Annotated in this window: 54 protein-coding genes, 4 tRNA genes and 1 pseudogene (2 of these 59 cut by a window edge); 21 read left to right on the forward strand and 38 right to left on the reverse strand. The window is 71.3% G+C overall.

Annotated elements, in window-relative coordinates:
• On the reverse strand, positions 1–40 hold the 5' end (the start) of the coding sequence (gene pgsA, locus FB557_RS13310) for a phosphatidylinositol phosphate synthase (protein WP_144858223.1). 599 nt of this gene lie to the left of the window's left edge; 40 of the gene's 639 nt are visible here — the first part of the coding sequence; it begins with the start codon at positions 38–40; its stop codon lies off the left edge, out of view.
• A 64-nt stretch (positions 41–104) separates the two neighbouring features.
• On the opposite strand from pgsA, the gene FB557_RS13315 reads away from it, so the two are divergent.
• Both FB557_RS13315 and FB557_RS13320 read left to right on the forward strand, forming a co-directional pair.
• A complete protein-coding gene (locus tag FB557_RS13315) occupies positions 105–563 on the forward strand; it encodes a hypothetical protein (protein ID WP_144858108.1) in 459 nt (152 codons plus the stop codon).
• Complete coding sequence (locus FB557_RS13320; RefSeq protein WP_246074828.1) at positions 560–1,432, forward strand: hypothetical protein; 873 nt, start codon at positions 560–562, stop codon at positions 1,430–1,432. Before FB557_RS13315 ends, FB557_RS13320 begins: the two co-directional genes overlap by 4 nt.
• Here the strand turns inward: FB557_RS13320 and FB557_RS13325 are convergent.
• The 7 genes from FB557_RS13325 to FB557_RS13355 all read right to left on the reverse strand — a co-directional run bounded on the left by FB557_RS13325 (position 1,356) and on the right by FB557_RS13355 (position 8,717).
• Positions 1,356–1,919 carry an HIT family protein gene (locus tag FB557_RS13325; RefSeq protein WP_144858110.1) on the reverse strand — a complete coding sequence of 188 codons (564 nt, stop codon included), beginning with the start codon at positions 1,917–1,919 and terminating at the stop codon, positions 1,356–1,358. The genes FB557_RS13320 and FB557_RS13325 overlap by 77 nt on opposite strands.
• A 134-nt stretch (positions 1,920–2,053) precedes the next feature.
• Complete coding sequence (locus FB557_RS13330; RefSeq protein ID WP_144858111.1) at positions 2,054–2,506, reverse strand: GNAT family N-acetyltransferase; 453 nt, start codon at positions 2,504–2,506, stop codon at positions 2,054–2,056.
• Between the two features lie 36 nt (positions 2,507–2,542).
• Entirely contained in the window at positions 2,543–4,537 is a 1,995-nt protein-coding gene (thrS, locus tag FB557_RS13335; RefSeq protein WP_144858112.1) for a threonine--tRNA ligase, read from the reverse strand.
• Between the two features lie 102 nt (positions 4,538–4,639).
• Positions 4,640–5,269: an aspartate/glutamate racemase family protein gene (locus FB557_RS14760; protein ID WP_144858113.1), complete on the reverse strand. Its 630-nt coding sequence runs from the start codon at positions 5,267–5,269 to the stop codon at positions 4,640–4,642.
• Positions 5,178–6,044: a MaoC family dehydratase gene (locus FB557_RS13345; RefSeq protein WP_144858114.1), complete on the reverse strand. Its 867-nt coding sequence runs from the start codon at positions 6,042–6,044 to the stop codon at positions 5,178–5,180. Before FB557_RS13345 ends, FB557_RS14760 begins: the two co-directional genes overlap by 92 nt.
• A complete protein-coding gene (locus FB557_RS13350) occupies positions 6,044–7,375 on the reverse strand; it encodes a 3-oxoacyl-ACP reductase (RefSeq protein ID WP_144858115.1) in 1,332 nt (443 codons plus the stop codon). Before FB557_RS13350 ends, FB557_RS13345 begins: the two co-directional genes overlap by 1 nt.
• Before the next feature lie 43 nt (positions 7,376–7,418).
• A complete protein-coding gene (locus tag FB557_RS13355) occupies positions 7,419–8,717 on the reverse strand; it encodes an acetyl-CoA C-acetyltransferase (protein WP_144858116.1) in 1,299 nt (432 codons plus the stop codon).
• A 116-nt stretch (positions 8,718–8,833) separates the two neighbouring features.
• Here FB557_RS13355 and FB557_RS13360 point away from each other — a divergent pair, with 116 nt between their 5' ends.
• From FB557_RS13360 to FB557_RS13375, 4 genes are all read left to right on the forward strand, one after another.
• Positions 8,834–9,505, forward strand: coding sequence for a TetR family transcriptional regulator (locus tag FB557_RS13360; RefSeq protein ID WP_144858117.1), 672 nt, complete (start codon positions 8,834–8,836; stop codon positions 9,503–9,505).
• A 70-nt stretch (positions 9,506–9,575) separates the two neighbouring features.
• Positions 9,576–11,204, forward strand: a complete 1,629-nt coding sequence (locus tag FB557_RS13365; protein ID WP_144858118.1) for an FAD-binding protein — start codon at positions 9,576–9,578, stop codon at positions 11,202–11,204.
• 11 nt (positions 11,205–11,215) lie between these two features.
• A complete protein-coding gene (locus FB557_RS14900; RefSeq protein ID WP_211356584.1) occupies positions 11,216–11,332 on the forward strand; it encodes a type II toxin-antitoxin system PemK/MazF family toxin in 117 nt (38 codons plus the stop codon).
• A 93-nt stretch (positions 11,333–11,425) separates the two neighbouring features.
• Positions 11,426–13,411, forward strand: a complete 1,986-nt coding sequence (locus FB557_RS13375) for an acyl-CoA dehydrogenase family protein (protein WP_144858119.1) — start codon at positions 11,426–11,428, stop codon at positions 13,409–13,411.
• Here the strand turns inward: FB557_RS13375 and FB557_RS13380 are convergent.
• The 4 genes from FB557_RS13380 to FB557_RS13395 form a co-directional block, all read right to left on the reverse strand.
• Entirely contained in the window at positions 13,395–14,324 is a 930-nt protein-coding gene (locus FB557_RS13380) for a ketopantoate reductase family protein (RefSeq protein WP_170236301.1), read from the reverse strand. The two genes, FB557_RS13375 and FB557_RS13380, sit on opposite strands and share 17 nt — an antisense overlap.
• Complete coding sequence (locus tag FB557_RS13385) at positions 14,321–14,554, reverse strand: superinfection immunity protein (protein ID WP_144858121.1); 234 nt, start codon at positions 14,552–14,554, stop codon at positions 14,321–14,323. The genes FB557_RS13380 and FB557_RS13385 overlap by 4 nt, the downstream gene beginning before the upstream one ends.
• A gap of 22 nt (positions 14,555–14,576) precedes the next feature.
• Entirely contained in the window at positions 14,577–15,338 is a 762-nt protein-coding gene (locus FB557_RS13390) for a flavodoxin family protein (protein WP_144858122.1), read from the reverse strand.
• A gap of 215 nt (positions 15,339–15,553) precedes the next feature.
• Positions 15,554–15,627 (reverse strand) — tRNA-Val (locus tag FB557_RS13395).
• Positions 15,628–15,783: 156 nt separating this feature from the next.
• On the opposite strand from FB557_RS13395, the gene FB557_RS13400 reads away from it, so the two are divergent.
• Positions 15,784–16,956, forward strand: a complete 1,173-nt coding sequence (locus tag FB557_RS13400; protein ID WP_144858123.1) for a MarP family serine protease — start codon at positions 15,784–15,786, stop codon at positions 16,954–16,956.
• Positions 16,957–16,981: 25 nt separating this feature from the next.
• On the opposite strand, the gene FB557_RS13405 is transcribed toward FB557_RS13400, so the two are convergent.
• The 8 genes and pseudogenes from FB557_RS13405 to FB557_RS13440 all read right to left on the reverse strand — a co-directional run bounded on the left by FB557_RS13405 (position 16,982) and on the right by FB557_RS13440 (position 21,166).
• On the reverse strand, positions 16,982–17,566 hold the full coding sequence (locus tag FB557_RS13405) for a TIGR02611 family protein (RefSeq protein ID WP_144858124.1): 585 nt from the start codon (positions 17,564–17,566) through the stop codon (positions 16,982–16,984).
• On the reverse strand, positions 17,563–18,411 hold the full coding sequence (locus FB557_RS13410) for an aminotransferase class IV (RefSeq protein WP_144858125.1): 849 nt from the start codon (positions 18,409–18,411) through the stop codon (positions 17,563–17,565). The genes FB557_RS13405 and FB557_RS13410 overlap by 4 nt, the downstream gene beginning before the upstream one ends.
• Positions 18,408–19,499: a chorismate-binding protein gene (locus tag FB557_RS13415; RefSeq protein ID WP_425462990.1), complete on the reverse strand. Its 1,092-nt coding sequence runs from the start codon at positions 19,497–19,499 to the stop codon at positions 18,408–18,410. Before FB557_RS13415 ends, FB557_RS13410 begins: the two co-directional genes overlap by 4 nt.
• A 36-nt stretch (positions 19,500–19,535) precedes the next feature.
• Positions 19,536–19,835 (reverse strand): annotated as a pseudogene (locus tag FB557_RS13420) (thiamine pyrophosphate-dependent enzyme); the annotation flags it as partial.
• A gap of 70 nt (positions 19,836–19,905) precedes the next feature.
• Positions 19,906–19,980: transfer RNA gene (locus FB557_RS13425), tRNA-Val, on the reverse strand.
• 25 nt (positions 19,981–20,005) lie between these two features.
• Positions 20,006–20,076, reverse strand: a tRNA-Cys gene (locus FB557_RS13430).
• 21 nt (positions 20,077–20,097) lie between these two features.
• Positions 20,098–20,170: transfer RNA gene (locus FB557_RS13435), tRNA-Gly, on the reverse strand.
• 87 nt (positions 20,171–20,257) lie between these two features.
• Positions 20,258–21,166, reverse strand: coding sequence for a YihY/virulence factor BrkB family protein (locus FB557_RS13440; RefSeq protein WP_144858128.1), 909 nt, complete (start codon positions 21,164–21,166; stop codon positions 20,258–20,260).
• Between the two features lie 82 nt (positions 21,167–21,248).
• On the opposite strand from FB557_RS13440, the gene FB557_RS13445 reads away from it, so the two are divergent.
• Positions 21,249–22,916 (forward strand): acyl-CoA dehydrogenase family protein, encoded by a 1,668-nt coding sequence (locus FB557_RS13445; RefSeq protein WP_144858129.1) that lies wholly within the window; start codon positions 21,249–21,251, stop codon positions 22,914–22,916.
• A gap of 8 nt (positions 22,917–22,924) precedes the next feature.
• Here the strand turns inward: FB557_RS13445 and FB557_RS13450 are convergent, their stop codons facing one another.
• Both FB557_RS13450 and FB557_RS13455 read right to left on the reverse strand, forming a co-directional pair.
• Positions 22,925–23,980, reverse strand: coding sequence for a polyphosphate kinase 2 family protein (locus FB557_RS13450; RefSeq protein ID WP_144858130.1), 1,056 nt, complete (start codon positions 23,978–23,980; stop codon positions 22,925–22,927).
• Positions 23,981–24,035: 55 nt separating this feature from the next.
• Entirely contained in the window at positions 24,036–25,205 is a 1,170-nt protein-coding gene (locus FB557_RS13455) for an alpha/beta hydrolase family protein (RefSeq protein WP_144858131.1), read from the reverse strand.
• A gap of 37 nt (positions 25,206–25,242) precedes the next feature.
• On the opposite strand from FB557_RS13455, the gene FB557_RS13460 reads away from it, so the two are divergent.
• Positions 25,243–26,310 carry an ATP-dependent DNA ligase gene (locus FB557_RS13460; RefSeq protein WP_144858132.1) on the forward strand — a complete coding sequence of 356 codons (1,068 nt, stop codon included), beginning with the start codon at positions 25,243–25,245 and terminating at the stop codon, positions 26,308–26,310.
• Here the strand turns inward: FB557_RS13460 and FB557_RS13465 are convergent.
• Positions 26,280–26,750, reverse strand: a complete 471-nt coding sequence (locus FB557_RS13465) for a helix-turn-helix domain-containing protein (protein ID WP_144858133.1) — start codon at positions 26,748–26,750, stop codon at positions 26,280–26,282. The genes FB557_RS13460 and FB557_RS13465 overlap by 31 nt on opposite strands.
• A gap of 218 nt (positions 26,751–26,968) precedes the next feature.
• Entirely contained in the window at positions 26,969–28,036 is a 1,068-nt protein-coding gene (gene ligD / locus FB557_RS13470) for a non-homologous end-joining DNA ligase (protein ID WP_144858134.1), read from the reverse strand.
• Between the two features lie 134 nt (positions 28,037–28,170).
• Here ligD and FB557_RS13475 point away from each other — a divergent pair, with 134 nt between their 5' ends.
• Positions 28,171–28,359 (forward strand): hypothetical protein, encoded by a 189-nt coding sequence (locus FB557_RS13475; protein WP_211356585.1) that lies wholly within the window; start codon positions 28,171–28,173, stop codon positions 28,357–28,359.
• A gap of 73 nt (positions 28,360–28,432) precedes the next feature.
• Entirely contained in the window at positions 28,433–28,855 is a 423-nt protein-coding gene (msrB, locus tag FB557_RS13480) for a peptide-methionine (R)-S-oxide reductase MsrB (RefSeq protein WP_144858135.1), read from the forward strand.
• Between the two features lie 79 nt (positions 28,856–28,934).
• Here msrB and FB557_RS13485 read toward each other — a convergent pair whose 3' ends face one another.
• The 5 genes from FB557_RS13485 to FB557_RS13505 all read right to left on the reverse strand — a co-directional run bounded on the left by FB557_RS13485 (position 28,935) and on the right by FB557_RS13505 (position 34,248).
• Positions 28,935–29,846: an endonuclease domain-containing protein gene (locus tag FB557_RS13485; protein WP_144858136.1), complete on the reverse strand. Its 912-nt coding sequence runs from the start codon at positions 29,844–29,846 to the stop codon at positions 28,935–28,937.
• A 203-nt stretch (positions 29,847–30,049) separates the two neighbouring features.
• Entirely contained in the window at positions 30,050–30,769 is a 720-nt protein-coding gene (gene hemQ / locus FB557_RS13490) for a hydrogen peroxide-dependent heme synthase (protein WP_144858137.1), read from the reverse strand.
• Positions 30,766–32,250 carry a protoporphyrinogen oxidase gene (gene hemG, locus FB557_RS13495; RefSeq protein ID WP_144858138.1) on the reverse strand — a complete coding sequence of 495 codons (1,485 nt, stop codon included), beginning with the start codon at positions 32,248–32,250 and terminating at the stop codon, positions 30,766–30,768. Before hemG ends, hemQ begins: the two co-directional genes overlap by 4 nt.
• A gap of 30 nt (positions 32,251–32,280) precedes the next feature.
• Positions 32,281–33,360, reverse strand: a complete 1,080-nt coding sequence (gene hemE / locus FB557_RS13500) for a uroporphyrinogen decarboxylase (RefSeq protein WP_211356586.1) — start codon at positions 33,358–33,360, stop codon at positions 32,281–32,283.
• 24 nt (positions 33,361–33,384) lie between these two features.
• Positions 33,385–34,248, reverse strand: coding sequence for a DMT family transporter (locus FB557_RS13505; protein ID WP_144858140.1), 864 nt, complete (start codon positions 34,246–34,248; stop codon positions 33,385–33,387).
• A 73-nt stretch (positions 34,249–34,321) separates the two neighbouring features.
• Between FB557_RS13505 and FB557_RS13510 the strand changes: the two genes are divergently transcribed.
• From FB557_RS13510 to FB557_RS13540, 8 genes are all read left to right on the forward strand, one after another.
• Entirely contained in the window at positions 34,322–34,912 is a 591-nt protein-coding gene (locus FB557_RS13510) for a DUF3000 domain-containing protein (protein WP_144858141.1), read from the forward strand.
• Positions 34,909–36,120 carry an HRDC domain-containing protein gene (locus FB557_RS13515; protein ID WP_144858142.1) on the forward strand — a complete coding sequence of 404 codons (1,212 nt, stop codon included), beginning with the start codon at positions 34,909–34,911 and terminating at the stop codon, positions 36,118–36,120. Before FB557_RS13510 ends, FB557_RS13515 begins: the two co-directional genes overlap by 4 nt.
• Positions 36,121–36,278: 158 nt before the next feature.
• Complete coding sequence (locus FB557_RS13520) at positions 36,279–37,526, forward strand: thiolase family protein (RefSeq protein WP_246074832.1); 1,248 nt, start codon at positions 36,279–36,281, stop codon at positions 37,524–37,526.
• Positions 37,523–39,592, forward strand: a complete 2,070-nt coding sequence (locus FB557_RS13525) for a 3-hydroxyacyl-CoA dehydrogenase NAD-binding domain-containing protein (RefSeq protein ID WP_144858143.1) — start codon at positions 37,523–37,525, stop codon at positions 39,590–39,592. The genes FB557_RS13520 and FB557_RS13525 overlap by 4 nt, the downstream gene beginning before the upstream one ends.
• 95 nt (positions 39,593–39,687) lie before the next feature.
• Positions 39,688–41,589 carry a Na+/H+ antiporter gene (locus FB557_RS13530; protein ID WP_246074834.1) on the forward strand — a complete coding sequence of 634 codons (1,902 nt, stop codon included), beginning with the start codon at positions 39,688–39,690 and terminating at the stop codon, positions 41,587–41,589.
• A gap of 4 nt (positions 41,590–41,593) precedes the next feature.
• Positions 41,594–41,980 carry an NAD(P)/FAD-dependent oxidoreductase gene (locus tag FB557_RS14665; RefSeq protein WP_246074836.1) on the forward strand — a complete coding sequence of 129 codons (387 nt, stop codon included), beginning with the start codon at positions 41,594–41,596 and terminating at the stop codon, positions 41,978–41,980.
• 10 nt (positions 41,981–41,990) lie between these two features.
• A complete protein-coding gene (locus tag FB557_RS14670; protein ID WP_246074837.1) occupies positions 41,991–42,632 on the forward strand; it encodes an NAD(P)/FAD-dependent oxidoreductase in 642 nt (213 codons plus the stop codon).
• 30 nt (positions 42,633–42,662) lie between these two features.
• Positions 42,663–44,201 (forward strand): helix-turn-helix domain-containing protein, encoded by a 1,539-nt coding sequence (locus FB557_RS13540; RefSeq protein WP_144858144.1) that lies wholly within the window; start codon positions 42,663–42,665, stop codon positions 44,199–44,201.
• 125 nt (positions 44,202–44,326) lie between these two features.
• Here the strand turns inward: FB557_RS13540 and dxs are convergent, their stop codons facing one another.
• The 6 genes from dxs to FB557_RS13570 all read right to left on the reverse strand — a co-directional run bounded on the left by dxs (position 44,327) and on the right by FB557_RS13570 (position 54,203).
• Positions 44,327–46,204, reverse strand: coding sequence for a 1-deoxy-D-xylulose-5-phosphate synthase (gene dxs, locus FB557_RS13545; protein ID WP_144858145.1), 1,878 nt, complete (start codon positions 46,202–46,204; stop codon positions 44,327–44,329).
• 96 nt (positions 46,205–46,300) lie between these two features.
• The gene (locus tag FB557_RS13550) at positions 46,301–46,993 is read right to left on the reverse strand and encodes an SDR family oxidoreductase (RefSeq protein ID WP_144858146.1); all 693 of its coding nucleotides are present in this window, start codon (positions 46,991–46,993) and stop codon (positions 46,301–46,303) included.
• An 11-nt stretch (positions 46,994–47,004) separates the two neighbouring features.
• Positions 47,005–47,988, reverse strand: a complete 984-nt coding sequence (locus FB557_RS13555; protein ID WP_144858147.1) for an NAD(P)H-dependent flavin oxidoreductase — start codon at positions 47,986–47,988, stop codon at positions 47,005–47,007.
• A gap of 82 nt (positions 47,989–48,070) precedes the next feature.
• On the reverse strand, positions 48,071–50,743 hold the full coding sequence (gene acnA / locus FB557_RS13560) for an aconitate hydratase AcnA (protein WP_144858148.1): 2,673 nt from the start codon (positions 50,741–50,743) through the stop codon (positions 48,071–48,073).
• Positions 50,744–50,889: 146 nt separating this feature from the next.
• Complete coding sequence (locus FB557_RS13565; RefSeq protein WP_144858149.1) at positions 50,890–52,200, reverse strand: class I SAM-dependent RNA methyltransferase; 1,311 nt, start codon at positions 52,198–52,200, stop codon at positions 50,890–50,892.
• On the reverse strand, positions 52,197–54,203 hold the full coding sequence (locus tag FB557_RS13570; protein WP_246074839.1) for an APC family permease: 2,007 nt from the start codon (positions 54,201–54,203) through the stop codon (positions 52,197–52,199). The genes FB557_RS13565 and FB557_RS13570 overlap by 4 nt, the downstream gene beginning before the upstream one ends.
• 44 nt (positions 54,204–54,247) lie before the next feature.
• On the opposite strand from FB557_RS13570, the gene FB557_RS13575 reads away from it, so the two are divergent.
• Both FB557_RS13575 and FB557_RS13580 read left to right on the forward strand, forming a co-directional pair.
• Positions 54,248–54,913, forward strand: coding sequence for a potassium channel family protein (locus tag FB557_RS13575; RefSeq protein WP_144858151.1), 666 nt, complete (start codon positions 54,248–54,250; stop codon positions 54,911–54,913).
• A 1-nt stretch (position 54,914) separates the two neighbouring features.
• Complete coding sequence (locus FB557_RS13580; RefSeq protein WP_144858152.1) at positions 54,915–55,595, forward strand: potassium channel family protein; 681 nt, start codon at positions 54,915–54,917, stop codon at positions 55,593–55,595.
• Between the two features lie 29 nt (positions 55,596–55,624).
• Here the strand turns inward: FB557_RS13580 and FB557_RS13585 are convergent, their stop codons facing one another.
• The 3 genes in view from FB557_RS13585 to FB557_RS13595 are tightly spaced (each overlapping or abutting the next) and all read right to left on the reverse strand, a layout consistent with a single transcriptional unit that may run on beyond the window.
• Positions 55,625–56,332, reverse strand: a complete 708-nt coding sequence (locus tag FB557_RS13585; RefSeq protein WP_246074841.1) for a DUF3159 domain-containing protein — start codon at positions 56,330–56,332, stop codon at positions 55,625–55,627.
• A complete protein-coding gene (locus tag FB557_RS13590; protein WP_211356587.1) occupies positions 56,329–56,688 on the reverse strand; it encodes an OB-fold nucleic acid binding domain-containing protein in 360 nt (119 codons plus the stop codon). Before FB557_RS13590 ends, FB557_RS13585 begins: the two co-directional genes overlap by 4 nt.
• Positions 56,685–56,766 carry the 3' portion of a DUF3710 domain-containing protein gene (locus tag FB557_RS13595; RefSeq protein ID WP_144858153.1) on the reverse strand. 572 nt of this gene lie beyond the right edge of the window, so the window shows 82 of its 654 coding nt (coding positions 573–654); the start codon falls outside the window, past its right edge; the stop codon is at positions 56,685–56,687. Before FB557_RS13595 ends, FB557_RS13590 begins: the two co-directional genes overlap by 4 nt.

Here is a 56,766-nt window from a genome sequence, read left to right on the forward strand (position 1 = left end):
AGACCTTGGTGAAGAAGGCGCGGGCGTAGCGGTTCAGCATGGCGGGACCAGCGTAGCCGCGCGCCCGCTTGCCCTCTCCTCGCCACGCGCTGTTGGGTGTGCCCATGCGCGAAGGGGTGGGTGCCGGCTGGCGGCTCGTCGTCACCGGCCTCGTGGTGGGCGGGGTGGTGGCCGGCAGCCTCGTCGGGGATGACCGGTGGTGGCCGTTCGCACCGATGGCGCAGTACGCCTTCCTCGTCGAGGACGACGGCGGGGTGATCAACTCGCCCTACCTGGAGGCGACGACAGTCGACGGGGAGGAGGTGCGCGTCGGGCTCGACCGGGAGCACCTCGGGCTGGAGCGCTCCGAGCTCGAGGGCCAGCTGGCCTCGGTCGTCGCCGATCCGGGCAAGCTCCAGGCGGTGGCGGTGCTGCACGCCCGGCGCCAGCCCGAGCTGCCCCGGTGGCGGCAGGTACGGGTGATGAACGATCACCGCGTGCTCGGACCGGAGCCGGTCCGCGAGATCCAGACGCTCGCGACCTGGGACGTGGTGCACCCCTTAGACCCGGAGCGTGGCCTGTGAGGCGCCTGCTCGAGTGGTCCATGCCCCAGCTGCCGCTCGCCCGGGTGGCCTGGATGAGATGGCTGGTCTACCCCTTCGTCGTCTTCGACGTCCTCGTCAACGTCACCGACCCGATCCCGCACGGCGATGTCCCGGTCGCCTTCTACAAGGAGCTGCCGGTGCGCGACCTCCTGCTGCTGCTGCCGCAGCCCAGCCCGGTGTACGTGCGGGTGCTGCTGGTGGTCATCGTCGTCAGTGCTCTCGTGGCGGCGACCGGCCGGCTGCCGCGCCTGGCCGGAGGGGTGTGCGCGATCGGGATGCTGGACTGGATGAGCAACGCCTTCTCGTACAGCAAGATCGACCACGACCACTTCGCGCTCATGGTCGCCCTCCTCGTGCTCCCGACGGTCGGGGCGGCTCGCACCGACGACGTGGGCACCAGCCGAGCGGCCGGGTGGGCGCTGCGGATGATCCAGATCGGGGCGGTCGCGACGTACTTCCTCTCGGCGGTGGCGAAGATGCGCTTCGGCACCTGGCTGTGGGCCAACGGGTCGACCTTCGTCTGGGCGTTCAGCCGGCGCGGCAACGACGTCGCCCAGTGGCTGGGCTCGCACCCTTCGCTGGTGCACGCCACGCAGTGGACGCTGCTCGGGCTGGAGTTCCTCAGCCCGGTCATGCTGTGGCTGCGCGGCCGGGCCCTGCTGGTCGCGGTCGGGCTGTGCTTCGCCTTCCACGCAACCACCGCCTACCTGCTGCACATCCACTTCCTGCCGCTGGTGGTGTGCCTCTTCGCCTTCCTCCCCCTGGAGCGGCTCAGCCCGGCCAGGCCTGGGCGAGCGCTGCCCTGGCGTCCTCGAGCAGGATCGGGATCGCCTTGGTCTGGGCGATGATCGGCAGGAAGTTCATGTCGCCACCCCAGCGCGGGATGACGTGCTGGTGCAGATGCGCGGCGACCCCGGCGCCGGCGACGTCGCCCTGGTTCATCCCGATGTTGAAGCCGTGGGGGGCCGAGGTCTCCTGGATCACCTTGATCGCGGTGCGGGTCATCGCGGTGAACTCGGCCAGCTCTTCCTCGGTGAGGTCGACGTAGAGCGAGACGTGCCGGTAGGGGCAGACGAGGACGTGCCCGGCGTTGTACGGGAAGAGGTTCATCACGACGTAGCAGTGCTCGCCGCGCGCCACGACCAGGCCCTCGTCGTCCCCCTTCGCCGGTGCGACGCAGAAGGGGCACCCCTCCCCCGCGTCCGCACTCGGCCGCTCGCCGGTCACGTACGCCATCCGGTGCGGGGTCCACAGCCGGTCGAAGCCATCCGGGACGCCGGTGAACGCGCGAGCGTCCTCGGTCGGCAGCGGCTCGGGCCCGGTCGTCTCGCTCATCCCCGCGATCCTAGATCCCCCACCCCCAGATCCGAATCTCCCTAGGTTTCTGTCAGACGCTCAGGAAAATTCCCGGGCGCCTGGGCAGGACCCTCGGGGCCTATGGGATCTCGGTCGCCGAGAGTGACCCCGGGTCAGGGGGTCCACTGCATGACCCGAGGCGAAGGGGTGGTGAAGCCGGCCGACTCGAAGAGCGGCCGGCCGGCGTCGCTGCTGCGCAGCTCGAGCCAGCGCACCCCTTCGTCGCGGGCCGTCCGCTGCACCGCCGTCATCAGGGCGGCTCCGATCCCCTGGCGGCGGAAGGCGGAGGCGACGAAGACTTGCTGGACGTACCACCACTCCGGACGGGTCTGGGTCAGGGTCGGGAGCTTGCGCACACGCAGGGCGAGGAGGCACCCGGCCGGGTCGCCGTCGGGCAGCTCGGCGAGCCACCCCCGGTAGCGGTCGAAGGTCTGCAGGAAGGCGTCGGCGTAGTCGGTGAGGAAGCCGTCGCGCGGGATGTGCCCCGCCTCGCGGTCCTGCTGGATGCGCAGCGCAGCCAGGGCGAAGGCGTCGCGCCGCTCGACCGGCCTGATGGTCGCGTCCATGCCGGCACTCTAGGTGCTGCATGCAGCACCTTCGGGTCAGACCTGGGCGCGGGTGTCGATCGCCTCGCGGATCTTGGCGACCGCGTCGGCGACCGGCACGCCGTTCTCCTGGCTTCCGTCGCGGTAGCGGAACGAGATCGCCCCGGCCTCTTGGTCCTCGGCGCCCGCGATGAGGGTGAAGGGCACCTTGGACTTGCTCGCGTTGCGGATCTTCTTGGGGAATCGATCGTCGCTGCGGTCCATCTCGACCCGCACACCCGCGGCGGCGAGCTGGTCGAGGACCCCCTGGAGGTACGGCTCGAAGTCTTCGGCGACCGGCACCCCGAGCGCCTGGACCGGGCTGAGCCAGACCGGGAAGGCGCCCGCGTAGTGCTCGACGAGGACGCCGAAGAAGCGCTCGATCGAGCCAAACTTCGCCGAGTGGATCATCACCGGCTCCTGGCGTGTGCCGTCCGCGGCCTGGTACTCCAGCCCAAACCGGTGCGGCTGGTTGAAGTCGTACTGGATCGTGCTCATCTGCCAGGTCCGGCCGATGGCGTCGCGCGCCTGGACCGAGATCTTCGGGCCGTAGAAGGCTGCGCCGCCCGGGTCCTCGACGAGGTCGACCCCGTAGGCGGCGGCAGCCTCACGAAGCACGGCCGTCGCGGTCTCCCACTGCTCGTCGGAGCCGATGAACTTCGCTGCCTTGTCACCCTCGGTGTCGCGGGTGGAGATCTCGAAGTAGTAGTCGTCGAGCCCGAAGTCGGCGAGCAGCCCGGTGACGAAGCGCAACAGGTGGTCGATCTCAGCCGGTGCCTGCTCGGCCGTCACATAGGAGTGGCTGTCGTCCTGCGTCATCGCCCGGACTCGGGTCAGCCCATGGACGACCCCGGACTTCTCGAAGCGGTACACCGACCCGAACTCGAAGAGCCGTAGCGGCAGCTCACGGTAGGAGCGCCCGCGCGAGCGGTAGATGAGGTTGTGCATCGGGCAGTTCATCGCCTTGAGCCGGTACTCGGCGTGCTCAAGCTCCATCGGGGGGAACATCGTGTCGGCGTAGTACGGCAGGTGCCCGGAGGTGTGGAAGAGCCCGTCCTTGGAGATGTGCGGCGTCGAGACGTACTCGAAGCCCTCCTCGATGTGCCGCCGCCGGACGTAGTCCTCCATCTCCCGCTTGATCACCCCGCCCTTGGGGTGGAAGACGACCATCCCGGAGCCGAGCTCGTCGGGGAAGGAGAAGAGGTCAAGCTCGGCGCCGAGCTTGCGGTGGTCGCGCTTCTCGGCCTCGGCGAGGCGGTCGAGATAGGCCTTGAGCTCGTTCTTGCTCGGCCAGGCCGTGCCGTAGATACGCTGTAGCTGGGGGTTCTTCTCCGAGCCGCGCCAGTAGGCGGCAGCGGAGCGCATGATCTTGTACGCGTTGCCGAGGACCTTCGTGCTCGGCACGTGCGGGCCGCGGCACAGGTCACCCCAGGCGACCGTGCCGTCGCGGCGGACGTTGTCGTAGATCGTCAGCTGGGAGCCGCCGACCTCGACCGACGCCCCCTCGGCGGCGTCCTCGACATCGGCGCCGGCTCCGCCCTTGAGGCCGATGAGCTCGCACTTGTACGGCTCGTCCTTCAGCTCGGCCAAGGCGTCCTCGTCGCCCACCTCCCGGCGCACGAAGGCCTGGCCCTCGTTGATGATCTTCTGCATCGCCTTCTCGAGGGACTTGAGGTCCTCGGGCGTGAAGGGCTCCGCGACATCGAAGTCGTAGTAGAAGCCGTCGCGGATCGGCGGCCCGATGCCGAGCTTCGCGTCCGGGTTGGCCTGCTGCACGGCCTGAGCGAGCACGTGAGCGGCACTGTGCCGCAGCACGTCCAGACCGTCCTGCTCGTCCGCGGTGACCGGCTCGACGACGTCGCCGTCCGCGAGCACGTGGGCGAGGTCGCGCAGCTCGCCGCTCACCCGGGCGACGAGGACCGCCTTGTCGCCCTCGAAGAGCTCGGCCGCAGTGGTGCCCTGCTCGACCGTTCGCTCGTCTCCGGCGACGTGGACGGTGATCTGGGCTGGCACTTCGGGGCTCCTCGGGGGTGATCGGGTGTGCTGGCGATGGCCGGCCGGGGCGCGGCGGGCCACCGACGATGCTATCCGGGGCGAAGGGGTGACCCGCAGGCCTTATCGGGCGGGCGCCTGAACCCGGCCCGGGGCGGGGAGTTCACCGGTGAGGAGGTAGTCGGCGATCGCGGCCGCATGGCTGTCCATGGAGTCCACCAGCGGGAGCGGCGCCGCGCATTCGCGGAAGAGGACCTCGATCTCGGTGCATGCGAGGACCACGGCCTGTGCGCCCTGGGCCGCCAGCTCGGCGACGACCCGCACGAAGTCGCGCTGTGCTGCCTCGGTGACGACCCCCTTCGTCAGCTCGTCGAAGACGACCCGGTCCACCAGCTCACGGTCATCGGCGGTGGGGACGACGACGGAGATCCCCGCGCCGCGACCGCGTCGCCCCGTGGCGGCAACGGTCGGCGGGCGACGACGCCGCCATGCCCTGGTGCACCGCCCCGGCAGCGAGTCGGTGCCGGCCGTCGGAGCGATGATCCAGGCCTTGCGGCACCGGGCGCGCTGAGCCGACCGTTCGTCTGAGGTTCCCCGGGGATCTGCGAAGGGGGCGGGGAGCCGTTCGTCTGAGGTTCCCCGGGGATCTGCGAAGGGGTGGTCAGCGGGTCTCGACGGTGAGGACGAGGTGCTCGACGACCCGGTCGGCGGAGGAGCGCACCGGCTTGCGCAGGCCGAGGAGCGTCGGGTCACCGGGCTCGACGACGAGCTCGACCTTGCCCGGGAGCAGCACCGGCTTCTTGAACCACACGTGGCTGCTCGACGGTCCGCTCGCGGCCGGACCGAGGGTGGCCACGCAGCGTGCGTAGGTCCACATGCCGTGCGCGATCGCCGCCGGGAACCCCATCGCCTTGGCGGTCAGCCCGCTCATGTGGATCGGGTTCACATCGCCGGAGATCTTGGCGTACTGCCGGCCGAAGTCCTTCGGCAGCGACCAGATGGCCGCACCCTGTCCGGGCGACACCTCTGGCAGGTCCGGCATCGACCCGCGGGCCGCGTCCGGGTCACCCTTGCCCCGGGCGAGGTAGGTCGAGCGGCCCTCCCAGACCTGCTCACCGGACACCTCGGCGACCGTGACGATCTGCACCGTCGTGCCCTTGGGGTGCGGGGCGAGGTTCTCCGCGGAGACGGTGATGTCGAGCACATCCTCCGCGGTGAGCCGTCGGCGCACGGTGATCTCGTTCTCGACGTGCACCAGGCCCACCAGGGGCAGCGGGAAGTCCTCGCGCGACATCAGCTGCATCTGCAGCGGGAAGCCGAGGATGTGCGGGTACGTGTGCGGCAGCGTGTCGTCGGCGGCGAAGCCGCAGAGCCGCTGGTAGTCCTGCAGGTGCTGCCGGTCGACCACCTGGTCGGCGAGCCGGTAGGAGGTCTGCGGGAGGGAGTCACCCTTCTTCTTCCCGCCGAGCGCCGACTTGACGAAGACCGGCAGCAGGCTGGGGGTCTCGGTGAGCGTCTCGACCGCCATCAGGCCCCCAGGAGCATCTGGCCGCAGACGCGGACCGTGTTGCCCGTGACGCCGCGGTTGGCGTCCCAGGAGAACCAGCCGATCGTCTCGGCGACGTCCACCGGCTTGCCGCCCTGGTTGAGGCTGTTCATCAGTCGACCGGCCTCGCGGGTGGCGAAGGGGACCTTGTCGGTCATCTCGGTCTCGATGAAGCCGGGTGCGACCGCGTTGACCGTGACCCCCTTCGCCCGGACCTCCTCGGCCAGCGCCGAGGTCATCCCGATGACTCCGGCCTTGGATGCGCCGTAGTTGGTCTGGCCGCGGTTGCCGGCGATGCCGGCGATCGAGGCGACGTTGACGACGTGACCGCCGTCGTTGATCGCCGGGATCAGCGTCTCGTTCATCGCGAGGATAGAGCTCAGGTTGACGTCGAGCACCGAGGCCCAGCGGTCGGCGTCCATGTTGGCCAGCAGCTTGTCGCGGGTGATGCCGGCGTTGTGCACGACGATGTCGAAGCCTCCGTGCCGGGCACGGGCGTGCTCGGCGATCTTGGCGCCCGCGTCCTCGGCGGTGACGTCCACCTGCAGCGCGCTGCCGCCGATGCGGTTGGCGACCTCGGCGAGCGGCCCGCCGGCGGCGGGGATGTCGACGCAGACGACCGTCGCCCCGTCGCGGGCGAGCACGTCGGCGATGGAGGCACCGATGCCGCGCGCGGCGCCGGTGACGACCGCCACCTTGCCGGCCAGCGGCTTGTCCCAGTCGGTCGGAGCCTCGACCGACCCGACCGGCTTGCCGACGGTGACGACCTGCCCGGAGACGTAGGCCGAGCGGCCAGAGAGGAGGAAGCGGACTGTCGCGTCGACGGCGTCGTCGGCGCCCTCGGCCACGAGCACGGTGTTGGCCGTGCCGCCGCCGCGCATCTCCTTGCCGATGGAGCGCACGATGCCCTCGAGCGCCCGGCGCGCCGCCGCCTGGGCGACCGTCGCGGCGTCCTCGACCGGCCGGCCGATGACGATGATCCGTCCCGTCGGGGCGAGGGTCTTCAGCGCCGGGGCGACGATCGCGCGCAGCGTCTCGAGGTCCGCAGGTGACTCCACCGACGTCATGTCGACGACCACTCCGGCGACCGAGGTGGAGGCCTGGGTCGCGACCTGGACCCCTGCGTCAGCCAGCAGGGTCTTCACCCGGTCGGCGACGGGGGTGTCGCCGTGCCCACCGACGAGCACCGCGCCGTTGATCAGCTTGGCCCCGGCAGTGTGCCGCCGCAGCGTCGTGGGCCGGGGCAGGCCGAGGGTGGTGGCGAGCTGCTTGCCGAGCCCGCCGCTGACGAACTTGCCGTAGTCGAATGCCATGTCTCTTCTCCTGGTCGAAGGGGGTGGTGGGTCCGAGCGCGGCTCAGGCGCCCTCGAGGATGGCCACGACGCCCTGGCCGCCTGCCGCGCAGATCGAGATCAGCCCGCGGCTGCCCGGGCCCTTCTCGTGCAGCATCTTCGCCAGGGCGGCCACGATCCGGCCACCGGTGGCGGCGAAGGGGTGGCCGGCCGCCAGCGAGGAGCCGTTGACGTTGAGCTTGTCGCGGTCGATCGAGCCCAGCGGGGCGTCCAGACCCAGCTTGTCCTTGCAGAAGTCCTCGTCCTCCCACGCCTTGAGGGTCGAGAGGACCGTGGCGGCGAAGGCCTCGTGGATCTCGTAGTAGTCGAAGTCCTGCAGCGTGAGCCCGTTGCGGGCCAGCAGCCGCGGGACGGCGTAGGCGGGGGCCATGAGCAGGCCCTCCTCGCCGTGCACGTAGTCGACCGCGGCGGTCTCACCGTCGACGAAGTAGGCCTGCACGGTCAGCCCGTGCTCCGCGGCGTACTCCTCGCTGCCGAGCAGCACCACGGAGGCCCCGTCGGTGAGCGGCGTGGAGTTGCCGGCGGTCATCGTCGCGTCGTCGCCCTTGCCGAAGGCCGGCTTGAGCTTGGCCAGCTTCTCCATCGAGGAGTCCGGGCGCAGGTTCTGGTCTCTTGCCAGACCCTTGAAGGAGGTGACGAGGTCGTCCTGGAATCCCTCGTCGTAGGACCGCGCGAGGCCCCGGTGACTGGCCACCGCCAGCTCGTCCTGCGCCTCCCGGGTGATCCCCCACCGCTTGGCGGTCTGGGCCATGTGCTCACCCATGGACAAGCCGGTGCGCGGCTCGGAGTTGGCCGGCGTCTCGATCCCGAGGTCGGTCGGTCGGATGGCTCCCAGCGCCTTGAGCTGCGCGCCCGCCCCCTTCGCCCGGTTGACCTTGAGCAGCTTGGTGCGCAGCTTCTCCGAGACGGTGATCGGGGCGTCGGAGGAGGTGTCGACGCCACCGGCGATGCCGCTCTCGGCCTGGCCGAGCTTGATCTTGTTGCTCACGAGGATCGCGGCCTCGAGACCGGTGCCGCACGCCTGCTGGATGTCGTAGGCGGGGGTGTGCGGGTCCAGGCTGGAGCCCAGCACGCTCTCCCGGGTGAGGTTGAAGTCCCGGCTGTGCTTGATCACCGCGCCGGCGACGACCTCGCCGAGGCGCTGCCCGCCGAGGTTGTACCGGGCGACGAGACCCTCGATCGCGGCGGTCAGCATGTCCTGGTTGCTCGCCTGGGCGTACGGCCCGAACTGCCGGGCGAAGGGGATCCGGTTGCCGCCGAGGATCGCGGCACGGCGCGTCTGGTCGGGCTGGGGTGAAGCCACTGGCGCATCTCCTGAGGAATCGAGGGGGCCCGGCGGCGACGGACGTCGCCGGAGCCGGTGATTTATGCGATACGGACCGTAGCAGGTACCCCGAGTACCTGCTACGGTCCGCGACTGTGAGCACCACCACCGACGGCCGCAGCGCCCGCTGGGAGGCGCACCGCCGGTCTCGGCGTCGGGAGCTGGTGGAGTCGGCGCTGCACAGCATCCGCACGCACGGCGCCACGGTCGGGATGGACGAGATCGCGACAACGGCGGGCACGAGCAAGACCGTCTTCTACCGCCACTTCTCCGACCGCGCGGGGCTCTACCGTGCGGTGGCCGAGCGGGTCGACGAGCTGATCCTGCGCGATGTCGGCAAGGTGGTCGGCCAGAGCCTGCGCGACACCGATCTCACCGAGCTCGACGAGGAACCACGCCAGCTCATCGCAGCGGCCATCGAGGCCTACCTCGCCCTCGTCGAGCGCGACCCTGAGGTCTACCGCTTCATCGTCTCCGCTCCCCTCGTCGGCGCCGACCGCACCGGCAACGCCGCCGAGGTCGCCGCCGACACGACGACGAAGATCGCGCGACAGATGGGAGACCTCATCGCCGCGGCTCTCGTCGCCCGCGGCAGCGACCCGGCCCCGGCCAAGGTCTGGGGCCTGTCGCTCGTCGGCATGGTGCGCGCGGCCGCCGACGCCTGGCTCGACGGGCAGCTCGGCGACCTGGGCCGCCCGGCGCTGACCGAGCAGCTCACCGACCTCGCCTGGGCCGGAGCCCGCACCGCCTGGCGCCCGCGCTCCTGACTCAGCCCCACCCCTTCGCCCGGCTCGCTACCGTGCTGAGTACCACCAGTCGCGACCCGAGTGAGGACCCATGAGCACCACCGACACCTACGACGTCGTCGTCGTCGGCTCCGGCGCCGCCGCCTTCGCCACCGCGATCGGAGCGGCCGAGGAGGGGCTCTCCGTCGTGATGCTCGAGAGCACAGACCGGTGGGGCGGCAGCACGGCGATGTCTGGGGGCGGCCTGTGGCTGCCGGACAACCCGGTGATGCGGCGCGACGGGGTCCAGGACTCCCGAGAAGAGGCGCTGGCCTATCTCGACGCGACGGTAGGTGACGAAGGGAGATGCACCTCTCCCGAGCGCAAGGCCGCCTTCGTCGACGGCATCGCCGACTTCGTGGAGACGACCGAACGACACGGGGTGATCTGGCGGCGCGCCACTGACTACCCCGACTACTACCCCGAGCGACCGGGCGGCAAGATCGGCCGGGCGATCGAGGTCGAGCCCTTCGACGGCAAGCGGGTCGGGTGCTGGGCGCAGACCTCGCGCGCGCTCATCCCGCTGCCGATCATGACCGACGACGTCTGGGAGATCCAGCGAGCCTGGTCGACCACCGGCGGCATGCGCCGGGGCGTCGAGGTGATCAGCCGGGTCCTCAGCGGCCTGGTTCGGGGCAAGAAGCTGTACGGCATCGGGGCTGGCCTTGCTATGTCGCTCCTTGACGTGGCCGTGCAGCGGCTAGGTGTCGAGCTGCGGCTGAGCTCTCCTGTCACCGACCTGGCGCTCGACGGCGACCGGATCGTCGGGGTGACGGTCGCCGGGTCGGAGGTGGAGGAGACCATCTACGCGCGGCGGGGCGTGATGCTCGCCGCCGGCGGCTTCGACCACAACGAGGACATGCGCCAGAAGCACCACGGCATCGACGGCAGCCCGTCCGGCGCCCCGGGCAACCTGGGGCAGGTGCACACGATCGCCGCCCGGCACGGCGCCGCGCTCGAGCTGATGGACGACGCCTGGTGGGGCGCGTCGGTGGCGGGCCCGGAGGGGCACGACCCGACCTTCCTCGTCGGTGAGCGGGCGCTGCCGTACACGATCATCGTCGACCATCAGGGTCGCCGGATCGCCAACGAGGCGGAGTCCTACGTCGACCTCGGTCACGCCATGCTCGAGCACGACAAGGACGGCGCCTACTGGATGGTGGCCGACGCCCGCCACGGCCGGCGCTACCTGCGCAACTACCTCGCCGACCCTCGCGCCACCAAGGCGATGCGGCGCGAGGGTCTGCTCCACTCCGCCGGCTCCCTCGCGGACCTGGCCGACCTCATCGGGGCGGACCCGACCACCCTGACCGCGACAGTAGACCGCTTCAACCGGCTGGCCCGCTCCGGGGTCGACGTCGACTTCCGGCGGGGTGAGTCCGCCTACGACCGCTACTACGGCGACCCGACGGTCACGCCCAACCCCAACCTCGGTCCCCTGGAGAAGGCGCCCTTCACCGCTGTCCGGGTCGTCATCGGCGACCTCGGCACCAAGGGCGGCGTGCTCACCGACGAGCACGCCCGGGCGCTGCGTGAGGACGGCTCGGTGATCGAGGGCCTGTACGCGGCAGGCAACGTCTCAGCCTCGGTGATGGGCCGCACCTACCCCGGCCCCGGCTCGACCATCGGGCCGGCCACCGTCTTCGGGATGATCGCTGGACGGCACATGGCCCAGGCCTGACGAGGAAGGTGATGTGCGACCAACTCGCGACAGTGGACCTGAGGCGTCTCACAGAGCCCGTTGGCTTCCTTACTCTCGAGGAGATGCAGCGAGTCAGCGATGCCCTGGCCTTGGTCCTCGATCTGTAGCCGGGCGCCGCCGCGTCCCGTTTCGCGCCTGTAGGGCGCAGGTCACCCTTCACACCCGACCATCACCGGCCTCGATCTGCCAGAGTCGCCCTTATGGGTATCGCCGAGCAGATCCAGACCACCCTCGACGGGCGATGGGGTGAGGTGCGCCAGCAGCTGCGCGCCCAGCTCGACCCCGACACCTTCGGCCCACCGGCCGGCCTGATCCCCCTCGACGAGCACCGCCAGCGCACCCTCGACGCGGTCCTGCAGATGACCAAGACCGACGCGCCCCGCGACGGCCTGACGATCGAGCAGGGTGGCACCAACGAGCACGGCGCCTCGGTGACGGCGTTCGAGATGCTCGGCCATGCCGACCTCTCGGTCTACGTCAAGGCGGGCGTCCAGTTCGGTCTCTTCGGCGGCGCGGTGGCCAACCTGGGCACCCAGCGCCACTGGGACGAGTACCTGCCCGGCATGCTCGACGGCACCCTGCTCGGGTGCTTCGCCATGACCGAGACCGGGCACGGCTCGGACGTCCAGTCCCTGCTCACCACGGCGACGTACCTCCCCGACAGCGACGAGATCGAGATCAACACCCCTTCGCTCCCCGCCCGCAAGGACTACATCGGCAACGCCGCCCGCGACGGGCACATCGCCGCCGTCTTCGCCCAGCTCGTCGTCGACGGCGAGAACCACGGGGTGCACTGCGTCCTCGTGCCCATCCGGGACGACTCCGGTGAACCGCGCGACGGGGTGACGATCGGCGACTGCGGGGCCAAGATGGGTCTTCGGGGGGTCGACAACGGGCGGCTCACCTTCGACCATGTCCGCGTCCCGCGGCTGAATCTTCTCAACCGCTACGGCACGATCGATGACGACGGTCGGTACCACTCCCCGATCGAGAACCCCTCCCGCCGCTTCTTCACCATGCTCGGCACCCTGGTCCGCGGGCGGATCAGTGTCGCCGGCGGCGCCGGGGCCGCGACCCGGACGGCGCTCACCCTCGCGATCACGTACGGGTTGCACCGCAAGCAGTTCACCGCCCCGGACTCCGAGCGCGAGGTGACGATCCTGGACTACCGGGGGCACCAACGGAAGCTCTTCCCTCGTCTCGCCCGCTCCTACGCGCTCATGCTCGCGCAGAACGCCCTGGTCGAGCAGATGCACCGCATCGCTGCGGGTGAGGAGACGAGCGAGGAGGCCCAGCGCGAGCTCGAGGCTCGCGCGGCCGGCATCAAGGCGCTGACCACCGAGCACGCGACCGACACGATCCAGGTGTGCCGCGAGGCCTGCGGCGGCGCCGGCTACCTCTCGGTCAACCGCTTCGCCGACCTCAAGGCCGACACCGACGTCTTCACGACCTTCGAGGGCGACAACACGGTCCTGCTCCAGCTCGTCGCCAAGGGCATGCTCACCGGCTACAAGGAGGCCTTCCATGAGCTCGACACCCGCGGCGCCTTCTTCTTCGGCGCGCGCCAGGTCACCGAGGCGGTCATCGAGCGGACCATCGGTGGCTCGCTCATCCAGCGGCTCATCTCCGGCTCCCCTGGCCGCGACGCGGACAACGCCCTCTCCGACCGGGGTGGCCACCTGGACCTCTTCGAGGACCGCGAGAAGCACCTCCTGGAGACCCTGGCCATGCGGCTGCGCCGAGCCGGTGACGACGACGCGGACGGCTTCACCGTCTTCAACGACGCTCAGCCTCACCTGCTGCTCACCGCCCGCGCGCACATCGAGCGGGTGATCCTCGAGGCCTTCGTCTCGGCGATCGACGCCACGCCGGAGGGCGAGGCCCGCGACCTGCTCGACCGGGTCTGCGACCTCTACGTGATGTCGACCATCGAGGAGAACCGCGCCTGGTTCCTCGAGCACGGGCGCCTGAGCGCCTCGCAGGCGAAGGGGGTGACCGCCTCGGTCGACGAGCTGTGCGACGCCTTGCGGCCGCACGCCCAGACTCTCATCGACGCGTTCGCGATCCCGATGGCCTGGCGCGAGACCGAGCTGCTGGAGTTCCTCGGTGAGACGAGCGAGGACGACGGGCAGGGTGTGGCGCGCCGCTCCGCAACGCAGGACGAGGCCGTCAGCGCAGAGCGCTGAGCACCCAGAGCATGCTCTGGTTGTAGGGCGTGGCGATGCCGTGGCGGCGCCCGAGCTCGACCACGCGACCGGCGAAGATGTCGACCTCGGTCGGGCGACCGGCGAGGACGTCCTGGAGCATCGAGGTCCTGCCGTCAGCCGGTTGCCCCTCGAGGACGTCGTACCACCGCTGCACGTCGGTCGCGGTGAGGCGCACCCCTTCGGCGGCGGCGACGGCGACCACCTCGTCCTGCAGCGCCACCATGAGGGAGCGCGCCGGCTCCTGCCGCAGCCGTCCATAGGTGGTCCGGGTGGCGGCGGATGCCTGGTTGCCGCCGACGTTGACGAGGAACTTCCACCACATCCGGTGGGTCATGTCGTCGTGGACGGTGCAGGCGATCCCCGCTCGGTCGAGCAGCTCCGCCACCGCCTCCGTCCGCTCGCTCCCCCCTTCGCCCGGGGTGACGGTCGCAGGACTGTCGCCGATCTCGAGCCGGCCGGGCGCGGTGTACCGGACCGCGCTCCCTTCGCGCTCGGCGTCCATGGCCAGGGCGATGCACAGCAGTACCTGCTCCGGGCTGAAGCGCTCCCCGATCACCCGCTCGCTGTCCAGCCCGTTGAGCACGGAGACGAAGGTCGTGTCCGGCCCGACCAGCGGGGCCACCAGGTCGAGCGAGTCCTCGAGCTGGGCCGCCTTGACCGCCACGAGGACGAGATCGAAGGGGGCGTGCCCGTCCGTCGACGGGTCGAGGACGGGGATGTCCAGCGGTGCCCCGTTGACGGTCAGACCCTGAGTGCGTAGCCGCTCGGCTCGCTCACCGGCGGCGACGAGGACGACCTCGACCTCGGCAGCGGCCAGGTGGGCGGCGTACATCGCCCCGAGCGCGCCGGCGCCGACGACTGCCACGGACTCCAGGCGGGGAGCCTCGCTCACCGGACGCCGATCACCTTGTGCTCTCGGATCGACATCACGAGGGCGACGATCCATCCGATGATGGTCCAGCCGAGCAGGAGGTTGATCCAGAAGACGCTCCAGGCGTTGCTGTTGCCGCGCAGCGCGGCGATCGCCCACGGCAGCATGTAGCCGCCGGTGAGGATCGCGACGATGATCGCGACGGGCGCGCTGACGACGCGGTTCTTGCGGTCAGTGATGATGTCGGGCATGCCTCGACGGTACCGGTCGCGGTCAGCCGCGGGCGGGGATCGAGCGTGCGGGAGGCTGGTAGCCGAAGCGCTCTCCGGACTCGAAGGCGCTCCGATCGTTGCCGTAGGTCGGCAGCCCGCCGGCGCGGCGCAGCAGGTCCGCGGTGTGCATGACGTTCCACGCCATGATCGTGGTGTTGCGCCGGGTGAAGTCGCTGTCGAAGCCGGCTGGGTCGGAGCCCTCCTGCTCGTCGCCGAAGGAGGGGCCCGGGCCGATCTCGCCGATCCATCCGCAGTCGGCCTGCGGCGGGATGACGTAGCCGAGGTGCTGCATCGCGTAGAGCAGCGACATCGAGGTGTGCTTGACCCCGTCCTCGTTCCCGGTGACGACGGCACCACCGACCTTGCCGTAGTAGAGGGACTGGCCCTGCTCATTGAGCTCGCCGGACATCGCGTACAGGCGCTCGATGATGCGGCGGCACACCGAGCTCTCCTCACCGAGCCAGATCGGGGTGCCGATGACGAGGATGTGCGCGCGCTCCACGCGCGGCCACAGCTCCGGCCACGCGTCGTCCGGCCAGTCCTCGCGCATGTCGGGCTGAACCCCGGGTGCGATGGGGTGCTCGACCGCGTGGAGGGTGTCGACCTCGACCCCCGCGCGGCTCATGATCCCGCCGACCGCGTCGAGGAGGAGCCCGGTGTGGGAGCGAAGGGGGTCCTTCGTCAGCGAGCAGTTGACGAGGAGGGCGCGGAGCCCGTCGTAGCTGGGTGGTTGCTGGTGGGCGGAGGCGCTGGCGTCGGTCACCGGCCCACCGTAGGCCGCCTGGTCGAGGTGACTCGCGGGTACGACGGCACGAGTCACCCGGGTCGGCGCTGAGCGCCGCCAGATCTCGGGGACGAGCGCGAAGGGGGACACGACTGGTGTCGTCGTACCCGCGGGTCACGAGCCGGGACGCGCAAAGGGCCGCGCCCTCACCAAGCGGACGCGACCCGTGCAGATGTCGTGCGACATCACAGCGGTGGACGTAAAGGGACTCGAACCCCTGACCTTTCGCGTGTGAAGCGAACGCTCTAACCAGCTGAGCTATACGTCCAGGTCTCGGCGGCCGTCGCGGGCCGGCGAGCGAGAGCAGAGTACCTGGCCGGGTCGCGCTTCGTCACATCGCGGCCGTGCGGGCGATCCGCGCCGATTCCCCGGCTCGCGCACAGGTGCGGCGCCTACCGTGGTGGCGATCAACGGGAGGTGGGCGATGGAGACGAGCACGGTGATCGACGTCGTCGTCGTGGCGACGGTCCTGCTCGCGATCCTCGGTGGCGCGGCGCGGGGCTTCGGTCGGATGGTCGGCACCCTCGCCGGTGCGGCTGGTGGGCTGCTCCTCGTGCTGGCGGTGCTGCCCGACCAGCTCGACCGCCTCGAGGACCCGTCTACCCGCGGGGTCGTCCTCGTCCTCGCCACGACGCTCGTCGTCGCGACGGGTGCGGCCATCGGAGGCGTGCTCGGCGGTCTGGTCCGCCGCGGGCTGGAGGCGCTGCGCCTGGGCTGGCTGGACAGCATCGCCGGGGCGGTCGCCGGCTTCGTGACCGCTGCTCTGATCTGGGTCCTGCTCGCGAGCAATGCGGCCGCGCTGGCGCGACCGGAGCTGACGGAGGGGGTGCGCGCGTCCCGCTCGCTCCCTCCGCTCGTCGCCGCGGCACCCGACGCGATCCGTGACCTGCCTCCCCTCTCCCAGGCGCTCGCACAGACCCGCCCCGTCCTCGCCGAGGTCATCGGGGCGCCGGCGAGCCCCCCTTCGCTGCCCGCGGAGGTCTCCGACTCACCCGAGGTGAGCACCGCACTGAGCTCGGTCGTGCGCATCCACGGCAGCGCGAAGGGGTGCGAGGGGCAGGTCAACGGCAGCGGCTTCGTCGTGGCCCCAGGTCGGGTGGTGACGAACGCCCACGTCGTCGCCGGGGTCGACCAGCCCGCCGTGCAGGCCCGCGGCCAGCTGCCCGTCACCGGACGGGTGGTCTACCTCGACCCGCGCAACGACCTCGCCGTGGTGGCCGCCGACGGACTGGACGCCGCGCCGCTGGCGCTGAGCGAGGACGTCTCGGCCGGATCCGAAGGGGTCGTCGCCGGCTACCCCGGGGCGGGCAGCCTGACCGTCGGCGCGGCGACAGTGATGAAGGAGCAGCGCAGCCGGGTCACGATCGACGGGTCGGCCTCCACCCGGCGCGTCCTCCCGGTGGGCGCCGTCGTCGATCGCGGCAGCTCCGGTGGCCCGGTGCTGGAGATCGACGGCGAGGTCGCCGGGGTGATCTTCGCCAAGGCGGTCGGGGTCGAGCGGCTGGCCTACGCCGTCCCGCTGTCGGTCCTGCGGCCGGTCGTCGACGACGCCGGCGCGCTGGTCGACCCGGTCGACACCGGCCGGTGCACCCGCTGAGCGGCGGGCACGCAGCGCGCGCTCATCAGGCGGCGAGCCCGGGCAGCATCCGCAGGTACTCCTCGACCGCGTCCGGGGTCCATCCGGGCACGCCGGTGAGCAGCAGCACGAGGTAGCCGCACAGCCAGCAGAAGGCGAGGGTGAGCAGCACCATCGGGATCTTGAGCTTCCACGGCAGGTGCCGCGCCCACTGGTCGAAGGCCTTGACCTCGGCCTTGACGAACTGGGTCACCTTGCGCGCCCACCTGAACTCCGTGGACCACAGGAAGAGCCCGATGAAGATCACCACCCAGCCGGGGCCGACGAGCGGCACCATCGGGATGCCGACGATGATCAGGGCCAGCCCGACGACGAAGACCCCACCGCGGTAGAAGGGCGCGAGCGCCGGGTTGCACCGGATCGCACGCCGCCACGCGATCGGGTCCTCCTCGGGGTCGATCCGCTGGTCCTCGCCGAAGCGCTCGATCAGCTCCTCGCGGACCATCGCGTGCTGCTCGCCGCGGATCGCGCGGTACGGGCGGCGGTGGCCCTGCGCGTCCAGGCCGTGCCCGCGCGAGCCCGCGCCCTCCTCGTGCTCGCGGCCCTCTGCGGCCTCGGCGGTGGTGCTCACGGATCCATCCCCTCCTCCACCTTCGCCGCGAAGACCTGCGCGGCTCGGTCGGTCACCGGCGTCGCAGTACCGAGCTCGCGGCCGTCGACGCTGCCGACCGGCTGGACGTCACGCATCGTGTTGGTGAGGAAGACCTCGTCGCTGTCGGTCAACGCCGTCATCGGCAGGGCCTCCTCCCGGACCTCCATCCCCGCCTCGCGGCACCGGGCGATCGTCAGGTCGCGGGTCACGCCAGCGAGGCACCCAGAGTCCAGCGGCGGAGTGAGGATCACCCCGTCCCGGACGACGAAGACGTTGGACCCGGTCCCCTCGCACAGCTCGCCCCGGGTGTTCGCGAAGATCGCCTCGTCGGCCCCGTGAGCGCGCGCCCGGGCCAGGGCGATGACGTTGTCGGCGTACGAGGTGGTCTTCAGGCCAGCGGTCGCGGCCCGCTCGTTGCGGGTCCACGGGACGGTCGCGAGGTGGCCGTGGCTCGGCAGCGGCTGGGCCGGCACCAGGCCGACGACGTAGGTGAGCGGACCCTCGCCGCGGTCGGAGCCGAACGGCCCCGGTCCCCCGGTGACGGTCCAGCGAGTCCTCCCGAGCGGCATCGGTCCCGCCGCCTCCAGCACCGCGTCCACCCCGGCCATCAGCCGCTCGGCGTCGAACCCGTCCAGCCCGAGACCGTCGAGCGTGCGCTCGAGCCGACGCAGGTGGCGGCTCGGGGCGAAGACCCGCCCGTCGATGATCTTGCACGACTCGAAGGCGCCGTCGCCGACGGTGATCCCGTGGTCGACCGCCGCGATCGACGGACGCGCGCCGTCCACGAGCTGACCGTTCACCCATGTCGTCACCGCCGAGCTCATGGGGTCACTCTTGCAGAAGCCTGCGAGCGGGGCATCAGACCTCGGGATGAAGCCGCGCCCGACTGCGGGAGGACGCTCACCCCTTCGCCGTCGCCCGCCGCCAGCGCGAGGAGACGCTCCGCCTTCAGCTCGGTCTCCGACCACTCCGCTCGCGCGTCCGAACCCCAGGTGATCCCCGCGCCGGTCCCGAAGCGCAGCACCCGCCCTTCGCCGCTCTCCTCGACCCAGAACGTGCGGATCCCGACCGCCAGCGCCGCCGAGCCGGCATAGGCGTCGACCCAGCCGATCGCCCCGCAGTACGGGCCCCGCGGCACCGGCTCGAGGTCGCCGATGATCCGCAGCGCCGAGGACTTCGGGGCCCCGCTGACCGATCCGGGTGGGAAGGTCGCGGCGAGGATCTCGCCCCACCCCGCTCCCGGCCGGACCCGTCCGCAGACCTCGCTCGTGAGATGCAGCAGGCCGGGATGCTCCTCCACCGCGCACAGCGACGCGGTCTCGACGGTCCCAGGCACCGCGACCTGGCCGAGGTCGTTGCGCACGAGGTCGGTGATCATGACGTTCTCCGCGTGGTCCTTGGCGCCGAGGTCCGCCCGCTCCCGCCCGGTTCCCTTGATCGGGCGAGAGACGAGCCGATCGCCGTCGCGGAGGAGATAGGCCTCGGGCGAGGCGCAGACGACGTCGAGACCGGCTTCGGGCACGTGGATAGTCCCGGCGAAGGGGGCGGGGTTGCCGGCGTCGAGCAGCGGCGCCAGCGCGGGGAGGTGGCTCGTCCGGGGCAGCGGGGTGGAAAGCACGCGGCAGAGGTTGACCTGGTAGACGGTGCCGTCGGCGACGTGGCGCCGGATCGTCTCGACCCCGGCGATGTAGGCGTCCCGGTCGAGCGAGGAGTGCCAGGGCTCGGCCGGTGGCTGCCAGGTCGGCGAAGGGGGCGGCCCCCCTTCGCCCATCCGGTCGAATCGGACCGCGGTGAGCCGCCCCTCGAAGGTGACGACGACGGCCCATCGCCCGCCGGCATCGAGGTCACCGACGTCGTGGGTCACCGCGCTCGGCTCGGTGAGGACCGTGGTCCCGAATCGCGCGAACTCCACGGGCGCGAGCATGTCAGACGGCCGCTGCGGCGGTGCTCAGGCCAGGTGGCTCGGTGCCCACATCCGCAGGGTGGCGTCGACGACGACGTTGGGTCCCTCCCCGTCGAACGCGCGGCGGACCGCCGGGCCGACCTCCTCGAGGCTGACCCGTTCGGCGGGGACGCCGAAGGACTCGGCGAGGGCGACGAAGTCCGGCCGGGCCAGCTCGGTCGCGTACGCGCTGCCGAAGGTGTCGGTCATGTACTCGCGCAGGATCCCGTAACCGCCGTCGTCGACGATCAGCCAGGTCACCTCGGCCCAGTGCTGACGGGCCGTCGCCAGCTCGGCGATCGAGTATCGGGTCAAGTGGAACGGGCAGGAGACGACAAGGCCCCGGTCCGCGTCAGCGGACCGGGGCCTCTCGTGCTGGTGGGCGATACTGGGTTTGAACCAGTGACCTCTTCCGTGTCAAGGAAGCGCGCTACCACTGCGCCAATCGCCCGAGACATGCAGGTTCTGCATGGTCGAGGTGGAGACGGGATTTGAACCCGTGTAGACGGCTTTGCAGGCCGTTGCCTCGCCTCTCGGCCACTCCACCATGGAGGCGGTGAACCTTCCGAGCGGATGACCGGCCTCGAACCGGCGACCTCAACCTTGGCAAGGTTGCGCTCTACCAACTGAGCTACATCCGCACTTCGCGCTCCCGGCGGGTTCCCCCGTCGTTCGCGTGCGGAGCGACACTAGCCCACGCTCGGCGTGATCACCAAACCGCGTGCGGCTCAGGTCTGGGAGATCGACCGGTCGGCGGCCGAGTGCGGCCACAGCGAGCGGACGGCGGCGTTGAGCGCGGCCCCGATGAGCACCGAGATCGCGATCGTGTAGAGCCCGACGAGCAAGATGATCGGCGTCGTCAGCGGACCGTAGATCGAGCTGCCGCCGAGGGAGTCAGCGACGAGGGTGCGCATCAACCAGGACGAGAGCACCCACAGCACGAGGGTGAGCGCGGCGCCGGGCAGGTCCCTGCGCCACGGGTCGCGCTGCGGGGTCGATACGTGGAAGAGGGTGGTCAGCCCGAGCAGCACAAGGACGGTCACCACCGGCCAGTAGAGGTGGATCAGCCAGTCCACCCGGTCGGGCAGCAGGGAGCCGATCGCGGAGGGGCCGACGAGGACCAGCGGCATCATGACGCAACCGAAGAGCAGCCCCGCGGTGTAGATCGTCAGGCTCATCGCCCGGGTCCGCACGATCCCGCGCATGCCGCTCTGCCCGTACATGATCGAGATCGTGTCGATGAAGACGTTGAGCACCCGCGAGCCGGACCACAGCGAGAGCAGGAAGCCGAGCGAGATCAGCTCGCTGCGGCCGTCACGGAAGACCTCGTCCACGGTCGGCAGGAGCAGGCTGTCGATGATGCCCTCGGTGAGCACCGTGCCCGCGTACTCGGTGAGGTGGCGGGTGAAGTCGTCGACCGTCCCCTGGCCGATGACGTTGCCGAGGTAGCCGACCCCGGCGAAGAGGCCGAGCACGAGCGGCGGCAGCGAGAGCAGCGCGAAGAAGCCGGCCTCGGCCGCCAGCCCGGTCACCCGGTAGCGCAGGCAGATCCGCACGGTCTCCCGGGTGAGCCGCACCAAGGGGATGCCGAAGGGGACCAGCTCGACCTGGTCGCGCACCCTCGCCTTCGTCGACACACGAGGCACCGTAGGGGCGAAGGGAGGTCAGGTCGCCCCACCACGCGGCGGGGTGCCCAGATGCAGGCCATATCCTCCCGCCATGGCGACCCATGAGGTGACCAACCAGCCGCCCCCCTTCGTCGGGCACGACGTCTACCGGATGGACCCGGTGCTCACCGAGGCGGTCGACCGCTGGGTCCCGCCGTCGGACCGCGACGACGCTCACGCCGAGCTGAGCGACCTCGGCGCCCTGGCAGGCAGCGCCGATGTCGCCGAGATCGCCGACCGGGCCGAGCGCAACGCTCCCAGGCTGAGGACCCACGACCGCTGGGGCAACCGGGTCGACGAGGTCGACTTCGACCCGGCCTGGCACGACCTCATGCGGGTCGCGACGAGCGCGGGGCTCACGGCGGAGACCTGGACCAAGGGCCGCGACACCGGCGCACATGTACGCCGCGCCGCCGGCTTCGTCATCTGGGCACAGGTCGACGCCGGGCACATCTGCCCGATCACGATGACCCACGCCGCCGTCCCGGCCCTGCGGCACTCCCCCGAGCTCGCTGAGCGCTACGAGCCGCTGCTCGCCTCGCGCAGCTACGAGCCCGGCCTGCGGACCCCCGGGTCGAAGTCCGGCCTCATCGCCGGCATGGGGATGACCGAGAAGCAGGGCGGGTCTGATGTGCGGGCCAACACCACCGTGGCCGAGCGGGTGGGCGAAGGGGGCGTGCCCGGCTCTGCGTACCGGCTCACCGGGCACAAGTGGTTCTGCTCGGCCCCGATGAGCGATCTCTTCCTCATGCTCGCCAAGACCAGCCCGGACGCGCCGCCGAGCTGCTTCCTCGTCCCCAGGGTCCTCGATGACGGGGCCCGTAACCCCTTCGCCATCCAGCGGCTAAAGGACAAGCTGGGCGACCGGTCCAACGCCTCCTCCGAGATCGAGCTCGACGGCACCTGGGGCTCGCTCGTCGGTGAGGAGGGGCATGGGGTGCGCACGATCATCGACATGGTCGCCGCGACCCGACTGGACTGCGTCCTCGGATCAGCCGCGATCAGCCGGGCCGCACTGACCCGGGCGGTGCACCACGCCCGGCACCGCCGCGCCTTCGGGGCGGCGCTGATCGAGCAGCCGCTCATGCGCACCGTCCTGACCGACCTGGCGATCGAGAGCGAGGCCGCGACGCTGCTCGGGATGCGGCTCGCACAGGCGGTCGATGCCGGGGAGGTCGAGCTGGCTCGTCTCGGGGTCGCCGTCGGCAAGTACTGGGTGTGCAAGCGGACGCCCACCGTCGTCGCCGAGGCGCTGGAGTGCCTCGGCGGCGCCGGGTACGTCGAGGAGAACGGCATGGCCCGCCTCTACCGGCAGGCGCCGCTGAACTCGATCTGGGAGGGCTCGGGCAACGTGAACGCGCTCGACGTGCTGCGGGCGATCTCCCGGGAGCCGGCCAGTCTCAAGGCACTGTTCGAGGAGGCCGAGGCCGGCCGCGGGCAGCTCGCGACGCTCGACCGGGCGCTCGACGAGGTGTACGCCGAGGGCGCAGCCTTCGCCGGGGACCCGGCCATGGCGGCCGCCGGTGCCCGTCGTCTGGTGGAGAAGCTCGCCCTGACCCTGCAGGCCTCGCTCATGGCCCGCTACGCCCCGCCGACTCTTGCGGAAGCCTTCGTCGAGTCCCGGCTCGGCCCGGATGCACACCTCGGTCTCGGGGCGATCGACCCCGGCCTGGCGCAGGTCGCGGCCCCGGTCGCGCTCGAGCGATCCGGGGCCGCGTAGGTTCGTGATCAGCTGTCGGCGAGGCGCTGCTTCTGCTCCTCGATGTCGAAGTCGGCCTCGGGCCAGGTGAGGTCGAGCTTCTCCAGGTGCTCCTTGACGAGGTTCATCACTGCCAGGCGCGCGTACCACTTGCGGTCGGCCGGGACGACGAACCACGGGGCGTCGTCGGTGCTGCAGCGGTCGATGACCGCCTGGTAGGCCTCGCGGTACTCGTCCCAGTGCTGGCGCTCGTCGACGTCCTGGGGATTGAACTTCCAGTACTTGTCCTCCCGGTCCAGGCGCTCGGCGAGGCGCTCGCGCTGCTCGTCGGCGGACAGGTGGAGCATCACCTTGATGACGGTCGTGCCCTTCTCGACCAGGCCGCGCTCGAAGGTGTTGATCTGGTTGTAGCGGCGTGCCCACTGCGCGCGCGGGACGAGGTCGTGGACCCGCACGATGAGCACGTCCTCGTAGTGGCTGCGGTCGAAGACGCCGATCTCGCCCGGCTCGGGCAGCGCCTTGCGGATCCGCCACAGGAAGGGGTGGCTCTTCTCCTCGGCCGTGGGCGCTTTGAAGGCCGTCATCGCGACGCCCTGCGGGTCCATCGCGCCGATGACGTGACGCATGATTCCGCCCTTGCCCGCGGTGTCCATGCCCTGGATGACGAGCAGCACCGACCGCTGCCCACCAGCAGTCGCCTCCGCGTACAGGCGCTCCTGGAGGTCGCTGACGTGATCGGCCAGCGCGGCGAGCTCGTCCTTGCCCTCGCTCTTGCTGTCCTCCCAGTTCGGCGTGCTGCGGGTGTCGATGCTGGCGAGGTCGGTGCCCGGCTTGGCCAGCAGCGCCTCGCTCCACCCTCCGGAGACGGACCGCTTCGTCGCGCCCTTGGCGCCCTTAACGGTCGACGCCTCCGCGGCACTAGAAGGCTTGGACTTCCCGGCGTCGCTCTTCGAGACCTTGGTCTTCGAGTCCTTGGTCTTCGCGTCCTTCGGCGCCTTCGAGGACTTCGCGTCCTTGGACTGCTTGGCGGCCTTGACCTCCGGCTTGTCCTGCGCGGTCTTGGTCTTCTTCGACTTCTTCGCCATCCGCCCATGATGGCACCCATCGGGATTGCGCGGACGGGGTCAGGGCGAACGCATGTCAGGGGGTGAGGTACCCGGTGACGACCCGCTCCCACCGGACGGGGTCGACGTTCCACTCCTTGCAGTGCCGCGCCAAGGACCACGGCTCGAAGGTGACGAGGTCCGGGCGGGCCCGGGCCAGCTCCTCGGAGGGGCCGACGGGGACGAACTCGTCATCGCGCGAGTGGATGATCAGCATCGGGTGATGCAGCTCGTGGGCTCGGCTCACCCAGTCCGTCTTGGCGACATCGACCGACTCGTGCACCCCCACGAGACGCTTGGCCCACTGCGCACCCATGAGCACGTGACTGAGCTTGCCGACCGGGGCCGGGACGGAGTGCAGCCGGGCGTGATGGCCGAGCACGTCTGCCCAGCTGACCACCGGCCCGTCGAGCACGGCCCGGCTCACGACGGGGGCCAGCTCGGAGCGGTCGAGCACCTGCAGAACGATGGCGCCGCCCATGGACCATCCGAGCAGGACAATCTCCTCGGCGCCGCGCTGAACCGCGAGGCGCATCGCGGCCTCGATGTCCCGCCACTCCGACAGCCCGAGGTTGTACCGCCCGTCCGGACCTCTCGGCGCCTCGGTGTCGTTGCGGTAGCTGGGGACGAGGCAGGTCAGGCCGGCGCGGTGCAGGGCGGGGATGGCCCGCAGCGTCTCGTACCGGCGGGCGCCACGCCCGTGGACGAGCACGGCCCAGCGGCGCCCCTCCCCTGTGGCCGCGGGCACCACCCAAGCCGGCATGGCCCCCAACGGCGAGGGGACCATGACGTCCTCGTGCTCCAGGCCGAGGTCGAGGCTCGGGTCGCGCGAGTAGTAGTAGCCGTTGAGCCGGGCCGGACCCGTTCGGAGCACACCGAAGTCGACGCCCAGCAGCCGTCGGCGCACCAGGGAGTGGACGTGGTCGATGTCGAGCACGTCTCCGAAGCGCGCGTGCCCACGGTCTCCGTCGAGCCAGAGGCCGTAGCGGCCGGGGACAACGGTCTCGGGGGTGGCCTCGAGGGTGATCGCGTCGGAGTGGATCGCCCGGATCACGACGTCGTCGGGTCGGTATGGGTCAGGGGTGAGCACCCGTCGGGCGAAGTAGCTGGCGGCACCGACCCAGACCGATCCGGCGCCTACGAGCCCCCCGCCGAGAGCAGCGCCGGAGTAGGCAGCCAGCTTGCGGGTCGTCGCGCTCGAGCTCACCCTCTCATCGTGTCAGGTCCGCGCCGACGGGGGCATGATGTCGACTGTGAGACAGCCCATCGACCTGCCCGTCGACCCGATGCTCGCCAAGGCGGTCGCCGAGGTCCCTGATGCGGACGCCGTCACCGGCGGCTACCTCTACGAGCCCAAGTGGGACGGCTTCCGCTGTCTCGTGCTCAAGGACGGCGACGAGGTGGAGCTGGCCAGTCGGGGCAAGAAGCCGCTCACCCGCTACTTCCCCGAGGTCGTCCAGGCCTGTCGCGAGCACCTCCCGGCGAGGGTGGTGCTCGACGGCGAGATCGTCGTCCGCACCGGCGAGCCAGGCGCCCAGCGGCTCTCCTTCGAGGCGCTCGGTCAGCGGATCCACCCGGCTGCGTCGCGGGTCGCCCGGCTCTCCGAGGAGACCCCCGCTGAGGTCGTCGCCTTCGACCTCCTGGCGCTCGGTGAGGACAGCCTGATGGACTCCCCCTTCGCCCAGCGCCGCGAACGACTCGAGACGGTGCTGGCCGGTCTCGCCCCCGCCGCCCCGATCCACCTCACCCGGGTCACCCGGGACGCCGAGGAGGCGCGCCGGTGGTTCGAGCGCTTCGAGGGCGCGGGGCTGGACGGGGTCATCGCCAAGCCCCTCGACGGTGCGTACGCCCCGGGCAGGCGGGCGATGCTCAAGGTGAAGCACAAGCGCACCGCCGAGGCGGTGGTCACCGGGTACCGCGTCCACAAGTCGGGCGAAGGGGTCGGCTCGCTCCTCCTCGGGTTGTACCAGGACGGGCAGCTGTACAACGTCGGCGGGATCTCCGCCTTCACCATGGCGCGGCGTCGCGAGCTGGTCGAGGAGCTCGCGTCGTTGGTCCAGCGCGACGAGGACGGCCAGGTGGCGCACGCCGAGACCGACCGGTCCCGCTTCTCCTCGAGCAAGGACGTCTCCTACGTCCCGCTACGACCCGAGAGGGTCGTCGAGGTCGCCTTCGACCAGCTTGAGGGGTGGCGCTTCCGCCACACCGTCCAGCTGCTGCGCTGGCGGCCCGACCGCGACCCGGAGTCGTGCACGCTCGACCAGATCGACCGCGCACCGGCCTACGACCTCGGCGACGTCCTGGACCGCTGATCGCCTGCTTCGACGCCTCGACCAACGGTTGGTGGCGCTCGGCGGAAGCGGCTGACGACCTCGCAGGAGTCGTCGTAGTCAACCTCCGCGTGCGCGGTCGCGGGCAGGCGGCGTCCGGCTCGGTCGGTGAGGAGCAGCTCGGTCACGCCCCACCGATCTGCGGTGACCTCCCTCGCGTCCTCGTCGATCACGGCCAGCCAACACCCGACCTCCCCCAGCACCTGCGCCCACTCCTCCAACCGGACGCCACCCGGGGAACTCTCGAGTCGGGCAACCGCGGACTTGGTCCGGCCGAGTCGACGCGCAAGGTCGCGCTGAGACTCACCGCGGGCGCGCCGTCCTTGGCGTAGGACGGTGGCCGCGACCTCCGCCACGGTGAGCGCAGCGCGGCGCTGCGCCAGCTCCTCCGACCGGCTCGGCAGCGAACGCCCACTCTTCACCGGGCGAGGCGGCGACGGCCTGCCCGGGCTCGCGCAGAGGTCCACGCCTACTTCGAGGCAATCGAGGCAGTCCTCGCAGTCACCGACGGCAGGAGCCGCACCCGGCCGGCCTGCAGGCCCCTCGGTGACGACTTGGGCGTTGCCCCAGATGCTGGGGGAACGCCCAAGTCGCCGAACAGGCCCCGTGCCTCCGCCCCGACAAAGCCGACGAGGCGGGATCAGTCGGACACGCGGTTGCCGTCGGCGTCCCAGTGCTCGGCGACGCGCCGGCTGGGCTGGACCCGCGGCGGCTCCCCAGGCATCTTCGGATGGTCCGGCGGGAAGTTCAGCTCGCCCAGACCCCGCTCCTCGACGTCCTTGTCCCACAACGCGATCGCGGCGCCGACGTCTCCCTTCGCCTGGTCCATCCCGGCCCAGGGATTCTCCCCCTTCGCCCGCTCCGGGACGGTCCGGATGGTCAGCTCACCCGGGTCGACCGCGCCCAGCTCGTCCCAGCTGATCGGGGTGGAGACGGGCGCGCCGGGCAGCGGGCGCGGGCTCCACGCCGAGGCGATCGTGCGGTCGCGGCAGGCCTGGTTGTAGTCGACGAAGATCCGCTCCCCCCGCTCTTCCTTCCACCATGCCGTGGTGACCAGGTCGGGCATCCGGCGCTCGAGCTCTCGGGCGATCCCGATCACTCCGTGCCGGACGTCGAGGAACTCGTGCCGCGGCTCGATCCGCGCATAGACGTGGACTCCGCGGTTGCCCGAGGTCTTGACGAAGGGGGTGAGCCCGATCTCGGTCATAACCTCACGCAGTCCGGTTGCCGCCTCGACGACGTCGGAGAACGAGCGGCCCGGCTGCGGGTCGAGGTCGATCCGCAGCTCGTCCGGGTTGTCATTGTCGCCCGTGCGCACCGGCCACGGGTGCCAGGTGATCGTCGACATTTGCACGCACCACACGGCCGTGGCCGTCTCGTCGACGACGAGCTGGTCATGGGTCCGGCCGCTGGGATAGGTGCACTCGGTGACTCGCGCCCAGTCCGGGACCCCCTTCGGCGGGTTCTTGCTGTAGAACTCCCCACCGGTGATGCCATCGCGGAAGCGTTGCAGCGTGACCGGGCGGTCACCCAGCGAGTCCCCGACGAGCCGCTCGCCCACGGCGACCACATAGTCGGCGAGGTCACGCTTGGTGATCTTCGGGCCGTGCTCGCTCGCCGGCCACATCACCTTGTCGGGGCTGGACAGGCGGACCCGCCGGACCTCACCCTGCGGACCCTCGATCTCCAGCGCCTGCGCATCGGCCACCCTCGGAGCCTAGCGACCACCCGGACACGCTCGTCGACACCCTGGAGGGCGACGGGCGGACCGCGCTGACCGACCTGTCCCGGACCCTCCCCGAGAGCGAGCGCTGGACCTATGTCTACGACGGCAACAGCCAGGTGCTCGACCACATCCTCATCAGCCGCAGCCTGGCCACCTTCGGGTTGCTCGAGGGGCCGTGGCGGGAGTGGAAGAGTCGGTGGCTGCCGCCGGCCTTCCGCTACGACATCGTCCACATCAACGCCGCCTTCCACGACCAGGACAGCGATCACGACCCTCAGGTGGTGCGCCTCAAGCTCTGGTACTGACCTGGCGTAGCCCGGGAAGGCTCGCGAGCGCCGTGGTGTTGCACGATGGACACCCCACCTGCGAGGAGCATCGATGGAATCCACCGGTAGCCAGTACGACGTGACGAAGACCGACGAGCAGTGGCGCTCTGAGCTGAGCCCCGACGAGTACTCGGTGCTGCGCCAGGCGGGCACGGAGCGCCCCTTCACCGGGGAGTACACCGACACCGAGACCGAAGGGGTGTACGCCTGCCGTGCCTGCGGCGTCGAGCTCTTCACCTCTCAGACGAAGTTCGCCAGTCACTGCGGATGGCCGAGCTTCTACTCCCCGCTGGCCGGTGACAGCGTCGAGTACATCCAGGACGACTCCCTGCCCGGCCGTCCCCGGGTCGAGGTCCGCTGCGCGTCCTGCGGCAGCCACCTCGGGCACGTCTTCGAGGGCGAGGGATATGACACCCCGACCGATCAGCGCTACTGCATCAACTCGATCGCGATGACCCTGCGCCCGACCACCTGATTATCGGGTTGAGGGACTTGTTGCACCTTCACCCGACTACCAACCTCGGGTGAAGGTGCACGTTATCGGGTGAAGGCGCTCAGGCCGCGGTCGCGATCGCGATCGCGTCGCGAACGGCCGCGATGAGCTGGGCCGGGCGGTAGAGGTCTGCCCAGACCACCCGCACCACGACGTAGCCCAGTCGCCGCAGTTTGTCCTCGCGCTTCTTCTCGCGGAAGAGGGCGTCGGCGCCGCCGTCGGTGTACTTGACCTTGCCGTCGACCTCGATGATCACCTTCGCCCCGTCGACGACCAGGTCGGCCCGCGCCACCGCGCGTCCCGAGGGATCCTTGATGACAACCTGCGGGGTCGTGCGGATACCAACAGCGCGAAGGTGGGCCCGCGTCAGGGTCTCGCCGGGAGACTCCGAGCGGCCGTCGGCCCACGCCAACGCGCAGGTGACCCGCGACGAGCGTGGCCAGCCGCGCACCTGGGCCGCGGCCTCGTCGAGCTGGCCCGCGGTGGTCAGCTCGCGGTGCAGGGCAGCGTCGATCGGGGGCATCGCCCGGAGGATGCCCACATCCATCGCCATCTGGATCAGCGCCGCTGGCAGCGGGTCGCTGGGCCCCGCGGGTGAGTCGGCCCGCTCGTGCCGGATCGGCCGGATCCGGAAGTCGGTGGTGAGCACCTCTTGTCGTACCGGACGAGCGAGGTCCAGCCGTGCGACCGGGACGTCGACCACCGGCAGCCCCCATGCCGCGACCGTCGCGCTGCTGCTCAGCTGAGCGTCTGGGTAGAGCCGCAGAGCGGCGATGCTGAGGAGCGCACGATGGTCCTCGGCGCGTTCGGGGATGCGTGCGCAGCTGGCGCCGCGGGTCAGGCTCGAGAGCATGCCTCGGCGGCGCGCTTCGCGCATCGCCTGGTCGCTCACCCCCGCCGCGCGGCTCTCTCGCCGAAGGATGACCCCGTTGCCGTCGCGCAGCAGGAGCTCGATGGTGCTCGTCTCGTCCATGCGGCGAGCCTTCCCTGGGCGAACCACGGGGTCGGGCCGCACGCCGGGCCTGTGGGTAGCCGGTCGGCTCCTGAGCAACCTGTGGACGACTCCCCCTTCGCGCTGGACCCGAGAAGTTGCACCTTCACCCGAGGTCGGTAGTCGGGTGAAGGTGCAACACGTCCCTCAACCCGATAATTGGGGGACGGGGAGGCGAAGGGGGGTCAGCGCAGGCGGTCGACGAGGTCGGCGACCTCGACCCGAGGGCCGGTGTAGAACGGGATCTCCTCGCGCACGTGCAGGCGCGCCTGCGAGGCACGCAGCTCGCGCATGAGGTCGACGATGCGGTGCAGCTCGTCGGCCTCGAAGGCGAGCACCCACTCGTAGTCCCCGAGGGCGAAGGCGCTGATCGTGTTGGCACGCACGTCCGGGTAGTCCCGGGCCATCGCGCCGTGCTCGGCGAGCATCGCGCGCCGCTCCTTCTCGTCCATGACGTACCAGTCGTAGGACCGCACGAAGGGGTAGACGCACAGGTAGTCGCGCTGCTCCTCGCCGGCCATGAAGGCCGGGATGTGGCTGCGGTTGAACTCGGCCTGACGGTGGATCGCGGCGACCGACCACACCGGCTCCAGATGAGCGCCGAGCTCGGTGCGCAGGAAGCGGTGGTAGGCGTCCTGGAGTTGTTCGATGGTGTCGGCGTGCCACCAGATCATGAGGTCGGCGTCCGCACGCAGGCCGGCGACGTCGTAGACCCCGCGGATCGTCACCCCACCCTCGGTGAGCTCGCCGAAAAGCCCCTCGACCTCGGCGGCGAGCTGCTCGCGCGGGCCCTCGCCGAGCGGCGTGGTCACCGCGAAGACCGAGAACATCGCATAGTGGATCGAGCTGTTGATCGCCTCGAGCTGATCGCGGCTGGGCTTCTTCGGGACCGGGCGGGTACTCACTGTCTCTCCTTGCTGTTGTCGCGGCTGTCGTCGCGTGCGTCGTGGGGCTCCCCGGCAAGCGCGTCGAGGAGGGTCCGGGCGGCGGTGCGGGCGCTGTCGAGCACGCCGGCGATGCCGACGCCGTCATAGCTCGCGCCCGCGACGGCCAGGCCGGGCACGTCCGCGAGCCCCTCGCGGATGCGCCGCACCCGCCCCTGGTGACCGACGGTGTACTGAGGCAGTCCCCCGCCCCAGCGCTGCACGTGCGCGTCGGCGAGCTCGGGGACCGGACGGCCCAGCGCAGCGGCGACGTCACCCAGCGCCAGGGCGACGAGCTCGTCGTCGTCACGCTGCAGGGAGGTGGCGTCACCGGCTCGCCCGACCGACGCGCGCAGCAGGAGGACGCCCTCCTCGTCGGCGCGCTGAGCGGCCCACCCCCACTTCGTGCTGACGAAGGTGCTGGCCTTGATCACCTGCCCGTCGACCGCCGGCACGAGGAAGCCCGACCCGGGCAGGTCGGTCCACTGCCCGCCGCGTGGGACGGCGAGGGTCACCACGGCCATGGACGCGGTCTCGATCTCCTCGAGGCCAGCGGCGGCGAAGGGGGCGTGCGGGCGGATCAGCCGAGCGGCGGCGGGCGCGCCGGTGGCGACGAGCACGGCATCGGCGTCGACCCACGTGGGGTCGGTGGTGGGGCCGGTGAGGACCCGCCACCCGTCGGCGGTGCGCTCGACACCGCGGCTGAGGGTGCGAAGGCGGATCTCGCCTCCCCGATGACGCACCCGCTCGGCAAGGGCGAGGGGCAGCTGCCAGATGCCGCCCTCCAGCCCGAGGAGCATCGGGCCACGGCGTCCGGTGGCGGCGCCGGCGCCCACCGCGGGACGGTTCCCAGGGGTCGAAGGGGGAAGCACGGCCCGGACACCGGCGCGCACCGAGCCGTGCTGGCGGGACGCGTCGAAGAGCCGGCCCATCGTCGCCGCGAAGGAGAGGTCGTCGACCCGCCCGGCATAGACCCCGCCGAGCAGGGGCTCGACGAGGCGGTCGACCACGGCTCGGCCGTACTCGGCCGAGATCGCCTCGGCCACCGAGACCTCGCGATCGCTGCCGTCACCAAGGTGAGGGGTTCCCCCTTCGCCCGCCCGCTCGACCTCCTCGGCAGTAAGGACCTCGGCTGTGCTCGAGGCGTCGGAGGGGACGCCCATGAAGGTGCGCGCCGGGAGGGCGACGAGGGCGCCGCGGTTCCACAGCTGGGCGGGCACCGGCTCCGGGGAGACGACGCGGTCGGTGAGCCCGGCGGCGGCGAGCACCTCGTCGGCCGAGTCACCGGCCCGGATCGACTCGGCGCCGACGTCCAGGCGCACCCCGGCGACCTCGGTCGCGGCGATCACCCCGCCGACGCGGTCTCGGCCCTCGAGCACCGTGACGTGGTGCCCGGCGCGGGAGAGGGACTCGGCTGCGGTCAGTCCGGCGATCCCGGCACCGATGACGACGACTTCAGCCATGGCTCAACTCTGCCACTGCGGGTCTGCGGGTCAGCGCTGGCCCCGGACCGGCTGGGCGTGCACGTGCTCGACGACCCGGGTGATGACGTCGGGGTCGGTGGTGGGCAGCACGCCGTGACCGAGGTTGAAGATGTGCCCTGGCGCGGCATGGCCCTCGGCGGCGATGCGTTCCACCGCGTCCGCGAGCGGCTCCCACGGCGCGAAGAGGAGCGCCGGGTCGAGGTTGCCCTGCACCGGGTAGCGGGCACCGAGACGGTCGATCGCGTCGGTCAGCGACACCCGGTAGTCGACACCGACGACGTCTGCGCCGGCGTCGGCCATGTCGAGCAGCAGCTCCCCGGTCCCCACCCCGAAGTGGATCCGTGGCACGTTCAGGTCGGCCACCGCCGCCAGGGCGGCCGCCGAGTGCGGCTTGACGTGCCGGACGTAGTCGGCTCGGCTGAGGAAGCCGGCCCAGCTGTCGAAGAGCTGGACCATGCTCGCGCCGGCCTCGACCTGCACCCGCAGGAACGCCCCAGCGATCTGGGCCAGCCGGGCGCACAGGTCGTGCCACAGCTGCGGGTCGCCGTGCATGAGCGCCTTGGTGCGCTCGTGGTTCTTGCTCGGGCCGCCCTCGACGAGGTAGCTCGCGAGGGTGAAGGGCGCCCCGGCGAAGCCGATGAGCGGGGTCGCCCCGAGCTCGCTGACGAGCTGGCGCACCGACTCGGTGATGTCGGGCACGACGTCGGGAGTCAGCTCGGGCAGCCGGTCGAGGTCGGCCCGGGTGCGGAACGGCTCGGCGACGACCGGCCCCTTGCCCGGGACGATGTCGAGATCCACACCGACCGCCTGCACGGGGACGACGATGTCGGAGAAGAAGATCGCCCCGTCGACTCCGTGGCGGCGCACCGGCTGCAGCGTGATCTCGGTGACGAGGTCGGGGGTGCGGCAGGCCTGGAGCATCGCGGTGCCCTCACGGACCTTGCGGTACTCCGGCAGGGACCTGCCGGCCTGGCGCATGAACCAGACCGGGGTCCGGCGCACCGGCACTCCGCGGGCAGCACGGACGAGGTCGCTGTCGGCAGGGCTGTCGGCAGGGGCGTCGGGCAGGTCAGGCGCGTCGGGGGTCACGGGGACGATCCTCCCACTCCCCGCTCACGACGCGATGAGCGCGATACCGACGAGGGCCAGAGCCACCCCGGCCCACTGCACGGGTCGCAGCCGCTCGTGCAACACCACCCAGGCGAGCGCGATCGTCGCGACGGGGTAGAGCGAGCCGAGGACGCTGACTACCGAGAGCGGGCCGCCCTGGGCGGCCAGGCCGTACAACGCGTTGGCGCAGAGGTCGCCGGTGCCGAGGACGACCAGGCCGGGCAGCATTCCCCGCTCGACGGTGAGCGAAGGGGTGGAGAGGCGGCCCAGCCGGACCGAGAGGGTCAGGACGAGGAGCAGGAGCAGCAGGCCGACGAGCTTGAGCACCCACAGCGTGTGCAGCACCGAGACGTGCGCACCGCGCTCGACAAAGACGAGCGAGGAGCCCAGGCCGAGTGCCGCCACGACGGCGAGGACGACCGGCAGGGACCCGCCCGGCTCGTCCGGGCGGGTCTCCCCCTTCGCCTCCGGTCCGCTGGCCAGCACACCCCCGGTGACCGCGCAGAGGATCCCGGCCCCGATCACGGGGGTCATCGGGTCGCCGCCGACCAGGCCGACGGTCACCGGCACGAGGACTCCCGTCGCGGCGATCGGGGCGACGACCCCCATGCGTCCCGCCGCCAGGCCCGCGTAGAGGGCCCCGAGCCCGGTGGTCCCGCACACCGCCGCGAGCCCGCCCCACAGCGCCCAGCGCTCGTCCGGCAGCGGGAGGCCGGTGGCCAGGACCGCGGTGCTCGCGACGACCGTCGCGACGACCGAGGCCCAGGCGAGGACGACGACGGCGGGGCGCCGACGCGAGAGCAGGCCACCGACGAAGTCGGCGCTCCCCCAGGCAGCGGCGGCGAGCAACGCCAGGAGGACGGTCATCGCGGCAGGCTATCCGCCACCTCGCGGCGCGCCCTCCCTCGGCTGACGAGATCCGGCGCCTAGCCTGCGGGACGTGGTCACTCGCACCCTCCCCGGCACCGAGCGCACCGAGCCGGCCGACTTCACCGCCGCCCTGCGCTCCCTGCACGCCGCCCGCGTACGGCCCGAGGTCCGCCTGACCGAGGTGCCCGCCCCGACCCGGGTCGCGCCGCACGCCGTCGCGATGACCGGAGACGTGCTGGCCGACGACGGCGAGACCGAGCTGTCCAGCGGGCGCTTCGTCCTCCTGCACGACCCCTCCGAGCCGGACCCCTGGGGTGGCCCGTGGCGGGTGGTCACCTATGCCCGAGCCGAGATGGAGTCCGAGGTCGCCGGCGACCCGGTCCTCGGCGAGGTGGGCTGGTCCTGGCTCGAGGACGCTCTCGCCGAGCGTGGCCTGCAGCCTCATGCCGCCGCGGGGACGGTCACCTCGGTGGTCTCGGAGTCCTTCGGCGACCTCGCCGACCGGCCCGGCAGCGTCGAGCTCGAGATCCGTGCCTCGTGGAGCCCGAGCGACCCCGAGGCCGGCCTGCACCTCGAGGCGTGGGTGGACCTGCTGTGCACGATCGGTGGGCTCCCGCCGCTGCCCGAGGGGGTTGTCGCCCTGCCCGGACGACACCGATGAGCGAGTCACCCGCACCCGAGCCGGTGCTGGAGCGGCTCACCGAGCCCGAGGACGGGGTACCCCACGTCATCACCACCGAGCGCGAGCTGCTCGAGTGCGCCCGTGCTGTCGCCGCCGGGACCGGCCCGGTGGCCCTCGACGCCGAGCGAGCCAGCGGCTACCGGTACGGCCAGCGTGCCTATCTGGTCCAGGTGCGCCGTGACGACGCCGGGACCTGGCTCATCGATCCGATCGCCCTGCCCGACCTGAGCCCCCTCGACGAGGCCATCGGCACCGCCGAGTGGCTGCTGCACGCCGCCACCCAGGACCTCCCCTGCCTCGCCGAGGTCGGTCTGCGACCGCGTCAGCTCTTCGACACCGAGCTCGGCGCCCGCCTGCTCGGCCTGCCCCGGGTCGGCCTGGCCGCGGTCGTCGAGCACTACCTCGGGGTGTCCCTGGCCAAGGAGCACTCCGCCGTCGACTGGTCCACCCGCCCGCTCCCCACCCCGTGGCTGCGCTACGCCGCGCTCGACGTCGAGGTGCTGGCCGAGGTCCGCAACCTCATGGGCGTCGACCTCGCCGCGCAGGACAAGTCCGAGTGGGCTCGCCAGGAGTTCGACGCGCTGCTCTCCTGGGCTCCCGCGGTGCGCGAGGAGCCGTGGCGGCGGATCTCGGGCCTGCACAAGGTGCGCGGCGCCCGTGCGCTCGGCATCGCCCGAGAGCTCTGGTACGCCCGCGACGCCATCGCCCGCGACCGCGACATCTCACCCGGTCGGGTCGTGCCCGACGCCGCCCTCGTCGCGATCACCCAGGCCGCCCCGTCCAGCACGGCCGACCTGCCGACCGGCCACCGCGGCATCGCCCGCTACGGCCGCGACTGGGTGGCGGCGGTCGCCCGCGCCCGCGCGCTGTCGGACGCCGAGCTGCCCGAGCCGACGGTCCGCAGCGACGCCCCACCCCCGCCCCGCGCCTGGGCCGACCGCGACCCGCTCGCCGCCGCCCGGCTGACGCACGTCCGCGAGCAGCTCGCCACCTTCGCCGAGGACCGCAGCATCCCGGTCGAGAACGTCCTCACGCCCGACTCGCTCCGCCGGGTGCTCTGGTCCCCGCCCGAGCCGGCCACTCCCGAGGCCTTCGACGACGCCCTCGCCGCGCTCGACGCCCGCCCCTGGCAGCGCGAGGTGGTCGTGCCGATGATCGCTGCCGCCGTCGCCGAGCACCCCGGCTGACCCCCTTCGCTCACCGTCCCCGCTCGCTGAGCACCCCGATCCGTGAGGCGGATCACCACCCCCGCCGTGGTGAGGTGAGCGCTTGCTTAGTAGCGTCGCTCATGAGCGCGGGCACACGTCTGCGCGAACCCGTACCCGAGCGAAAGTGAGGGCCAGCCGTGCCCCGCACCATGCGTGAGGTCGTCTTCGTCGACGGGGTCCGTACCCCCTTCGGCCGCGCCGGGGAGAAGGGCATGTACGCCCAGACCCGCGCCGACGACCTGGTCGTCCGTTGTATCCGTGAGCTGCTCGAGCGCAACCCCGAGCTCCCGCCCGAGAAGGTCGAGGAGGTCGCGATCGCCGCGACCACCCAGATCGGCGACCAGGGGCTCACCCTCGGCCGGATGGCCGCCCTGCTCTCCGGGCTGCCGAACACCACCCCCGGCTACAGCATCGACCGGATGTGCGCCGGCGCGATGACCGCGGTCACCTCGGTGGCCGGCTCGATCTCCTTCGGGGCGATCGACGTCGCCGTCGCCGGCGGGGTCGAGCACATGGGGCGGCACCCGATGGGCGAAGGGGTGGACCCGAACCCGCGGGTGGTCGCCGAGAAGCTCGTCGACCCCAGCGCCCTCGTCATGGGCAAGACCGCGGAGAACCTGCACGACCGCTACCCCACCCTGACCAAGGAGCGCAGCGACGTCTTCGCCCTCGGCAGCCAGCGCAAGCTCAAGGAGGCCTACGAGGCCAACCAGATCCAGCCCGACCTCGTCCCGGTGGCCACCCGCCACGACGAGCGGGGCTGGGGGCTGGCGACAACCGACGAGCCGCCGCGGCCCAACGTCACCATGGAGGACCTGGCCGGACTGAAGACCCCCTTCCGCCCGCACGGCAAGGTCACCGCCGGTAACGCCGCCGGGCTGAACGACGGCGCCACCGCCTGCGTGCTCGCCTCCGAGGAGGCCGCCACCGAGCTCGGCCTGCCGATCAAGATGCGGCTGGTCGAGTTCTCCTTCGTCGGTGTCGAGCCCGAGGTCATGGGCTACGGCCCGGTCCCCGCCGCCGAGAAGGCGCTCGCCAAGGCCGGCCTCACGATCGAGGACATCGGACTCTTCGAGCTCAACGAGGCCTTCGCCGTGCAGGTGCTCGCCTTCCTCGAGCACTTCGGCCTCCCCGACGACTCCGAGAAGGTCAACCGCTACGGCGGGGCGATCGCCACCGGTCACCCGCTGGCCTCCTCCGGCGTGCGCCTCATGACCCAGCTGGCCCGCCAGTTCGAGGAGGACCCGAGCGTGCGCTTCGGCATGACCGCGATGTGCATCGGCATCGGCATGGGCGGCGCCGTCATCTGGGAGAACCCGCACCACCGCGACTACGGCACGCCGATCACGACCAGCACCGAGACCACGAGCGAGGCCCGAGCATGAGCGAGTACACCGAGGTCGTCACCCGCACCCCCGTCCAGGACGTCCAGCTGCCCGACGGCGCTGGCACGCTGGCCCTGGTCACCCTCGACAACGGGCACGACCACACCAAGCCGAACACCTTCGGCCCGCAGAGCATCGCCGGCGTCGCCGAGACCGTGGCGACCCTGCGCCAGCGCGCCGAGGCCGGCGAGATCCAGGCCGTGGCGATCACCGGCAAGCCCTTCGTCTTCGCCGTCGGCGCCGATCTCACCGGCGTCGCCGGGGTAACGCGGCGCGAGCAGGGGCTGGCGACCGCCCAGGCCGGGCACGCCGCCTTCGCCGCGATCATGGACCTGCCCGTCCCCACCTTCGCGTTCGTGAACGGCGCCGCGATGGGCGGCGGGGTCGAGATCGCGCTCGCCTGCGACTACCGGACGATGTCGGCCGGCGTTCCGGCCGTCGCGCTGCCGGAGACCTTCCTCGGTCTTGTGCCGGGCTGGGGCGGCTGCTACCTCCTGCCGCGTCTCATCGGCCCGCAGAACGCGCTCAAGGTCATCGTCGAGAACCCGCTCAGCCAGAACCGGATGTTCTCCGGCCTCCAGGCCGCGGGGCTCGGGATGGCCGACACGGTCATCGCCCCGGTCGACTTCCTCGAGGGGTCGATCCGGTGGGCCGCCGGCGTCATCAAGGGTGAGATCACCGTCGAGCGCGCCCCGGTCACCGACGACGAGAGCGTGTGGCGCGAGGCCTGCGACGCCGCCCGTGACCTCGCCGACGTCAAGACCGCCGGCAAGGCGCCCGCGCCCTACCGGGCGATCGAGCTGGTCGAGGCCGCCCGCACCGCGGAGCGGGAGTCCGCCTTCGCCGCCGAGGACGAGGCGCTGGGCGACCTGCTCATGACCGACGAGCTGCGAGCCGGGCTGTACGCCTTCGACCTCGTCCAGCGGCGGGCCAAGCGCCCGGCCGGCGCCCCGGACAAGGCGCTCGCCCGCCCCGTCGGCAAGGTCGGGATCGTCGGCGCCGGGCTCATGGCCAGCCAGCTCGCGATGCTCTTCATCCGCGCGCTCAAGGTCCCGGTCGTCATGACCGACCTCGACCAGGCCCGAGTGGACAAGGGGGTCGCCTACGTCCACGCCGAGATCGAGAAGTCGCTGGAGAAGGGCAAGATCAGCCAGGACAAGGCCAACCAGCTTCGGGGTCTGGTCACCGGGTCGACGAGCAAGGACGGCTTCGCCGACGCCGACTTCGTCATCGAGGCGGTCTTCGAGGAGATGTCGGTCAAGAAGACGGTGTGGGCCGAGGTGGAGGCGATCGTCTCCCCCGAGTGCGTCCTGGCCTCGAACACCTCCTCGCTCTCGATCACCGAGATGGCCTCGGAGCTGGAGCACCCCGAGCGGGTCGTTGGCTTCCACTTCTTCAACCCGGTCGCCGTCATGCCGCTGCTCGAGATCATCCCGGGCGAGCAGACCGACGACGCGATCCTGGCCACCGCCTTCGCCACCGGCAAGGCGCTGAAGAAGACGTGCATCCGGGTCGGGGACTCACCGTCCTTCATCGTCAACCGGCTGCTCGGCCGCTTCATGGGTGAGTTCAGCAAGATCGTCGACGAGGGCACCCCGGTCGAGGTCGCCAACGAGGGCATCGCCGGGCTCGCCCCGATGCCGCCGCAGGTCCTCGTCGGTCTCGTCGGCCCGGCGATCGCGCTGCACAACAGCCAGACCCTGCGCCGGGAGCTCGGCGAGCGCTTCTACGTCTCGCCGAACCTCGAGCGCCTCGTCGAGGCCGGCAAGACCGGCTACGACGACGAGGGCGTGGCCGAGCTCGTCGAGCAGCCCGTCTCCGCCGAGCAGCTCACCGCCGCTCAGGTGCGGGAGCAGATCCTCGGCGTCCTCGCCGAGGAGATCGCGATGATGCTGCGCGACGGCGTCGCCCAGGCCCCGATGGACATCGACCTCGCGATGATCACCGGAGCCGGCTTCCAGTTCTGGAACGGTGGCCTCACGCCGCTCCTGGACCGTGAGGGCGTCTCGGAGAAGGTCACCGGGCAGCGCTTCCTGCCCCCCGGTGCCGCCTCCGTCCCCGCCTGACGCCCCCTACCACGCAGTACTGGTCGTGATCACGACCAGTACTGCGTGGTAGGGGGCTCGTCGGGGGCTGGGGGGGGACGGCGAGAGCGAAGGGGGTGAGCCGCGCCGTCGTCGTCCTGGACTACGCTGCGCCGGTGGAGATCGCGGCCGTCCTGCTCGCCCTGGCCGTCACGGTGCTCGTCGGTGCCTCGCTGAGCACGCGCATCGGCGTCCCGGCCCCGCTCCTCCTCGTCCTCATCGGGGTGCTCGGCTCCTACCTGCCGCACGTCCCGGCGATCGAGCTCAGCCCCGAGATCGTGCTCGTCGGGCTTCTCCCACCGCTGCTCTACACCGCGGCGATCCAGACCTCACTGGTCGAGTTCACCGCCAACCGGGGCGCGATCCTCGCCCTGTCCATCGGGCTCGTGGTCGCGACCACGGTGGTCGTCGCGATCGTCACGCACGCCCTCATCCCGGGCCTCGGCTGGCCCGCAGCCTTCGCCATCGGCGCCGTCGTCGCGCCACCGGACGCCGTTGCCGCGACCGCCGTCGGGCGCCGGATCGGTCTGCCTCGGCGCGTGGTGACGATCCTCGAGGGCGAGTCGCTCTTCAACGACGCCACCGCGCTCGTCGCCCTGCGCACCGCGGTCGCCGCGATCGGGGGCGGGGTGGCCGCCGGGCACGTCGCCCTCGACTTCGCCATCGCCGCAGGCGGTGGCGTGCTCGCCGGCCTGCTCGTCTTCGTCGTCGTGGCCCGGGTCCGGCGGCTCATCACTGACCCGGTCCTCGACACCGCGGTCTCGCTGCTCACCCCCTTCGCCGCCTACCTGCTCGCCGAGACCATCGAGGCCTCCGGGGTGATCTCGGTCGTCGTCGCCGGGCTGCTCCTCGGCCACAAGGCACCGATCATCCAGACCGCTCGCTCCCGGGTGACCGAGCGCACCACCTGGGCCACGATCGCCTTCCTCCTGGAGAACGCGGTCTTCCTGCTCATCGGCCTGCAGGCCCAGCAGGTCCTCGCCGCGGTGGGCAGCAGCGAACTCGGGATCACCCGGGTCCTGCTCGTCTGCCTGGCGACCCTCGCCACCGTCGTGATCGTGCGCCTCGCCTGGATCTTCGGCTCACGGCCCTTCCTCGGGCAACGGCGGCGCAACCGCGCACTGCCACCACGCCAGGCGCTGCTCGTCGGCTGGGCCGGGATGAGAGGCGTGGTGACCCTCGCCGCGGCGTACATCATCCCGACGAGCACCCCGCACCGCGAGGTCCTGCTCGTCATCGCCTTCACCGTCGTGGCGGGCACCCTCTTCGTCCAGGGCCTCACCCTCCCCTGGCTGACCAGGACCCTGCGCGTCCCGGCGCCCGATCCGCGCAGCGACGCGCTGGCTCGGGCGACCCTGCTGCACCAGGCCGAGCAGGCGGGGCTGCGACGCCTCGACGAGGTCGAGGACGCGGGCGGCCACGACCCCGATGACGAGGGGATCGGCACGATGATCCGCACCCGGGTCGAGCAGCGCACCTTCGCCGCGTGGGAACAGCTCGGCACCCGCTCCGGCGCGGAGAGCCCCTCCGAGCGATACACCCGCCTGCGCCAGGAGATGATCGGCGCGGAGCGGGCCGAGGTGCTGCGCCGGCGCACCGAGGGCGACCTGCCCTCGGAGGTCGTCCAGGAGGTGCTCGGCATGCTCGATGTCGAGGAGACCATGCTGGAGTCCGCCTGGACCGCCCATAACCCACCCGGCGACCACGCCGCGCCCGTCGGTACCGGCGGGTGCAGCGACCTCGACGCCCACGCCAGGGTCGAGATGCCTCCTGGGGAGTCGTGCGAAGCCTGCCTGCGCGAGGGCACCCGGTGGGTCGCCCTTCGCCGCTGCCTGACCTGCGGCGAGGTCGCCTGCTGCGACTCCTCCGTCGCGCGGCACGCGAGCGCCCATTACCGCACCACCGCGCACCCCGTCGTGCAGTCAGCAGAACCCGGCGAGCTCTGGCGCTGGTGCTTCGTCCACGAGCAGACAGGATGACCTCATGCCCGAGCCGGTGATCTCCTGGGCACGAACGGGCAGCCCGATCCACGTCGAGTCCGTGCGCCAGGCGGCCGCGATGTTCTACGGGCGACCCGGCGACATCGAGGTCGACGAGGTTGCCGACATGGTCGTCGTCGGGGCCGGTCCCGCAGGTTTGGCCGCGTACGTGTACGCCGCGAGCGAGGGCCTGTCGACGGTCGCCATCGAGAGCGAAGCCATCGGAGGGCAAGCCGGGACGAGCTCGATGATCCGCAACTACCTCGGCTTCCCCCGCGGCATCTCCGGGATGCGGCTTGCCCTAGCGAGCCCGCTCGCAGGCGATCCGCTTCGGCACCCGCTTCTTCACCGGGTGGCCGGTCCAGGGCATCGAGATCGGCGAGGGCGGTGAGCCGCACCGGGTGCTCACGGAGGGCGGCACGGTCCGCGCCCGCACCATCCTCATCTCCAGCGGCGTGGACTACCGCCGGCTCGGGGTCGCCTCCGTCGAGGCGCTCGTCGGCCGAGGCGTGCACTACGGCGCGGCGATGGCGGCCGCCCGCGAGATGGAGGGCGGAGACGTCTACGTGGTCGGCGGCGGCAACTCGGCCGGGCAGGCAGCGGTGCACCTTGCCCGGTATCTGGAGTCGGTGACGATCCTGGTCCGACGCGCCGACCTGTCGGCGACGATGTCCTCCTACCTCGGCGCCGCTGTCGACTGCTCCTGGGTGCCGGAGGAGGTCTCCCGGGACGACCGCGGCTACATCTGTACCGGTCGGGACGTGCCCCGCGCGGCGTGGCGCGACGGCCTGCCACCGGCAGACCTCGCAACGACCGTCCCGGGCGTCTTTGCCGCCGGGGACGTGCGCTCGGGCTCGATGAAGCGAGTCGCGACAGCGACCGGCGAAGGGCGAGCGTCGTCCCCCCCGTCCATGCTCACCTCGGCGAGCTCTGACCCCTTCGCCCCGCTCCCCGTCCCCGCCCGACGCCCGCTACCACGCAGTACAGGTCGGGATCACGACCAGTACTGCGTGGTAGCCGGGTGGTCGGCGCGTCATGCTTGACCTAACTCATATATGAGTTATCGTCGTGGGATGAGTGATGACTACCTGCAGCGCATCGGTGCCCTGATCCGTGACGCACGGGTTCGCCAGGGCATGTCCCAGTGCGAGCTGGCCGAGGTGCTCGAGACCAGCCAAGGGGCGGTGACCCGAGTCGAGTCGGGCAAGCAGAACCTCACCCTGGACTCCCTCGCGAAGATCAGCGAGGCACTGGACACTGAGTTCCTCTCCATCGGCCACTCCGGGGTCGACGGCGCGGTCCACCTGCGCATCGACGGCGGCCGCCAGCTCTCCGGGGCGATCGACGTCAAGACGAGCAAGAACGCCGCGGTCGCCCTCCTGTGCGCCGCGCTGCTCAACAAGGGCACGACGACCCTGCGCAGCCTGGCCCGGATCGAGGAGGTCAACCGGATCCTCGAGGTGCTCAACTCCATCGGCGTGCAGACCGAGTGGCTGCCCGACAGCAGCGACCTCAAGATCACCCCGCCCGAGCGCCTGGACCTCGAGGGGATGGACCAGGCGGCCGCGCGCCGCACCCGGACCGTCATCATGTTCCTCGGCCCGCTGCTCCACGACGAGAAGGAGTTCCGCCTCCCCTACGCCGGCGGGTGCAACCTCGGCACCCGCACCGTCGAGCCGCACTTGAACTCGCTGAAGCACTTCGGCCTCGATGTCGAGGCCACGCACGGCTTCTACGAGGCCAGCGTGGTCGACGCCCTGGGCACCGACAAGACGATCGTGCTCACCGAGCGCGGCGACACCGTGACCGAGAACGCGCTCATGGCCGCGGCCCGCGACACTGGCACGACGACGATCCGCAACGCGAGCTCGAACTACATGGTCCAGGACCTGTGCTTCTTCCTCGAGGAGCTCGGGGTCCGCGTCGAGGGCATCGGCACGACGACGCTGAAGATCACCGGTGTCGCCGAGATCGACGTCGATGTCGAGTACAGCCCGAGCGAGGACCCGATCGAGGCGATGAGCCTCATCGCGGCCGCCGTGGTCACCGGCAGCGAGATCACGGTCCGGCGCTCCCCCATCGAGTTCCTCGAGATCGAGCTGGCGACCCTGGACCAGATGGGCATGCGGTACACCCTCTCCGAGGAGTACACCGCCGCCAATGGCCGCACCCGCCTGGTCGACATCACCACCCACCCCGGGCCGCTCAAGGCGCCGATCGACAAGATCCACCCGATGCCCTTCCCGGGGCTGAACATCGACAACCTGCCGTTCTTCGCGCTCATCGGGGCCTGCGCCGAGGGCACGACGACGATCCACGACTGGGTCTACGAGAACCGCGCGATCTACCTCACCGAGCTCTCCAAGGTCGGCGCGACGGTCAACCTGCTCGATCCTCACCGGGTGCAGATCACCGGCCCCACCGGGTGGCGGGCCAACGAGGTCACCTGCCCGCCGGCGCTGCGGCCCGGCGTGGTGATCCTGCTCGCGATGCTCGCCGCGCCGGGCGTGAGCTTCCTACGCAACGTCTACGTCATCAACCGCGGTTACGAGGACCTCGCCGAGCGGCTCAACGCCCTCGGCGCCGACGTCCGTCCCTTCCGGGACATCTGAGCCGCCACCCGACCGGAGACGAGAGCGAAGGGGGGCCACCCGGCCCCCCTTCGCTCTGCTCAGTTATCCGGGTTGAGGGGGTTGTTGCACCTTCACCCGACTACCGACCTCGGGTGAAGGTGCAACTAGTCCCTCGACCCGATAATTGCCCCGGTGACTCGCTCGACGACGCCGTCCGGGGTGAGCCCGGCGGCGTCGAGCACCTGCCCGCGCGAGGCGTGGGCGATGAACTCCTTGGGCAGGCCCATCCGCAGGCAGCGGGCGCCCTGCCCCTGCTCGGCCATGGCCCGGGAGACCTCGGCGCCGATGCCGCCGGCGACGTTGTTGTCCTCGAGCACGGCCACCACGCCCGCCCGCGCGGTGAGCGCGAGCAGGTCCTGCGGGACCGGCAGCACCCAGCGCGGGTCGACGACGAGCACCCGGTGGCCCTCGGCGCTGAGCTTCTCGGCCGCGGCGATCGCGGTGGGGGCCATCGCGCCGACCGAGACGAGCAGCACGTCGGGGTCGCTCTCGGCGTCACCGGCGAGCACGTCGAGCGACCCGATCTGGCCCGTCGCGGTGAGCGGCTCGGCGACACTGCCCTTGGGGAAGCGCACGATCGTCGGCCCGTCACTGACCTGCGCGGCCTCACGCAGGCAGGCTCGGATCTGGGCACCATCGCGCGGCGCTGCCACCCGGACGCCAGGCACGATCGCGGCCAGCGACATGTCCCACATGCCGTGGTGGCTCGCGCCGTCAGGCCCGGTCACCCCGGATCGGTCCAGGACGAAGGTGACCCCCGCCCGGTGCATCGCACAGTCCATGAGGAGCTGGTCGAAGGCCCGGTTGAGGAAGGTCGCATAGATCGCCACGACCGGGTGCATCCCGGCGAAGGCGAGCCCCGCAGCCATCGTCGTCGCGTGCTGCTCGGCGATGCCGACGTCGAAGATCCGCTCGGGGTAGGCGTCGGCGAACGGCTGCAGCCCGACCGGCATCATCATCGCCGCGGTGATCGCGACGATGTCGTCGCGCTCCGCGCCGAGCGCGAGCATCTCGTCGCTGAACTCGTCAGTCCAGCTGCGACCGGCGATCTCCAACGGAAGACCGGTCTCGGGGTTGATCTTGCCGATGCCGTGGAACTGGTCAGCGACATCGTTGACCGCGTGGTCGTAGCCGCGGCCCTTCTGGGTGATGCAGTGCACCAGCACCGGACCCCCGAAGTCCCGGGCCCGGCGGAAGGCCTGCTCCAGCGCGCCGAGGTCGTGCCCGTCAACCGGCCCGAGGTACTTGATACCGAGGTCCTCGAACATGCCCTGCGGCGCCCAGAAGTCCTTCGCCCCCTTCTTCAGCGAGTGGAAGGCCTGGTAGGCGGTCCGGCCCACGAGCGGGGTGCGATGGAGGGTCTCCTTGCCCCAGTCGAGCACCTGCTCGTACTGACGGTTGGTCCGCAGCGTCGCGAGGTGGTCGGCGAGGCCACCGATCGTCGGGGCGTAGCTGCGCTCGTTGTCGTTGACCACGATGACGAGCGGGAGGTCCTTGTCCGCGGCGATGTTGTTCAGCGCCTCCCACGCCATCCCCCCGGTCAGCGCCCCGTCGCCGATCACCGAGACGACGTGCCGGTCCTCGCCGCGCAGCCGGTACCCCTTCGCGATCCCCTCGCCCCAGGACAGCGACGTCGAGGCATGGCTGTTCTCCACGACGTCGTGCGCGGACTCAGCCCGGCTGGGGTAGCCGGAGAGCCCGCCGCGGATGCGCAGGGCAGAGAAGTCGCTGCGCCCGGTGAGGATCTTGTGCACGTAGGACTGGTGGCCGGTGTCGAAGACGATCGTGTCGCGCGGGCTGTCGAAGACCCGGTGCAGGGCCATCGTCAGCTCGACGACGCCGAGGTTGGGCCCGAGGTGGCCCCCGGTGCGGGAGACCTCCGCGACGAGGAAGGCGCGGATTCTCTCCGCGAGATCGCTCAGCTCCTCCTCGGTCATCTCGTCGAGGTCGCGGGGACCGCTGATGCGCTCCAGGTCCGTCACCGGGTGTCCTTCCAGGGGTGGGTACAGCCAGCGGTCCAGTCTAGGTGCTCGCCCCTGCGCGACCGCTGAGGATGGCCTGCCGAGGAGCGGCGGAGCTCAGACCGGACGGACCGTCAGCTCCTCGATCATCGCCTCCGGCGACGCGTCGACCGCGAGGCGCACCGTGGCGGCGACGGACTCGGGCCGCAGGTGCTCGCCGGCGTCGTAGTCGCGGCCCTGGGCGCGCTGCAGCTCGACCTGCATGTCGGTGTCGACCCGGCCGGGGTGGATCGAGACGACCCGCACCCGGCCCCGCTCCTCCTCACGCAGAGCGTCGGTGAGGGCGCGAAGGGCGAACTTCGACGCCGAGTACGAGCCGTTGCCCGGGTGCGAGCTGTGGCCGGATCCGGAGTTCAGCGCGACCACGGTTCCACCGGCGCTCCGAAGGGCGGGCAGCAGCCGGCGGGTGAGGTCGGCGACCGCCACGACGTTGACCTCGAGCTGGGCCATCCAGTCCTCACGGGTCAGCTGCTCGACGCGGCCTCGTCGCGCGATCCCGGCGCTGTGGACGAGCACGTCGAGCCGGTCGATGTCTGCGCAGGCTCGCTGGACCGCGTCCTCGTCGAGGACATCGGCGACGAAGGGGGACGCGCTGGCCAGCTCCTCGACGGCGGCTCGGACGTCGGCCTCGTCGCGGCCGCCGACGAGGACGTGGTGGGTTCGCGCGAGCTCGGCGCAGATGGCCCGCCCGATGCCGCGGGTCCCCCCGGTGACGAGCGCGACGGGACGGTCTGCCGGTGAGGTCGTCATGGTGGAACAGCCTAGGAGCCGAGCCGGTCCCCGGCACGGCGGAGGTGGTCGCGGTACGTGCCGAGCTCGGCGAGCAGCTCCGCGACCGAGCGCTCCTGCTCGAGGAGACCAGCGGCCTGCCCGGCGTACACCGGCGCCTCGGACGGGTCGTTGCGCTGGCGCGCCGCCGTCACCCGCTCGGTCACCCCGCTGGGGTCGCCGGCCTCGATGCTCGCGACGAGCTCGTCGATACGCCCGCCCCATTCCTCAGTGACCTCGTTGCGCAGCGCCCGGCCCCCGTGGTCGCTGGGCCACCCGAGGCGCAGCGCCCGGTCGAAGACGCTGGAGTAGATCGTCTCGTCGGCCCCGGCGGCGAGCACGGCCCTCTTCAGCTCGCCGGCGAAGGGGCTCTCGGTGCACACCGTGAAGGCCGTCCCGACCCAGGCACCGAGCGCCCCCGCCGCGATGACGGCGGCCAGACCCCGACCGGTGGCGATACCGCCCGCAGCGAGCACCGGGGTCTCGCCGGCGACCTCGAGCACCTGCTGCAGCAGGGGCAAGGTGGCCACGACCCCCCGCCCGTGCCCACCCCCTTCGCTCCCCCGTGCGACGACCAGGTCGACCCCGCAGTCCAGCGCCCGCCGCGCCTCCTCGACGCTGCCGACCTGGACCGCGAGCGGCACGCTCGGGTCCGCCGCGCGCGCCCGGCGCACCGGCTCCTCGGGGTCGCCGAAGCTCAACGAGACCAGTTCCGGCCGCTGCGCCACGACAGCCTCGAGCACACCGGGCAGCTCGGGCTGCTGCCAGTTCATCAGCCCGACGCCGAACGGCCGCTCCCCCAGCTCCTCGCAGCTGCCTCGCACCGACTCCTCGGTTGCGCCGTACGCGACGCTGATCATGCCCAGCCCCCCGGCGTCGCTCACCGCTGCGGCGAGCCGGACGTCGCTTGCCCCGGCCATCGGCGCCTGGACCACGGGCAGCGTGCGGCGCGCACGCAGGTCATCGAGCCAGCTCATGGCCGCGACGCTACCGCGAGGACCGACAGCGAAGGGGGGCCGGTCGCCTCGGCGACCGGCCCCCCTTCGAGGTGCTGCGTGATCAGCTCGCGAGCGAGCGGAGCACGTACTGCAGGATGCCGTCGTTGCGGAAGTAGTCCGCCTCGCCGGGCGTGTCGATGCGCATCACCGCGTCGAACTCGGTGGTCTCGCCGTCCTCGCTCGTCGCGGTCACCTTGACCGTCTTCGGCGCGGGGCCGTCGTTGAGCGCGGCGAGTCCCTCGATCGAGTAGGTCTCGGTGCCGTTCAGGCCGAGGGAGGCCGCGTTCTCCCCCTTCGGGAACTGCAGCGGCACCACGCCCATGCCGATGAGGTTGGAGCGGTGGATCCGCTCGAAGCTCTCGGCGATGACCGCCTTGACGCCGAGCAGCCGGGTGCCCTTGGCCGCCCAGTCGCGCGAGGATCCCGAGCCGTACTCCTTGCCGCCGAGGACGACCAGCGGGGTGCCCTCCTTGGCGTAGGACTCGGAGGCCTCGTAGATGCTCGTCTGCTCGCCACCGTTGGTGAAGTCGCGGGTGTAGCCGCCCTCGACGTCGTCGAGGAGGAGGTTCTTCAGCCGGATGTTGGCGAAGGTGCCGCGCACCATGACCTCGTGGTTGCCGCGGCGCGAGCCGTAGGAGTTGAAGTCCTTCTTCTCCACGCCGTTGTCCGCCAGGTACTGACCCGCCGGGCTGTCGGCCTTGATCGCACCAGCGGGGCTGATGTGGTCGGTGGTGACCGAGTCGCCGAGCAGGGCGAGCACCCGGGCGCCGGTGATGTCCTCGACCGGCTCCGGCTCCTTGCCCATGCCGTCGAAGAAGGGCGCCTTGCGCACGTAGGTCGAGTCGTCGTCCCAGGCGAAGGTCGCACCCTCGGGGGTGTCGAGGTTCTTCCACCGCTCGTCGCCGGCGAAGACGTCGGAGTACTTGCTGGTGAACATCTCCTTGCTGATCGTCTCGTCGATGACCCGCTGGACGTCGGCGGGGTCCGGCCAGATGTCCCCCAGGAAGACGTCGTTGCCGCTCTCGTCCTGACCGAGGGGGTCGGTGTCGAAGTCGAAGTCCATCGTGCCCGCGAGGGCGTAGGCGATGACCAGGGGCGGGGACGCGAGGTAGTTCATCTTCACGTCCGGGTTGATCCGGCCCTCGAAGTTGCGGTTGCCGGAGAGCACCGAGACCACGGTGAGGTCGTTCTCCTGGACGGTCTGAGAGATCTCCTCGGGCAGCGGCCCGGAGTTGCCGATGCAGGTGGTGCAGCCGTAGCCGACGAGGTGGTATTTGAGCTTCTCGAGGTAGGGCCACATGCCGGCCTTCTCGTAGTACTCGGTGACCACCTTCGAGCCGGGGGCCATGGAGGTCTTGACCCACGGCTTGACCGAGAGCCCCTTCTCCACCGCGTTCTTGGCGAGCATGGCCGCGGCCATCATCACCGACGGGTTCGAGGTGTTGGTGCACGAGGTGATCGAGGCGATGACCACGGCGCCGTCCTTGAGCCCGAAGCTCTCACCGTCGTAGCTCGTCTCGACCTCACGCAGGTCACCCTCGACGCCGTAGTTCTTCACGTCGAGCGCGAACTGCTGCTTGGCCTCGGTGACCACGATGCGGTCCTGCGGGCGCTTCGGGCCGGCGATCGAGGGCACGACCGCGGAGAGGTCGAGCTCGAGGTACTCCGAGTAGCGGGCCTCGGTGCTCGCGTCGTGCCACATGCCCTGCTCCTTGGCGTACGCCTCGACGAGGGCGACCTGCTCGTCGCTGCGACCGGTGAGGCGCAGGTAGTCCAGGGTCACCTCGTCGATCGGGAAGATCGCGCAGGTCGAGCCGAACTCGGGGCTCATGTTGCCGATCGTGGCGCGGTTGGCCAGCGGCACCGCTGCGACGCCCTCGCCGTAGAACTCGACGAACTTGCCGACGACGCCGTGGTCGCGCAGCATCTCGGTGATCGTCAGGACGACGTCGGTCGCGGTCGCGCCCTGCGGGATCTGGCCGGTGAGCTTGAATCCGACGACGCGCGGGATGAGCATCGAGATCGGCTGGCCGAGCATGGCCGCCTCGGCCTCGATGCCGCCGACGCCCCAGCCGAGCACGCCCAGGCCGTTCTCCATCGTCGTGTGGCTGTCGGTGCCGACGCAGGTGTCGGGGTAGGCGCGGGTGACACCGTCGACCTCGCGGGTCATCGTCACCCGGGCCAGGTGCTCGATGTTGACCTGGTGGACGATACCGGTGCCCGGCGGGACCACCTTGAAGTCGTCGAAGGCGGTCTGGCCCCAGCGCAGGAACTGGTAGCGCTCCTCGTTGCGCTGGTACTCGAACTCGACGTTGCGCTCGAAGGCGTCGCGCTGCCCGAAGACGTCGATCTGCACCGAGTGGTCGATGACCATCTCGGCCGGGGCGAGCGGGTTGATCTTGTCGGGGTCGCCGCCGAGGTTCTCGACCGCCTCACGCATCGTGGCGAGGTCGACGATGCACGGCACGCCGGTGAAGTCCTGCATGATCACCCGCGCGGGAGTGAACTGGATCTCGGTGTCCGGCTCGGCGTTCTCGTCCCACTGCGCCAGCGCGGTGATGTGGTCCTGGGTGACGTTGGCCCCGTCCTCGGTCCGCAGGAGGTTCTCCAGCAGGACCTTGAGGCTGTAGGGCAGCGACTGCGAGCCCTCCACCTGGCCGATCCGGAAGATCTCGTAGCTCTTGTCCCCGACGTTCAGCTCGCCCTTCGCGCCGAAGGTGTCCGCACTCGCCACAGCGACTCCTCAGATGTCTCGTACTTATCTTGACGTCAAGATAATCATAGCGCTGGCTCCGCCAGAGACGAAGCAAGCTCGTCCGAACACTCTCGCACGACCACCCCTGCCCGCAGCCAAGGCAACCCTTGCTTCGTCCCCGGAGATCAGCCGCGCTGGAAGGTCGCGACGCACTCCACGTGGTGCGTCATCGGGAAGGCGTCGAACGCTCGCAGAGCGTCCAACCGGTAGCCGTGCTCGGCCAGGGGCGCGGTGTCGCGCGCCAGGGCCGCCGGGTCGCAGGCGACGTAGACGACCGTCCGCGGCCCCAGCTGCGCGATGGCCCTCACGACCGGGCCACCGGCTCCGGTCCGCGGCGGGTCGAGGACAACCACGTCGGCGCTGGGAGGGATCAGGGGTGAGCGGGCTGGAGCGGCACCCCTGCGACCGCGCTGACGCCGGCCGCTGCGAGCCACCCCCAGGACGTCGTCCACCCGCCCCCGCAGAGCCACCGCCTGGTCCAGCCCGGCGAGGTTGGCCTCGAGGTGGCGCGTCGCGAGCGGGTCGGACTCCACCGCGACGACCTGACCTCGGGCCCCGACCGCGGCGGCCAGCGGCACCGTGAAGAGCCCCACCCCGCTGTACAGGTCGAGCACCCGGTCACCCGCGCCCGCTCCGGCGGCGTCGAGGACGGCTTCGACGAAGGCTCGCGGCGCATCCCGATGGACCTGCCAGAAGCCGCGCGCGTCGACGCTCAGCTCGTGGCTCTCCCCCGCCGCCTCGACCCGCTCGCGCACCGACACCCTCTCGGCGTCACCCGAGTCGTCGACCTCGAGCAGGAGCACATCGCCCTCCCCGCTCGGGCCGACGACGTCGACGGCCACCGTGCCCGGGTCCAGCCCTCCGGCCCGGGCGTCCGCCGCCGCGGCGGCGATCCCCTCCCTCACCGGGGCGTCGGCGATGGGGCAGTCCGAGATCGGGACGACGGCGTGGCTGCGGTGCCGACGCAACCCGACGAAGGGGGGAGCGTCTCCCCCTTCGCCTGTGGTCACCGCCAGCTCGACCCGGGTCCGGTAGCCCAGCCCGCCGGCGTCGTCGAGCGGCTCGACGACCACGTCACGGTCCAGCCCCGCCAGCCGCCGCAGCTGCTCCGCGACGACCCGGGCCTTCAGCTCGCGCTGGTGACCGATCTGCACGTGCTGGAAGTCGCAGCCGCCGCACCCCCCGGGGCCAGCGACCGGGCAGCTCGGCTCGACCCGACGGGCATCGGGGTGGAGCACCCGCACCGCGTCGGCCCGGACGAAGCGGTCACCGGGTGCGCCTTCGGTCACCCGCGCGAGCACTCGCTCACCCGGGATCGCGTGACGCACGAAGATCACCCGCCCGTCATGGCGGGCGACGCAGTGGCCCCCGTGGGCGACCGGCCCGACGTCGACGGCCACCTCGACGCCGGGGACCAGCTGGTCAGCGCTCGTCATCCCTCACCGCGCCGCACGTCGCCGGCGACCGGGCCGTCGAGCCGGTCCTCCATACCCTCGGAGCTGACCAGCTGCCACGGCACGAGGCTGACCATGACACCCGGGGTGAAGAGCAGGCGGGTGCGCAGCCGCAGCGCGCTCTGGTTGTGCAAGATCTGCTCCCACCAGTGCCCCAGGACGTACTGCGGGATGTACACGACGACGAGGTCCCGCGGGTTGCCCGAGCGGATCGAGCGGACGTAGTCGACGACCGGCCTCGTCACCTCCCGGTACGGCGAGGCCAGGCTCTTGAGCTCGATCGGGATGCCCCGGCGTACCCACTCAGCCTGCAGCGCCGAGGTGTCGTCCTTCTCGACGTCGACGGTCACCGCCTCGAGCCGGGCCGGGCGGGTCGCCGCTGCATAGGCGAGGGCCCGCAGCGTCGGCTTGTGGATCTTGCTCACGAGCACGATCGCGTGCACGCGAGAGGGCCGCAGCCGCATCGAGGTGTCGTCCTCGGCGACCGCCAGCTCTTCGGAGACCCGGTCGTAGTGGCGGCGGATCGCGCGCATGAGGAGGAAGACGAGGACCATGGCGGCCAGGGCGAAGCCGGCGCCATGGGCGAACTTGGTGATCACGACGACGACGAGGACGGTGCCCGACATCAGCGCACCCAGGGCGTTGATCGCGCGGGAGCGGTACATGCGGCGCCGCACCTGGTTGTCCTTCGCGACGGCCAGGTGGCGGTTCCAGTGGCGCACCATGCCGGTCTGGCTCAGGGTGAAGGAGATGAACACCCCGACGATGTAGAGCTGGATGAGCTTGGTCACCTCGGCGTCGTAGATGACGATCAGCACCACGGCCGCCGCGCCGAGGATGAGGATCCCGTTGGAGAAGGCGAGGCGGTCGCCTCGGGTGTGCAGCTGGCGCGGAAGGTAGCCGTCCTTGGCCAGGATCGAGCCGAGGACCGGGAAGCCGTTAAACGCCGTGTTGGCGGCGAGCACGAGGATGAGCGCGGTGACGACGGAGATGAGGATGACACCGGGGGTGAAGCCGGAGAAGACCGCCTTGGCGACCTGGCCCATCACCGTGTCCTGGACGTAGCCCTCGCCGACCGGCACGCCGTCCTTGAGCAGCTGGTTCGCCGGGTCGTCGACGAAGTGGACGCCGGTCCAGTTCGCCAGGGTCACCATCGAGAGCAGCATCGTCACGGCGATGATCCCCATGAGGAGCAGCGTCGTCGCGGCATTGCGCGACTTCGGCTTCTGGAAGGCGGGAACGCCGTTGCTGATCGACTCGACCCCGGTCAGCGCGGCGGCGCCGGAGGAGAAGGCCCGCAGGAGGAGGAAGGCCATCGCGAAGGTGCCGAGCTGCTCGTACCCCTCCTGCGGCGCCAGGGACAGCTCGGCCGACTCGGCGGCGGGCAGGTCGCCCATCGAGCGCCGTATGCCCCCGACGATGGTCATACCCAGGACGGCCAGCATGAAGAGGTAGGTCGGGATCGCGAAGGAGCGTCCCGACTCACGCACCCCACGCAGGTTCATCGTCGTCAGGGCGAGGACGACCAGACCTGCGGCGAGGGCCTCGTGGCCGCGGAGGAACTCGAAGGCCGAGGCGGCGTTCTGCACCCCCGAGCTGACCGAGACCGCCACGGTGAGCACGTAGTCGACGACGAGAGCGCTCGCTACCGTCAGGCCGGCCCGCGGACCGAGGTTGACGCTGGCAACCTCGTAGTCACCACCGCCGGACGGGTAGGCGTGCACGTTCTGCCGGTAGCTGAGGACGACGACGATCATCACCGTCGCGACCGCGAGCGCGATCTCCCACGAGTGGGTCAGCGCGATCGCGCCGCCGGCCAGACCGAGGGTCAGGAGGATCTCGTCGGGGGCGTAGGCGACCGACGAGAGGGCGTCGCTGGCGAAGACCGGAAGAGCGATCTTCTTCGGCAGGAGGGTCTCGTCGAGCTTGTCGCTGCTGATCCGGCGACCGACGAGGACCCTCTTGAGGAGACGGCCGGATGACACGAGCAGTGAGTCTATGCCGGATCGGGGCGTGTACCGTCAGCGGAGTGCATTTCGTGATCATGGGGTGCGGGCGCGTGGGAGCCTCCCTGGCTCGTTCGCTCGAGCGGGGCGGGCACGACGTGGCCGTCGTGGATCAGAACCGCGACTCCTTCCGGCGCCTGGGGGCCGACTTCGCCGGGCGACGGGTGGCCGGCGTCGGCTTCGACCGGGACACCCTCATCGAGGCCGGCATCGAGGACGCCTACGCCTTCGCCGCGGTCTCCAGCGGGGACAACTCCAACATCCTCGCCGCGCGGGTCGCCCGCGAGACCTTCGGCGTCGAGCACGTCGTCGCCCGGATCTACGACCCGGACCGGGCCGAGATCTACCAGCGGCTCGGCATCCCCACCGTCGCGACGGTCCGGTGGACCGCCGACCAGGTAATCCGACGGCTGCTGCCGCAGGGGCACGCTCCCGAGCTGACCGACGCCTCCGGCGCGCTCGTCGTGGCTGAGGTCGCGGTCAACCGCGCGTGGGTCGGGCGGCGCCTCACTCACCTGGAGGCGCAGACGGGGACCCGAGTGGCCTACGTCACCCGGCTCGGCGAAGGGATCATCCCGAGCCCGGACACCGTGTACCAGGACGGCGACCTGCTGCACCTGGTCATCCCTCGCCCGCGGGTCGGGGAGGTCGAGCGGCTGCTCGACCGCGAGCCCAGCGAGGAGAGCTGAGATGCGCGTCGTCATCGCCGGAGCCGGCTCGGTCGGTCGCTCCATCGGTCGTGAGCTCATCGGCAACGGACACCAGGTGCTCCTCGTCGACAAGGACGCGGACGAGGCGCGGATCGCCCGGCTGCCGGCAGCGAGCTGGTTGGCGGTCGACGCCTGCGAGATCTCCTCGCTGCAGGAGGCGGGGCTGGCCGACTGCGACGTCGTCGTGGCCGCCACCGGGGACGACAAGGTCAACCTCGTGGTCTCGCTGCTGGCCAAGACCGAGTTCGGGGTCCCGCGCACCGTGGCTCGGGTCAACAACCCGAAGAACGAGTGGATGTTCGACGAGTCCTGGGGCGTGGACGTCGCGGTCTCGACACCGCGCCTGATGACGGCGTTGGTCGAGGAGGCCGTGAGCGTCGGCGACCTCGTGCGGATCTTCGAGTTCCAGCAGGGCAGCGCGACGATGGTCGAGCTCACCCTGCCGGCGGACAATCCGTACGTAGGGCGCCGCCTGGGCGACATCACTTTCCCTCCCGACACGGTGCTCACCGGCATCATCCGGGACGCGCGCCCGCTCACCCCCAGCGAGGACGACGCCCTTGAGGCGCTGGACGAGCTGCTCTTCCTCACCACCGAGGAGATGGAAGAAGCCCTGGCCCAGATGATGGGCGCCCGCCGGAGCGCGATCGACCAGGCCTGAGCCCGGTCAGGCCGTCGCCGCCCAGCCGGTCAGGAGGCTGCCGGCTCGCGCAGCAGCTCGTCGTCGGGGTCGATCGGTGTCCGCCCGCGCAGGAGCATGGCGCCCATCACGGCTACCGCCCCGGCCCACAGCGGCCAGCCGAGCAGCACCTTGCTGATCGTCAGCCCGGCGACGTTGTCGGCGAGGTAGAGCGGTCCCATCACCCCCACCCGGATGGCGTAGATCGCGACGAGCACGAGGGTGAGCCGGCTGCACACGCTGACGGCGGCGGGGTTGCGCCGCCACCGTAGGAAGTCGCCCTCACGCGCGGCCGGGTCCGCGGCGCCCACCATGAATCCCACGAGCGGGTACCGCGCCACGATCGAGATCACCGAGGCCACGCCGTAGGCGAGGCTGGTGAGGATCCCGGGCAGGAACGCGTCCTCGGCCCGCCCGGTGCGCAGGGCGAAGAAGGCCGCGATCGCGGTCGCAACGACCCCCGAGAGGACGAACTGAACGGTCTGCCGCGCCGCGAGCCGGGCGAGGAGCAGCACGGCGAAGAGAGCCCCGGCCGCCCCGAGCGAGAGCACCCGATCGGCCGTCACCGCCCAGACGACGACGAAGGCGAGCATCGGCCCGGTCGTCTCCAGCGAGCCGCGCAGCCCGCCGAGAGCGTCCGAGAGGCGGCGCAGGATGAGCTCCTCGACGGTGGCCGGCGCCGGGGGCAGGCCCTCCTGCGGCTCGGGTGCCTCGCTCACGACGTCGGCAGGATCTCGTAGGCCGGGTTGTAGATCGTCGCGCCGCCTCGCCGGCGGCACAGGCGCCCCGTGGCGCGTAGGTGCCGGCCCGGCTCGACACCGGTGATCTCGCGGCGACCCAGCCACACCAGGTCGACCGCCTCGGTGCCGTCGTAGAGCTCGGCGACGAGCGCGGGCACCTTCGTGCTCGGACGGTGGGTGACGCTGCGGACCGTGCCCCGCACCGTGATCACCTCGCGGTCGGCCCCCTCGGCGACCGGCTCGCACCCCGACCGGCTGGCCTCGCTCCGCAGCTCGTCGGCGACGAGGTCGTCCTCGGACCGGGTGAGGTCGCGCAGGCGTTGCAGCAGGGTCATACCGCGTCCTGGCGGGGCATCCGCAGGGGAAGCAGCTCGCGCGGAGCCATCGGCTCGGAGCCGCGGACCACGACGACC

It is taken from the genome of Marihabitans asiaticum (assembly GCF_007828725.1).
Lineage (GTDB): Bacteria > Actinomycetota > Actinomycetes > Actinomycetales > Dermatophilaceae > Marihabitans > Marihabitans asiaticum.

Bases quoted from the DNA above. Each gene is read 5' to 3' on its own strand.
- FB557_RS14665 (WP_246074836.1), top strand. From the start codon at position 41,594: ATGCCCGAGCCGGTGATCTCCTGGGCACGAACGGGCAGCCCGATCCAC.
- FB557_RS13565 (WP_144858149.1), bottom strand. From the start codon at position 52,200: ATGACGAGCGCTGACCAGCTGGTCCCCGGCGTCGAGGTGGCCGTCGAC.
- FB557_RS13555 (WP_144858147.1), bottom strand. From the start codon at position 47,988: ATGAGCTGGCTCGATGACCTGCGTGCGCGCCGCACGCTGCCCGTGGTC.
- FB557_RS13450 (WP_144858130.1), bottom strand. From the start codon at position 23,980: ATGGCGAAGAAGTCGAAGAAGACCAAGACCGCGCAGGACAAGCCGGAG.
- msrB (WP_144858135.1), top strand. From the start codon at position 28,433: ATGGAATCCACCGGTAGCCAGTACGACGTGACGAAGACCGACGAGCAG.
- FB557_RS13375 (WP_144858119.1), top strand. From the start codon at position 11,426: ATGGGTATCGCCGAGCAGATCCAGACCACCCTCGACGGGCGATGGGGT.
- FB557_RS13460 (WP_144858132.1), top strand. From the start codon at position 25,243: ATGTCGACTGTGAGACAGCCCATCGACCTGCCCGTCGACCCGATGCTC.
- FB557_RS13330 (WP_144858111.1), bottom strand. From the start codon at position 2,506: ATGGACGCGACCATCAGGCCGGTCGAGCGGCGCGACGCCTTCGCCCTG.
- FB557_RS13540 (WP_144858144.1), top strand. From the start codon at position 42,663: ATGAGTGATGACTACCTGCAGCGCATCGGTGCCCTGATCCGTGACGCA.
- FB557_RS13445 (WP_144858129.1), top strand. From the start codon at position 21,249: ATGGCGACCCATGAGGTGACCAACCAGCCGCCCCCCTTCGTCGGGCAC.
- FB557_RS13550 (WP_144858146.1), bottom strand. From the start codon at position 46,993: ATGACGACCTCACCGGCAGACCGTCCCGTCGCGCTCGTCACCGGGGGG.
- FB557_RS13345 (WP_144858114.1), bottom strand. From the start codon at position 6,044: ATGGCGGTCGAGACGCTCACCGAGACCCCCAGCCTGCTGCCGGTCTTC.
- FB557_RS13400 (WP_144858123.1), top strand. From the start codon at position 15,784: ATGGAGACGAGCACGGTGATCGACGTCGTCGTCGTGGCGACGGTCCTG.
- FB557_RS13590 (WP_211356587.1), bottom strand. From the start codon at position 56,688: ATGACCCTGCTGCAACGCCTGCGCGACCTCACCCGGTCCGAGGACGAC.
- FB557_RS13515 (WP_144858142.1), top strand. From the start codon at position 34,909: ATGAGCGAGTCACCCGCACCCGAGCCGGTGCTGGAGCGGCTCACCGAG.
- FB557_RS13365 (WP_144858118.1), top strand. From the start codon at position 9,576: ATGAGCACCACCGACACCTACGACGTCGTCGTCGTCGGCTCCGGCGCC.
- FB557_RS13580 (WP_144858152.1), top strand. From the start codon at position 54,915: ATGCGCGTCGTCATCGCCGGAGCCGGCTCGGTCGGTCGCTCCATCGGT.
- FB557_RS13315 (WP_144858108.1), top strand. From the start codon at position 105: ATGCGCGAAGGGGTGGGTGCCGGCTGGCGGCTCGTCGTCACCGGCCTC.
- FB557_RS13410 (WP_144858125.1), bottom strand. From the start codon at position 18,411: ATGAGCTCGGCGGTGACGACATGGGTGAACGGTCAGCTCGTGGACGGC.
- FB557_RS13385 (WP_144858121.1), bottom strand. From the start codon at position 14,554: ATGCCCGACATCATCACTGACCGCAAGAACCGCGTCGTCAGCGCGCCC.
- FB557_RS13350 (WP_144858115.1), bottom strand. From the start codon at position 7,375: ATGGCATTCGACTACGGCAAGTTCGTCAGCGGCGGGCTCGGCAAGCAG.
- FB557_RS13325 (WP_144858110.1), bottom strand. From the start codon at position 1,919: ATGAGCGAGACGACCGGGCCCGAGCCGCTGCCGACCGAGGACGCTCGC.
- FB557_RS13525 (WP_144858143.1), top strand. From the start codon at position 37,523: ATGAGCGAGTACACCGAGGTCGTCACCCGCACCCCCGTCCAGGACGTC.
- hemG (WP_144858138.1), bottom strand. From the start codon at position 32,250: ATGGCTGAAGTCGTCGTCATCGGTGCCGGGATCGCCGGACTGACCGCA.
- FB557_RS13505 (WP_144858140.1), bottom strand. From the start codon at position 34,248: ATGACCGTCCTCCTGGCGTTGCTCGCCGCCGCTGCCTGGGGGAGCGCC.
- FB557_RS14900 (WP_211356584.1), top strand. From the start codon at position 11,216: ATGTGCGACCAACTCGCGACAGTGGACCTGAGGCGTCTCACAGAGCCC.
- FB557_RS13485 (WP_144858136.1), bottom strand. From the start codon at position 29,846: ATGGACGAGACGAGCACCATCGAGCTCCTGCTGCGCGACGGCAACGGG.